Origin of the sequence: Fusibacillus kribbianus (genome assembly GCF_030053595.1) — a bacterium.
GTDB classification, from domain to species: Bacteria; Bacillota; Clostridia; order Lachnospirales; family Lachnospiraceae; genus Lientehia; species Lientehia kribbiana.
Genome location: NZ_JASGBQ010000026.1, coordinates 1 through 43170, shown reverse-complemented (window position 1 = coordinate 43170; position 43170 = coordinate 1). Strand labels below are relative to the sequence as shown.

Sequence of the window (43170 nt, the reverse complement as noted above, 5' to 3'; positions counted from 1 at the left end):
ACAGAGGTGGAAGTACAGTAATGTATGGAGCTGACTGTTACTAATCGGTCGAGGGCTTATCCAGGCGGCAAGGGTTTGTTTTGGAAAAGATGTTGACAATGTGTAGTTTTGAAGGTATGGGAAGCCGGAAGGCGAAAACAATATCTTATATAATGATCCTCGATAGCTCAATGGTAGAGCACTCGGCTGTTAACCGAGTTGTTGTAGGTTCGAGCCCTACTCGGGGAGCTGATGAAATCCATAAACCAGTGTGTTTATGGATTTTTAGTATTGCTTTATCTTATTCGGAAGTATGTTATCCGGGATTATTTCGTCATTTCTTGTTTAGAATATGGCATTGCCTTCTCTGGTAAGAAAGCGAGCATCGCCGCTGAGGTTCAACAAATCACTGTACAATAAGAACAAAGGAAGGGGGAATTGTATGATACCGTTCTGGAATCGAAAAGAGCTTTTGGTCACCTATGACATGGAAAAGCAGGCGAAAGTGCGGGATCGGCTTAACGCGGAGGGAATTGATTATAAGGTGAAGGTGGTGACTCCCGATGCCAGTATGCGCGCAAGGTTCGCATCCTACACGATAAAACAGTACGAGTATAAGATTTATGTGAATAAGAAAGATTACGAGGCTGCCCGGTATCTGCTGAGTGATCTTCGTTAAAAAGAAAACACCGGGTTTTGTGACTGGGATATTTTCCGTCAATCACAATTCCCGGTGTTGTTTGTTTCTCAGACGGCGGGTCTGATTATTCGTTGGCCTGCTTTTTTACCTGGCCGATGGCCTTTGCGACCACGGGGATACAGAGAAGCACTGCAGTCACGATCATTTCCGGCAGAATGTAGGTCAGATTGTAGCCCAGGGTGTAGACCATGGGATTCATTCCTTCGGGCGCGTATTCGGCAAAGAATACGTAGCCGGAGATCACGTGGCAGATGTAACGGCCAATGACGCCGACGATATAGCCGATGACCAGGCCGTGCTTCCTCCGGCAGAAAAATCCGCTTAAGCCGAGGGCTCCGAAGGCCAGCGGGTAGTCAAGAAGAACCTGCAGAGGCGCGTAGATGTAGGGGCCGGTAATGAGCTGCAGAATGCCGTAGGCTGCACCGGTGATCAGACCTGTTTTGGCTCCGTAGAAATAGCCGATGATGGTGATGAACAGCATGCTGAACAGGGTAATGGAGCCGCCGTAGGGCAGGGATGCCAGCTTAATGTAAGAGGTTACCGTGGCCAGGGCCATAGCCATGGCGCAGAAGACCAGCTCTTTGGTGCGCATCCGGCGGGTGGCGCCTTTTCTGGCCAGGGCCGCAATGGCGAGAAGCAGGATGGCGAAAATGAAAGCCAGGGCCGCATAGCCCAGAGGCTTCAGGATATACTCGTAATTTTCGGCATCGTAGGTGAGAAACAGTGACATAAAAAGACCTCCTTTGTTTTTTCACAGGAGGGGCGTAAACTGTCATTATGAAGCTGCAGCTTCCCTGCGCCGGCATTATCCGGGTCAGGTAATGAGGGTCAGGCCGGACGGTTCTTTGAACCGGGCAGCCATTCTCAGCAGTACGCACCCCTAGCGTGTGTTCTTATGTGGTCTTGCGCGAACCTGGACGACTCCGTGTGAGTTGGACAGTCCTGTGTGAGTTGGACGTCTCTGTGTGAGCCGCGGTCCGGGACCTTAAATTGATTTGAGTATAGCGCATGGGCAGATAAAAGTCAAGGAACCGCAGGCTTTGGAGCCGGACAAAGCCGGCGTCCGCTTATTGGGGGAGATTGGAGAGAGAATCAAAGTGATACCCCATTTCCTCCCATTTGGTCAGCAGCTCATCCAGGATCTCACCATTTGTTTTGGAGGTGCTGTGGAGCAGGACAATGGCCCCCGGATGGATCCGCCCGAGTAGCTTTTCAAAGGCTTCCTCTCTGGTAGGCTGATCGTTTTCGTACCAGTCCACGTAGGCCAGACTCCAGAAGAAGGTGCGGTAGCCCATGTCTTTGGCCATCTGCAGATTGGTCTCGTTGTATTTGCCCTGGGGCGGCCGGTAAAACTTCGTCATGGGCTGACCGGTGGTCTTCTCGTAAAGGGCTTCCAGATCCTTGAGCTCCTTCTCAAAGGCTTCTTTGGTGGAGATCTGGGACATGTTGGGGTGGTGGCAGGTATGGTTTCCGACAGTGTGCCCCTCGGCGACCATCCGCTTGACAAGATCGGGGCTTGTTTCTATGTAATTGCCCACCAGAAAGAAGGTGGCAGGCGCCTGATGCTTTTTCAGAGCATCCAGAATGGCGTCAGTATTTCCGTTTTCATAGCCTGCGTCAAAGGTCAGGTAGATCACCTTATCGTCTGTCTCATTGACATAATAGGCATTGAAATCCTTCAGATATTCCGGGGTGGCGTTGCCGACGGGAGGCTTTCCCTCCTCCTGGAAGCTGAGCCCCCAGTTGGCCTCGGCAGCGGCCGGCGTGGCGGCTGTCGGATAGACCCTCTGGGCTATGGAATAACCGATGACGTAGGCGAGGACCAGGACAAGGACCCAGATGGTGGTTTTTTTTCGGATAAAGGGATGTTTCATGGGATTCACCAGAAAAAGATTTGTATATTCTATGTGAGGGAGAACAGAATGAGAACCAGCGGCAATTTTTCAAATTGGAGCAAAAAGTCCTTGCAAAATAACGTAACATATGATATTATTTTTTCGTTGAGTACATGAAAATGAGATAGTTTCCCCATGAGGGTGTGTTTTGCAGAAGCTTCATGGAGTTTTGAAACGGAATGAGGCTCCATGGTCAAGCGGTTAAGACACCGCCCTTTCACGGCGGTAACAGGGGTTCAAATCCCCTTGGAGTCATTTGATTAATTTGCCGATGTGGCTCAATTGGCAGAGCAGCTGATTTGTAATCAGCAGGTTATCGGTTCGAGTCCGATCATCGGCTTTGCTCATTATTATGGACCTTTAGCTCAGTTGGTTAGAGCAACCGGCTCATAACCGGTCGGTCCTGGGTTCGAGTCCCCGAAGGTCCACTCATTACCCACAGAAGCAGATCAAATTTCATAACCTGGCCCGGTGGCTCAGCTGGTTAGAGCGCCGCCCTGTCACGGCGGAGGTCGTGGGTTCGAACCCCATCCGGGTCGTTTTGCAGGCTATGTCTGCAGTATTTTAGTTATTATGCCGGCGTGGCGGAACTGGCAGACGCACAGGACTTAAAATCCTGCGGCCCTTAAAGCCGTACCGGTTCGATTCCGGTCGCCGGCACGAACTAAAATGTACATGGTATACGTACGAAAGTGGCGTTTTTGATATATGATATCAGAAACGTTATTTTTAATCCATCTCCCCAAAATGAGTAATACTTGTAAAAAAGTGACGAAAATAATTGCGTTTTTTATTTGCAGGTTCCCCGTAATAATGCCTGATGTGTTCAAAGGTTCCCGGATTTGATAAAACAGGAGAATATGGAAAAAAGACTTGCCAAAATGACTGGAATATGGTATTCTAACTAGGCAGGTCGGAAAACTGAGGTTTTGAAAAAGATCAGAAAAAGGCTTGCAATTACCAAAGAGTTGTAGTATAATCTTTCTTTGGATGATATGCGGCAGTAGCTCAGCTGGATAGAGCACTTGGCTACGGACCAAGGTGTCGGGAGTTCGAATCTTCTCTGCCGCGTGAAAAAGAGATACGCAGGTATCTCTTTTTTAATTTATAGGAAAGACCGTCTGCAGCGTTCTCTTGAATTGAAAATGGCCCGCACGGAGGCGGGCGTAAAGGCCGCCATACCGGGTCATTTTGAAATGTTTTTCTGGTATATGTCGGATCAGCCGCTGAATGAATTCTATGGCGGGAACCGTTTCTTCTATGTACTGATCATCTTCATGCCTGTTGTAATGGAAGGTAACCATTTCGCCATCGTAATTATCGATTCGGGAAGTGGCAATGACAGGACGGCCAAGATAGCGCCCAATATATTTCACAACGATCTTTGGATCACAGAGGTTTGGTTTTGCATAAACATAAAATCCTTGTTTGTGATCACGGTAGCATTTCGCTTTCACTTTTTTGGAAGAAGGACCGATTTTGGACTCCATTTCATTCAGCAGGGCAGTGAGGAAAGCATTGCGTAAAAACGTGTAATTAAAGTGTTTGACAGGATGCCAAAAACCATTATCGCTGTATCCGCCTTCTGATATGAGACAGTGGATATGCGGGTTCCATTTCAGGTCTCTGCCAAAAGTATGCAAAACCATAATGAAACCGGGAGTAAAGTTTTTGGATTTATTCAGGCTGTAGAACATACGGGAGATCACGCTGTTTACAGAGTGAAAGAGACAATCGAGCAGAGAACGGTCTTTGAGAAAGAACTCACGAAGGTTTTCATCAATCGCGAAAACGCAATGGCGGTGCGCGACATTCGCCAGTTTAAAAGACATACTGGTCGTGCGTTCCATGGAGTATTTGTTGCCGCAAGTAGGACAGAAGCGGCTGTGACAACGGAAAGGAACAAACTTAAGTAAGATATTCATGAACCTGTTATGCAAGAAAAAGCAACAAAAAGAAACCCCTATCCCCTCAAGATTGAGGGGCGGGGGAGTTGAATAGGCAAAGCCTATTTTTTATGTGAAAAATGCCGCAAAAAAATGACCGGAGCATTCCGGTCATTCCAATAGGATCGTGAAGGGGCCGTCGTTGAGAAGCTGAACATCCATGTGGGCGCCGAAGACGCCGTGCTCCACGACAGGGATGGTTTCCCGGCATTTCTCCATGAAATATTCGTAAAGCTCCTCGGCCAGTTGGGGCTTGGCGGCTGTGGTGAAGCTGGGGCGGTTGCCGTGGCGGCAGTCCGCATAGAGAGTGAACTGGGAGACCACAAGCAGGGAGCCTCCCACGTCCTGGAGGGACAGATTGATCTTTCCGTTCTCATCGGAAAAGATCCGGAGGTTCACCAGCTTTTTGACGATCCGGTCGGCCTCGGCCTTTGTGTCGCCCTCGCCGACTCCCAGGAGGACCAGGAAGCCCTTTTCGATCCGGCCGGTGATCTCTCCGTCTACGGTTACGGAAGCGTTTGCAACGCGCTGAATGACTGCTTTCATGATAAAAGTGATTCCTTTCTGTGTTTGTTCTTCTTATGCCCTTATCGCCGTCTTGGCCTGGAAAGTATGTAAATGATCACCAGCAGGATGACCCAGAACCAGAGCCCCTTCAGGGAGAAAAGCAGTGAGAAAGCCGTCTTGAAGACGAAGAACAGGACGCTGAAAATGATAAACAGGACCAGAAATACGATTCCCAGGACAGCCCATTTGCTGATGTGGAAACCGGTGCGGGGGAAGTTTTCCTCATCCCGGTCCGGGTACGTGTTATCATAGCCGGAATCGGTCTGACTGTACTGGCCGGAGCCGTAGGAGTCGTACCGGTTGGAGGTATACCGGCCGGAGCCGCCCTCATCGGCATCGATGATGCTGCGGGCAATGAGCCTGGGATCTCCCAGCTCATCCAGCACGTCTGCTTCGCTGCGTCCTTTTTTGATCTCATCGGAAATATAGGAACGGTAATATTCCATATTTTCGGTTACCGCCGAAGGCGGCACCTGGCCGTTCAGAGCCTTTCTCAGAGTATCTAAAAATTCTCTTTGCGTCATATAAAATCCTTTCTGATCGGATGGATCTGCAATACCAACATAAGAATCTCACATTTTCCCCGGGAAATCAAGCAATGACTATGAAAAAACAGAAAAATTTTCCTTAAAAGAAAGAGAAAACCAAAGGGGAGCAATGGTTTTCTCTTTGAGGGGAGTATAAATAATTAATAAGGGGTTGAGTCGGAAAAGAATCGAATCTTTTCCTGCTTTCGATTATAATAAGCGGATATTTAAAAGTCAAGAAATTTTTTGAGGAATGTGAATAAAAAAACGCCGATTAAAGATAATATATGTGCAAGATAAATTTAGCACAGGAGGGAATTTATTATGGCAAACACCAGAAATTGTTCCAACAACCAGGAAAACGGTACTCAGAACAGCCAGAGAAATGAAAGCCGGAATTCTCAGAGAAACGATTCTCAGAATAACTACCAGAACAACTCTCAGAATAATTCTCAGAACCGCTCCCAGAACGATTCTCAGAACACCAACACAAGAAACAGCCAGAGAAACAATTCTCAGAACAATTCCAGAAACAGCAACACTCAGAACAACCATAACTTCTAACTGGCTGGGGCGTCTTCGGACGCCTTTACATATCTGTGGCAGAACGGCCCGGGCCCGAATAAGATAACAGTAGGATGGGAGAAATTCTGATGTGTGGTGATGTGGGATGAAAGAGTTGGAAACCATCGCTTTTCGGGAAATTAACCGGTATCGAAATGACGATAACTGTATCATTATAGATCTCAGGGACAGACAACTGTATCGGAAGAGCCATGTGGAGGGTGCGTGGAACATTCCCTATGAACAGCTTGCCGGGGCCGTGCCGATGCTTCCCCGGGAGAAGCTGCTGATCCTGTATTGTGAACGCGGCGGAACGGCCATGCTGGCCGGAAGAGAGCTGGCAAAAAAAGGCTTTCGGGTGAAGGTAGCTGTGGGGGGATTTGAGCATTGACAGAGGACGGGGAAGGCTTTAAAATGGTACTATGATTTTGGCCGGAGGCCGGATAAGGAGTACCGGATGAGAACCTATGAGCTGATTGCGCCCTGTCATTTTGGGCTGGAGACGGTTTTAAAGAAAGAGATTATAGATTTAGGATATGAGATCAGTCAGGTGGAAGACGGCCGTGTCACCTTTACCGGTGATGCGGAGGCGATCTGCCGGGCCAACGTGGGGCTTCGGACAGCGGAGAGGGTCCTTCTGAAGATAGGAAGCTTTCAGGCTTTTACCTTTGAGGAGCTGTTTGACCGGACGAAGGAGCTTCCCTGGGAGGAGTATATTCCCGTCGACGGAAGGTTCTGGGTGACGAAGGCTACCTCCATCAAGAGCAAGCTGTTCAGTCCGTCGGACATTCAGTCTCTGGTGAAAAAAGCCATTGTGGAACGGATGAAGACCGTTTACCATGTGAGCTGGTTTGAGGAAGACGGTGCTTCATATCCCATCCGCGTCTTCCTGATGAAGGATACGGTGACGGTTGCCATTGACACCAGCGGGGATTCCCTCCACAAGAGGGGTTACCGGAAGCTGACCAGCAAGGCTCCCATTACGGAGACTCTGGCGGCGGCGCTGATCCTTCTGACTCCCTGGAAGAAGGACCGGATCCTGGTGGACCCGTTCTGCGGAAGCGGCACCTTCCCCATCGAGGCGGCCATGATGGCGGCCAATATCGCGCCGGGCATGAACCGTTCCTTTGCGGCAGAGGAATGGGAGAATCTGATTCCGAAGCGGGAGTGGTATGATGTGCTGGATGAGGCGAGGGAGGCGGTGGATCTCTCGGTGGAGACGGACATCCAGGGCTATGACATTGACGGGGAGATCGTCCGCGCGGCCAGAGAGAATGCAAAGCTGGCCGGCGTCGACAAGCTGATCCATTTCCAGCAGAGGGATGTGGTGGCTCTGAGCCACCCGAAGAAATACGGCTTTCTGATCACCAATCCTCCTTACGGCGAGCGGATCGAGGAGAAGGAAAACCTGCCGGCCCTTTACCGGACCCTGGGCGAGCGGTTCGCCGAGCTGGATTCCTGGTCGGAATATGTGATCACGGCCTACGAGGATGCGGAAAAGTATATCGGGCGGAAGGCCGACAGAAACAGGAAGATTTATAACGGAATGATGAAAACCTATTTTTATCAGTTCCTGGGGCCGAAGCCGCCGAAGCGGAACAGGCCGGATTAAAGCTCGGAGAATAGAATTGAGACGGAGATATCGATGGATATGCGGACTGATCGCTGCCTGTGTGCTGTCTGCCTCGTTGACCGGCTGCGGCCTTTCGGATTTTCTGGAAGGCGCCGTGGGTAAGACGGCTGCGGAGGCTGAGACAGGGCGCGCTGGGGCGGGCACAGGACAGATTACGGACGAAAGTGCAGGAAAGACTGCATCAGCAGGTGCGGCTGCGGGTGAGATCGGGGCCGCTGAGCCCTATACGATCCTTCCGGCCAGATTTGATTACCGGGAGCAGGGCCGCTGCCCGGAGGCGGGAAGCCAGGGCAGTCTGGGGACTTGCTGGGCCTTTGCGACGATGCTGGCTTTGGAATCTTCTCTTTTGCCGGAGGAGGAATGGGACCTCAGCGAGGACCACATTTCCCTCCACAACAGCTTTGGTATGCGCCAGGATATGGGCGGGGATTATACCATGGCCATGGCTTACCTGCTGGCCTGGCAGGGACCGGTGCGGGAATCGGATGACCCGTATGGAGACGGGCAGTCTCCGGATGGGCTTATGCCGGTCAAGCATGTGCAGGAGATCCAGATCCTGGGAGAAAAGGATTACCAGGACATTAAAACGGCTGTATATTTTCACGGCGGGGTGCAGACTTCCCTGTATGCGGCCATGAACGATAAAAGAAATCTTTCGGTCTTTTACCGGGAGGATACATATGCCTACTATTATAACGGAAGTGCTGCTCCCAACCATGACGTGGTGATCGTCGGCTGGGATGATGACTATCCCAGAGAGAATTTTACTTCCGATCCGGGCAGGGACGGGGCCTTTCTCTGCATGAACAGCTGGGGAAAGGAGTTTGGCGACAACGGTCTTTTTTATGTGTCCTATGCCGATACCAATCTGGGTCTCCGCAGCCTTGTCTATACGGAAGTGGAGGAACCGGACAATTTTGACGTTCTGTATCAGTCGGACCTGTGCGGCTGGCTGGGCCAGCTGGGCTACGGAGACGGCGAGGCTTATTTTGCCAATGTCTATGAGGCTAAGGCAGGGGAGCAGGTGGAGGCGGTCGGATTTTACGGAACAGGTCCCAACACGGAATATGAGGTGTTTCTCATTGAGGATGCCGGAAAAAACGGAGAGCTGAAGCTTGGGAAACGGGCCGCAGCGGGGCGGTTTGACCGGGCAGGCTTTTACACGGTCCGGCTGGATGAGCCGGTGGACCTTCGGCCCGGAGAACGGTTTGCGGCAGCCGTCCACATCAGGACTCCCGGTGCCGTCCATCCCGTGGCGATCGAGTTCGGAAGCGGAGAAGGGGAGATCACGGCGGGTGTGGATCTGAGCGACGGCGAGGGCTACATCAGCAGCGACGGCAGGCTCTGGTCCAGAACGGAGACGGAACAGGCCAGCAATGTCTGTCTGAAGGTTTATACCAGGCGGAGATAACAGGCCTCTGCGTCGGGTAAAATAAAATTTTTCGGAACGAAAGTACATTGATCACAGGAGAGAATATGGAAGCTACGAGGATTATTTTTGCAACCTCCAACGAGGGAAAAATGAAAGAGGTCCGCATGATTCTGGCAGACCTGGGGTTAGAGATTCTGTCTCTTAAGGAGGCGGGGATCCACGCAGATATCGTGGAGGACGGGAAAACGTTTGAGGAGAATGCCTGCATCAAGGCGTCGGCCATTCAGAAGCTGGCCGGCGGAATCGTTCTGGCGGATGATTCCGGCCTGGAGGTGGATTATCTGGGCGGCGCGCCGGGAATCTATTCGGCCCGCTACATGGGAGAGGACACTTCCTATGATATTAAGAATCAGGCTATCATTGACAAGCTGGAGAAGGCTGTGGATGATGAGCGGAGCGCCAGATTCGTCTGTGCCATCGCGGCGGCGCTGCCGGATGGGGAGGTGCTGACAACGCGGGGCACCATCGAAGGCCGGATCGGCTATGAGATCATAGGCGACGGCGGTTTCGGCTATGATCCGATCTTTTATCTGCCGGAGCGGGGGCTGACGACGGCGCAGCTTTCCGCTGAGGAGAAGAATGAGATCAGCCACAGAGGCAGAGCACTTCGGGCAATGAAGACCATGCTGAAGGAAAAACTGGGGGACATAAGATGAGAATCTTGGTGGTGAGTGATACCCATAGACAGAACGGAAATCTGTGTAAGGTTCTGGCTAAAATCGGAGATATTGACCTTTTGATCCATCTGGGCGACGCGGAGGGCAGCGAGGATTATATTCGTGAGATTGCAGGCTGCCCGACGGAGATCATTGCCGGCAACAATGATTTCTTCTCGAGGCTTCCCAAGGAGCGGGAGATTTCCCTGGGGGACTACCGGGTCCTTTTGACCCACGGACATTATTATAATGTGTCCTTTACCCTGGAACGGCTGCGCGCGGAGGCGAAAGAGCGGGGAATGCAGATCGCCATGTTTGGACATACCCACCGTCCGCTTATCGACCAGAGCGGCCCGGTGACACTGATCAACCCGGGAAGCCTTTCTTATCCCCGGCAGGACGGAAGAAAGCCGTCCTACATCCTGATGGAGCTGGACCGGGAGGGGCTTGCCCATTATACCGTCAATTATCTTTGAGCGGATCTGTGTCTGGTGAAATTTTGATTTGGTGAAATTTTTTAAAGTTTCGTGAAATAATAGTTGACAAGAACCGGTGCGTAGGATATAATATTCCTTGCGTCAAGGAAATGGGTGCGATGCGCGGGTGTAGTTCAATGGTAGAACACTAGCCTTCCAAGCTAGATACGTGGGTTCGATTCCCATCACCCGCTTTTCCTGTGTCTGTAGCTCAGCTGGATAGAGCAACGGCCTTCTAAGCCGTGGGTCGGGGGTTCGAATCCCTCCAGGCACGTTTTCTGTTCTTAACAGAAGTTTCTATGGTGGATATAGCGTAGTTGGTTAACGCGTCAGATTGTGGCTCTGAAGACCCAGGGTTCGAGTCCCTGTATCCACCCTCTTGTATGGCCAAGTGCCGTGAACATCATTAACAGGAAGATGATGGGCTATCGCCAAGCGGTAAGGCACAGGACTTTGACTCCTGCACTCGCTGGTTCGAATCCAGCTAGCCCAGTGCAGATACAGTCTGTCAGAGCAATACATGAAAAACTGCATAAGGGCCACTAGCTCAGTCGGTAGAGCACTTGACTTTTAATCAAGTTGTCTGGGGTTCGAATCCCCAGTGGCTCAGGAAAAAAGAGAAGTCCGAAGAAACCCCGTAAATACAGGGAATACGGACTTTTTTTAATGCTCACGGAAGGCCGGAAAGGGAGTCGAGATAAGAAATACTTGATTTTACAGCCAAAGCTTCCATAGCACAATGAATATATCCCTCAGTGGTAACAATACTTTCATGCCCCATTAAAAGTTTAAGAGTATAAGCATCAACCTGAAGCCCAGACTCAGACTTTTGAATCACATAATTAGTAGCAAAGTTATGACGAAGCTTGTGAGAAGATAATTCAAAGGGAAGAGATGAAGCCAAACGAGAAACAAATATCCGTATAGCATTGCCAGTGATTTGACTACCATCATCAGAACAAAAAACATAATCATTATTTGAATATGGACAAAGCACAAAATATTCCCTGAGATATCGAGCAGAAATATTCCCAAGCAGACAATAGCGCTCTTTATCACCTTTTCCATGAACACGAAGCTGAGACGCAGAAAATGAAATATCAGAATAATGTAATGAAACAATCTCACATTGACGCAATCCGGAATCAAGCATAAGAGCGATAATTGCACGATTCCGAGCCGTTATCCATGAAACAGATGAAGTAATACTCTTAAAAATCAAAACTACATCAGAAGCGGAATAAAGCCGCACTTTCTTTTTCGGAGATTTCGGAATCTCGATAGTTTCAGGGGAAAAGGAAAGACCATAATGAGAATTAACAAACATAAGAAATAAGCGAAGATAACGAATATACGTAGCAATCGTAGCTTTTGCCAAAGATTTCGAATAAAGAGACATAATATAATCGTCTACCATCCGTTGTGATAATTTCTGGATATCTAAATCCGCACCGACAGCACGAATAAACCCTCGAAGGCAATAATCAACATCATCGAGAGAAGTTATTTTCAATCCCTTTTTTCGCTTACTAAAAACATAACAATCATATGCTTCAAAAACAGTCATACACAAAAACCTCGAAAAAACTGAAATAATTAAACCGGAATTTCTGTAAAACGTTGCCCTAGTCAAGTAGGGGCAACGGCACCAGACAGTGGCCCAGCCGAAAAAACTTTAAAATACGTCACTGTAGTTTCAATTACATCCACAAAAACTTGATGAACAGAATCCGCAATACCATGAAGCCAGTCAATGACATTCCTTAAGTCATACACATCATCAATGAAGAAAGTCTCCCGACAATCCTCAAGCCTATTAAGAGAACGTGAAGCAAAATAGCGGTGACAACCAGCAGGAACCTCACCAAGCGCCTTACCTATATACTTAGAAATATATTGTGCTACAGCCCGACTATTCTCAATATACGAAACAGTAGTAAGCCCCAGCTTATATTCATCAAATGAAAGATTATAAATCTGCTTACCCTTCTTATAGATAAGCTTACCAGTTTTAGCATTAACAGCAGGAACAAGACGTAATTCACATCCACGAATAAGAGCATGTACATGATAACGGCCGGACTTATGCTTTTCGAAAACAAGAAGATATTCCATACCAGGATACCTATGTCTCATACAATCAAGCCACTTTATAACAGCATCCATACAGACAAAATAATCATAACTGTTCAACACATCAGGATTAAAAGTAAGTGTTACGAAATAGCCATTCGACCAATCGTTACACTTACCAATATATTCAACAGACTTCCTAGCACGCTTAATAGAATTAATCTCAGAATGACACTTACGGAGCGCCAAATTCTCAGGAGAAACACAATCAGAAAAGAAGGTAGAATCATCACATATCTCATAATCAGCATCTCCAAAGGGTGTAGAACATTCATCATCAGAAAGCTTACGAACACCACTAGATCTAGGATTTTCAGAAGATAAACGAGTATCTATAGGCCTGCTATAGGTAACAATTTCCTGTGAACCATCTGCAAGTGATATAAGTGCTACATTATAAGGCATGACGAAACCTCCATATTGTAATTATTTATCATCAGGTGAAAATGTCGAATGAGACTTATAATCTAAAAATGTCACTACAACATCATGTAATTCCTTCAATATGGCGATATCAACGTTATCAACCAATGAAGCAAAATCAGGACTATTCAAACAATGTTCAATACTCAAAGCAAATAGTTCCAATTCACCCATGTTAAATTCAATAATAAACTCATCATCATTAAAATTTTCCTTACTTAAATAACGACTACAGCGAACCATAATACATCCTCCATCGTGGAGTCCTGCCGCGTGTGAACGTGCGCTGGCAGGCCACCACTCTAATCATCAAGACCAATAGGATAATTTACACAATCCATACCAAAGCAACAATTAACAAACCGATTACAAATTTCCTGAGCAATAAAATCCTCGAGACAATCAAGATACTCAATTAAAAATGGTGTATGAATATCAGATGGAAAATCATCCCAAGCCTTATAACAACATTGCAAATGGTAATACTCAAACGCTAACTGTTCATCAGTCAATTCCTTAAAATAAGAAACTAAAATACATGAACCATAATCAGGCGGATAGTTCAAATAATCACCTCCAATCAATTCTCTTGCAAAATAAATAGGAAACTGATAAAATATATCAAAACCATAATCAAACTCATTAACAATAACGTGTAATAATACTATGTACGTGATACTTAAAGGTATAATACCATGTTAATAGTACCATGTCAAGAAAGAAGGAATAAAATGTTATCATATGCAAAATTATGGATACTAATGAGTAAAAAAGGGAAAAAAAGGATTGATTTAGTTGACGATGGTATCATAGCAAGAGGGACACTTACAAAGTTAGGCAAAAATGAAAATGTAACAACTGATGTAATAAATAAAATATGTGATTATTTAGATTGCCAACCTGGCGATATCATGGAACGCATTTCAAAAGAACAAATCGAAGAAACAGAAAGAGTAATGAATGAAAAACTCAATGAAATGTTCGAAATGATATCAGTAATTTCAGGAAAAAGTAAAAATGAAATATTAAAAGAAGCATCAATGCAGACATCAGAAATAATAGATAAAATGATAAATGAATACACAGAAATAAAAAAAGACCCTACCGAATAAGGCAGGGTTAATTTTTTCGCTTGTTTCCTTCGCATTCGCCCTACCTACCACGGAAAACCATCCGTGGCAGGGACCTCGGGCGAACCGGCCGAGACGTGGCGCCGCCTTGCGGCTGGGCCTTGCTCCGGAAACCGCTACAGCCATTCATTCATGGCTTCCAGTGCCCTCTGGCGCCCAAACCGCGCCGGGCGAGGGCGAAGCCATTCATTCAGACTTCGCTTTACGCTTCAAAATACAACAAGAAAAACCCGACTTTTAATCAAGTTGTCTGGGGTTCGAATCCCCAGTGGCTCAGGAAAAGAGAGAAGTCCGAAGAAACCCCGTAAAATACAGGGAATACGGACTTTTTTTAATGCTCACGGAAGGCCGGAAAGAGAGTCATCACGTCTCTTCTGAAAAATGCATCGTGATCTCCACGATTTCGCTGTCGCTGCCGACCCGCATGTTGGGGCCCCAGATGCCGACGCCGGAGGTCACGATGGAATACAGCCCGTCCATTTCCTCCAGACCATAGGGGTTCTTCCACATAAGGCCGATGGTCAGGTTGCCGGGAAACATCTGCCCGTTGTGAGTATGACCGGCCAGCTGGACGTCGGCGCCGGCAGCGGCCAGCTCGCTTTGCTGTCTGGGCTGATGCTCCAGGATCAGGATGGGCTTGCTTTTGTCCAGGGACGCCGTGAGCTCGTCGGGGGATTTCCTGGTGAGCTCGATCTTTTTGACCCGGTCGGGGTCCCTGCGGCCAACAAGATAGAAGGAATCGGAGATACAGATCGCTTCATCGTTTAGGAGGGTGATGTCCGCATTGGTTAAAAGCTCTGCCATGCGCGCGTCATCCTCCAGTGTTTTTTCTGAGCCGAAGGTAAAACCGGCCAGAATCTTCTCGCCGATATCGTGATTTCCCCAGCAGGCATAAGTGCCGTAGGTACTTTTCAGGCTTTTTAAGGCGGCGGTGATGGCCTCCGGATCATCCAGGGCATCATAATCGTTGTCGAAGATATCGCCCGCGATACAGATCAGATCCGGTTCGAGGGCATTGATTCTTTCCACGGTCTTCTCGATGTAGCGGTGGCCGATGCTGTAGCCCATATGGAGGTCTGCGATGAGCACCACCTTCAGATCGCCGGCGGCGCAGGGCTTGTCGATGGAAATCTCATATTCCTTCAGCTTCAGAGTCCTTGCGTGGATGATGCCGTAGGTGCTGAGGGCAGTGATGAGGGTAATGACGACAGCTCCGCACAGAAGAAAAGTCTTTTTGGAGCGGAGTTTGATCTTATTGACCCGGTCGCAGTGAAGAAGAATAAAACGGAGGATGTCTCCGATGAGGATGGTCAGTACGATATACAGGAAAGTGCCCAGCCAGTAATTACTCAGATGCTTGAAAAACCATTTGAGGGAGGGCTCCCTGATAAAAAAGGCGATAACAAGGGAAAGGGATACAAAGAGGAACAGGAACGAGTAGAGGAAACGAAAGGCTTTTTTCCGGAAAAAGGAACCGCAGGCGGCAAACCACCACAGATTCCATCGAAGAATGTAGAGCACGACGAGAATATACACAGGAGACAGGAGAACAGCAATCATTGGTATGGAATCCTTTCTGTTGTCTGCAGCTTATTGCTTTCGCGGCCATTATATCATGGGGCGGGAAGATATGTATATCATTTTTTGCTTAATTGTTTTATAATATTTACGAAAGACAGGAGGGAAAATCATGAAGGTCTTATTTGTGGAGGACGATCACAGCATTGCCATGGGACTTGAATACTCTCTGCTCCAGGAGGGCTATGAGGTGCGGACCTGCCATCTGGCAGCGGAGGCCGTGAAGGCTCTGGAGGAGGAGAGCTTCGATCTGTGTCTTCTTGATGTAACCCTGCCCGACGGAAACGGCTATGAGATCTGCCGCAGGGCGAAGCGCCGGGAGGAGACGGCGGTGATCTTTCTGACTGCCTGTGACGATGAGGGCAATGTGGTCATGGGCCTGGATATGGGAGCTGATGATTATATCACGAAGCCTTTCCGGATCCGCGAGCTTTTGTCCCGGATGAAATCGGTGCTTCGCCGGTATCAGAAGACGGACGGCGCAAGTCAGTGCTTTCGGTTCGGCGATATTTCCATTCATCCCCTTCAGGCGAAGGTATACAAAAAGAACGAGGAGATCAGTCTGACGGCTATGGAGTACCGGCTGCTGCTGGCCCTTGCCATGGCGGAGGGAAAGGTTTTAAGCAGAAATCAGCTGTTGGAGAGTCTGTGGGATATTGGAGGCGATTATGTCAACGATAATACTCTGACTGTGTATATCAAGCGGCTTCGGGAAAAGCTGGGCGGAGACGGCGGCGAGACGGAGCTGATAAAGACCGTGCGGGGGCTGGGGTACCGGCTGGGGGAATGATATGTTTCGAAATAAGGAATTGAAATATGGCTGTATGCTGTACCTGGCTGCGGGAATCCTCTGCGGCAGTGCAGTGCTTTCGGAATCCGGCAGGGCATTTTTCTGGTTTCTCGGATTTTTCGCGGCGGGGCTTGTCATTTTTCTGGGAGCTGGGCATTCTCGTTACCGGAAGATCACCTCGCTTGCCCTGTATCTGAAAAAGGTGCTGAACGGAATGAAAAAGCTGGATATCCCGGCCAATGTGGAGGGAGATCTCAGCCTGTTAAAAAATGATATTTACAAGCTGGTGACGAAGATGGAGAGTCAGGCGGAGCTTCTGGAGAAAGATAAGGAATATCTGGCCGATTCCCTGTCGGATATTTCCCATCAGCTGAAAACGCCTATGACCTCGCTGATGGTAATGACGGATATTCTGCGGGATGAGAAGCTTCCGGCAGAAAAACGGGAAGAATTTACAAAGGCGATCCATTCCCAGCTGGAGCGGATGGAATGGCTGCTTTCCTCCCTTTTGACCATGTCCAAGCTGGATGCAGGTTCCCTCCAGTTTAAAAAGGAACCGATCTCCATCCGATCTCTGGTGGATCAGGCCCTGGAACATCTTCTGATCCCCATGGAGCTTCGGGGACAGAGCCTGACGGTGGAGGTGCCGGAGTTTCAGAGTCTGGTCTGCGATCCCCACTGGACAGCGGAAGCTATTTCCAACATTGTAAAAAACTGTATGGAGCATACGCCGGAGGGCGGCAGCGTGTCCATTCGGGGCGAAGTGAGGGGGATCTATACCCAGCTTTTGATCGAAGACACTGGCGAGGGGATCGATCCGGAGGATCTGCCCCATATTTTCGAACGGTTTTACAAGGGAAAAAATGCGGGGAAGGACAGCGTCGGTATTGGCCTTGCCATGGCAAAGCACATTCTGAATATGCAGAACGGACAGGTGGAAGCGGAAAGCATGCCTGGAAAGGGCAGCAGGTTTATTCTCCGCCTGTATCACACAGTATTATAAAAATGGAATAGCCTCCCAGAAACGGGCAATACTATGACAAATCCATAAATTGTGAAAAGAAAGGATGATTTTCATGAAGACAGGTTTTGTTGTGGCATTGTCCATGGCCCTTCTGGTGGCCGGCAGAGAGTTTAACGATCCGGACCAGGTGGGAAATTACGTGGCAGGCTTTCATATGGAATGGTTGAGGGAACAGGAGCCTTCGCGGGCAGACGGCGTATCCATGGTGGGCGAGCCGGACTGGGATGCGGCGGAAGCTTCGGAGGAGGAAGCAGCGGAGGCTTCTTCCGGGGAATGGGTCAGCCTGGGAGATGACTGGGTCATCACCTATTACTGTCCGCTGGAGTGCTGCAACGATCAGTGGGCATGGCAGACCAGTACCATGGAGCCCATGCAGCTTCACCATACCATTGCGGTGGATCCCTCTGTGATCCCCTATTACAGTCATGTGCGCATCGGTGGACTGGATTATGAGTATGTGGCCGAGGACTGCGGCGGCGGGATCAAGGGAAAACGGATCGATGTGCTGGTAGAAAACTGCGCCATGGCCAATGAGCTGGGGGTGGACCGGAATATCGAGGTCTGGGTCAAAAAGTGACCGGATTACGGACGCCGGGCCGGAATAAACATTGACAAATAGTTTGATTGTCGATAAAATTAGACAACGGGTATATGATGTACAACATCGGGCTGCCTCCCGCACCCGATTACATAGGAAAGGAGAAAAAATGGCAGATTACGTACTGGTAACGGATGGCACGGCCGATTTGCCCGGCAGATATTTTGAGGAACTGGGGATCGAGGTCGTACCCATGGAGTTTCTGATGGGAGAGACTTCCTATCAGCATTATTCGGATGCCAGAGAAATGAGCTTTGATGAGTTTTACACACGGCTGAAGGCCGGTGAGAAGGTCAGCACGACTCAGATCAATTATTATACCTATGAGAAGGTATTCACGCCCATTCTGGAAAAGGGGCTGGATATTCTGTATCTGTGTTTTTCCTCCGGACTGAGCGGCACTTATCAGGCCTCTCTTCTGGCAGCTGAGACTCTGATGGAAAAGTATCCCGGCAGGAAGATCGTCAGCATCGACACCCTCTGCGCATCCATAGGCGAGGGACTTTTGGTATACCGCGCTGGGCAGATGAAAAAGGCGGGAATGTCCATGAAGGAGCTTGAGGCCTGGGTCTATGAGAACCGGCTGAAGGTACGCCACTGGTTCGTGGTGGATGATCTGGAGCATCTGCGACAGGGCGGGAGGATCTCCGCAGCGGCAGCGATTCTGGGAACGGCGCTGGGCGTGAAGCCTCTTCTTTCGGTGGATACAGAGGGCAAGCTGGTCAATACGGCGAAGCTTCGCGGAAATAAGAAAATACTTGAGACCTTCTGTCAGAAGATCGAGACAGACGGGTATAAGAGCAGCGAGCAGACGGTCATCGTCGGTCATGCGGCGAACCCGGAGATGGCTGCGAAGCTTAAGGAGACCCTTCTGGAGCGGGGGCTCATTGGGGATGCGATCGTTGCCGACATCGGGCCGATCATTGGTTCCCATGTGGGTGCCGGAATGTGCGCATTAGTTTATACCAGCGATAAGGATTTGGTGAAAGAATGAGCAAAGAATATGAGATCGTATGGGAGATCTTCAATCAGTGCGCCAACAATCAGATGAGGGATGTGTTCATCGATGAGGCGGAGGTCTCCGATCCGGAGGAATATGTGAAAAATAAGTTCAAAGGCGAGTCCGTGACCTATGAAAAAGAGCTTCTGGAGGACGGAACCATCGTCTTCCATATCAATGCAGCCGGCATTCGGGAGCGGTGCAGTTTTACAGAAATTTAGAAAATTGCCATGGAAAGATATGGAAAAAATCTTGACAACCGGTCTGCATGGTGATATAACACTCTCGACATCAAGTGACAGCTGGATTGAGAAAGGGTGTTAAAAATGAATAAGAGGCAAATCAGATTATCGAAGTTAGAAGACGCAAAAGAGCTGGTGTCAGCAGCGAGCAAATGCAGCTTTGACATCGATGTGTATTACAACCGTGTGGTAGTGGATGCGAAGTCCATTCTGGGTGTTATGAGCCTGGATTTCACAAAGCCGCTGACGGTGGAGTACGGAGGCAGGGATTCCGGGTTTGAGCACATGCTGGACCGTTTTGCCATCTGCTGATTTAATTGCTTCGGGTTAAAAAAATACGGGCTGCTGCCGGAAGGCGGCAGCCTGTAGTGTTTCTATAGAGGGAAGGGAGGGGGACCATGGCAAAGCTGGAGGAAAACAGGATCCGGATCTCTGTGCGCAATCTGGTGGAATTTCTGCTTCGAAGCGGGGATATCGACAATCGTCGCAGGGGAAAGAAGGAGACGGAGGCCATGGCCGCCGGAGCCAGGCTCCATCGGAAGCTTCAGGGACGAATGGGAGCGGACTACCGGGCGGAGGTCCCTTTGAAGCTGGAATATGAGACGGAGGATATCGTCATTTCTCTGGAGGGAAGAGCCGATGGGATCTTTAAAGAGGATGAGATATCTGTGGTAGATGAAATAAAAGGGGTTTACTGGGATATCGAGGCGCTCAAGGAGCCTCTGGAGGTCCACCGGGCGCAGGCCATGTGCTATGCCTGTATGGTTCTGGAGAACGGGATGGCAGGGCCGGATTTTGTGGGGCTCCAGCTTACCTATGCGGATCTGGAAAGCGAGCAGATCCGCCGGTTTAAGGAGGTGCTGCCGGCAGAGGAGGTGCGCGCCTACGTGTATCACCTTCTGGAGGAATATGCAGCCTGGGGCCGCTTCCTCTATCATCACAGGCAGAGGAGGAATGCCTCGGTGAAGGAGCTGGCCTTTCCGTTTTCCTATCGTCCCGGGCAGAGGGAGCTGGCTGTTTCGGCCTACCGCGCCATGCAGCAGAAAAGGACTCTGTTCATTCAGGCGCCCACCGGGATCGGAAAGACCATGTCGGTCCTCTTTCCGGCGATCAAGGCGTTGGGGGAAGGGCTGGATGATAAGATCTTTTATCTGACGGCGAAGACCATTACCAGGACGGTGGCGGAGGAGGCCATGGAGATCCTGCGGAGGAAGGGGCTTTTTGCGTCCTCCATTACCCTGACGGCGAAGGAAAAGCTCTGTCCCATGGCGGAGGAGGGCAAAAGGCCGGAATGTAATCCGGAGGCGTGTCCTTATGCGAAGGGACATTTTGACCGGGTCAATGAGGCCGTGTTTGATTACATTCATCAGAAGGAGACTGCTGGGCGGGAAGAGATCCTTCGCTGGGCGGAGCAGTACCGGGTCTGTCCTCATGAGCTTTCCCTTGACTTAAGCGACTGGATGGATGTGGTGATCTGCGATTATAATTATGTCTTTGATCCCAATGTGCAGCTTCGCCGCTATTTTGGCGAGGGGCCGGGCGGAGAATATCTGTTTCTGGTGGATGAGGCCCACAATCTGGTGGAGCGGGCCCGGGAGATGTACAGCGCGGCGCTTTTTAAGGAGAATTTCCTCAAGGTGCGGGCCCTGGTAAAGCCGTACAGCCCAAAGCTGGAACGGAAGCTTTCCCGATGCAACCGGCTGCTTCTGGAGATGAAGCGGGACAGTGACGGGCCCGTGGTCCGGGAGTCCATCGGGAATTTTGTGCTGGCCCTGACCGGGGTTTTCAGTGAGATGGAGAAATTCAAAGAGGATTACCGGGTGATGGACGACAACGAGGACTTTGGAGCCCTCTATCTTGACATCCGCCATTTTCTCAATATGTATGACCGGTTGGACAGTTCCTACTGCGTTTATACGGAGCCGATCGGCAGGGAATCCTTTATGTTGAAGCTGCTCTGCGCCAATCCGGCGGAAAATCTTTCCTCCTGTCTGAGGAAGGGAAACAGCACCGTGTTCTTTTCTGCGACGCTGCTTCCGGTTTTGTATTACAAGGAGCTTCTTTGCGGCAGCACCGAGGAGTATGCCGTGTATGCACCGTCGCCCTTTGACCAGTCGAAACGGCTTCTGGCCGTGGGAAGGGATGTGAGCAGCCGCTATAAAAGAAGGAACAGCCGGGAGTATGGCCGCATCCTCGATTATATCCTGGCGGCAGCGGCAGGAAAGAAGGGAAATTATCTTGTCTATTTTCCTTCCTATTCCTATATGGATGAGGTGTACCAGGCGGCAGTAAAACGGGAGCTTTCCGACGGACCGGAGTTCCTGCTCCAGTCAGCCCGTATGACGGAGGCGGACAGGGAGGAGTTTCTGTCGGAGTTCGGGAGAGAACGGGACCGTTCCCTGGTTGCCTTCTGTGTCATGGGAGGTGTGTTTTCCGAGGGAATCGATCTGCAGGGAGAAAAGCTTATCGGTGTTCTGGTGGTGGGGACCGGCTTGCCCCAGATCTGTACCGAGCGGGAGATCCTGAGGGGCTGGTATGAGGAGCAGGGAAAGGACGGGTTTGCCTATGCTTACCGCTATCCGGGCATGAATCGGGTGCTGCAGGCAGCGGGTCGCGTCATCCGCACGGATACCGACGAAGGTGTGATCCTTCTTCTCGATGACCGGTTTCTTTATAGTGAATATCAACGATTGTTTCCCCGGGAATGGGCAGACTATCATGTAACAAATTACGAAAACCTCCCGGGAATCCTTGACGATTTCTGGATAAATAGGAGAAAATAGGAAAATGTGTTTACAAACCGGTTCCTGTGTGCTATGATGAGGCCGAAATAAAGAAACGGCGGTTTTTCGCCAGTCTGATTCAGTAATTCAGAAAGGAGAAATCAGTATGAAGGTAAAGAATGTCAAGGATATCGATAAGCTTTTCAAGGTGATCGATGAGTGCAAGGGCAAGGTTGAGTTAGTGACTGATGAGGGAGACAGACTGAACCTGAAATCCAAGCTGACCCAGTATGTTGCACTGGCCGGCGTGTTCGCTGATAAGACCATTGGCGAGATGGAGCTGATCGCTCACGAGCCTGAGGATGTACAGAGACTTGTAATGTTTATGTACGACGGAGAGGTTTAAACAGCCTTTCCGCTGTCCCCGACGATCGGGCGCAGACGGCCATGGCCGGACAAATGTTTTTTACACAACGACAAAATATGCTTGCTTTTTACTTCACGATGTGCTATGTTATATATCGTCGACTGAAACCGACACTCTGGAGAGTCTTTCCGCAGGCCGCAAGGCCGGCAGAGAAAGCGCCGAAGGTGTAAAACAGGACCGGCCTGTCATATCCGGGACTGTATATCTCTCAGGCAAAAGGACAGGGCAGATTTCGTGAATGTGGGAAAAAGCAATGTTCTACTCTTTGGAGGGCTGATTTTGTATCAGCTCTTTCTTTTTGTGTCTAAATGTGTTGACAGAAAAATGTGAGGAGAAAAAAGACATGTTACCGATTGTTGACAAAGCGAATGATTTTTTGTGGAACGTACTGTTGATCGTGATCCTGTGCGGCACGGGGATCTTCTACACCGTCCGACTGAAGTTCATTCAGGTCCGGAAGTTTGGGGAAGGCTGCCGTCTGGTATTCGGTCATATCAGCCTCAAGGGAAAGAAGGGAAAAAAGGGAGAGATGACACCCTTCCAGTCCCTGGCGACGGCCATCGCGGCCCAGGTGGGAACCGGAAATCTGGCCGGTGCAGCGACGGCCCTTCTCGGCGGCGGTCCGGGCGCCATTTTCTGGATGTGGGTCTCTGCCTTCTTCGGAATGGCTACCATCTACGCGGAGGCTTCCCTTGCCCAGCAGTATAAGACGACGGTGGACGGCGAGGTGACCGGTGGTCCCATTTACTACATAAAGGCGGCTTTTAAGGGGAAATTCGGAAAATTCCTGGCGGCCCTCTTTGCCGTATTTATTATTCTGGCGCTGGGCTTTATGGGAAATATGGTTCAGTCTAATTCCATCGGCGCGGCCTTCTCTGAGGTGTTCCAGTCCAGAAACATCAATATTCCGCCGGTTGCCATCGGCATTATCCTGGCTGTGTTTGCCGCCTTTATTTTCATCGGCGGCACCTCCAGACTGGCTGCCGTGGTGGAGAAGATCGTACCCTTCATGGCCGGGATCTATATTGTGGGAAGTCTGATCCTGATTCTTTCCAATATTACGCAGCTCCCCGCCGCATTGAAAATGATCTTTGTGGGTGCCTTTAATCCCAAAGCGGTTCTGGGTGCCGGAGCCGGAATTGCCGTCAGAGAAGCAATCCGCTACGGCGTTGCAAGAGGCCTTTTCTCCAACGAGGCCGGTATGGGCTCCACCCCTCATGCCCACGCGAGAGCCACCGCAAAGAATCCCCATGAGCAGGGGCTGGCGGCCATGATCAGCGTATTCATTGATACCTTTATCATTCTGAACCTGACCGTGTTCTCCATCCTGACCTCCGGTGTACTGGACAGCGGGAAACAGGGAACTGCACTGACCCAGGCGGCCTTCTCTACCTTATTCGGCGGCTTCGGAGACATTTTCGTGGCGGTCTGCCTGCTGTTCTTTGCCTTTTCCACCATTCTCGGCTGGCATTTCTTCGGCGAGATCAATGCCAGATATCTCTTTGGCAAAAAGGCGGCAAAGGTATACTCTCTGCTGGTGATCGCGTTTATCATTGTGGGCTCTGCCCTGAAGGTGGATCTTGTATGGTCCCTGGCTGATTTCTTCAATGGCCTGATGGTGATTCCCAACGCTCTGGCACTTCTTGCCTTGAGCGGGGTGGTCGTGGGGATCTGCCGGAAGTTTTCCGGAAAATAGAAAGAGACCTGGTAAGGTTCTGTTCATATCGATAGTCTGTAACTGCCGCTTCCGGCCGGAGGCGGCAGTTTTTCTGCCTTTCCGAAAAATGAAATTGCACAATCCATTCCGATGGAATACAATGAAAGACAGGAGGGTGTGCCATGATCAAGTATTTGGGAAAACCTGTGAGCAGGGGAATTGCAGTCGGACCGGTCTGTGTTCTGGAAAACGGGGATCTGCCGGTGAAACGCTTGAAGATAAAGGATGCAGAGGCGGAGATCTTGCGACTGGAGGCGGCGAGGGAGCAGGCGAAGGAGCAGCTTTCCGTGCTCTATGAAAAGGCGGTGGAGGAGGCCGGCCAGGCAGGGGCGGCGATTTTTGAGGTCCACCGGATCATGCTGGATGATGAGGATCTTTTCGGGGCCATGCGGGAGATGATCCGCAGGGAAATGGTCAACGGGGAATATGCGGCGGCCATGACAGGAGATTATTTTTCGGAGATGTTTGCCGGCATGGAGGATGCCTATATGCGGGCGCGGGCGGCGGATGTCAGGGATGTGGTCAACCGGCTCATCGCCAATCTGAGCGGTAAACAGGTGGAAACGGCGAATCCGGGGGAGCCGTCGGTTCTGGTGGCGGAGGATTTAAGCCCCAGTGAAACGGTGCGGCTTAAGCGGGAACAGATCCTTGCGTTTGTGACGGTTCGTGGCTCCGTCCATTCCCACACAGCTATTCTGGCGCGAATGATGGGAATCCCGGCGGTGGTCTGTGCACCGGTGGAGTTTGCCGGGATCAAAAACGGAATGACGGCGGCGGTGAACGGGTTTGACGGAACGGTGATCTTTGATCCCACAGAGGAAGAGCTGGCTGTGGTCAGGAAGAAGCTCGCCGGAGAAGGAGAAAAGAGTCAGCTTTTAAAGAGTCTTAAGGGAAAGGAAAATGTCACTGCCGATGGACGGAAGATCGACATTTTTGCCAACATCGGAAATGTGAGCGACGTGGCTCGGGTTCTCGAGAACGATGCGGGCGGGATCGGCCTGTTCCGAAGTGAATTTCTTTATCTGGAACGGGAAACGATTCCGTCCGAGGCAGAGCAGTTTCATGTTTACCGGCAGGTGCTTCAGCTGATGGCCGGAAAAAGGGTGATCATCCGCACGGTGGATCTGGGCGCCGATAAACAGGCTTCCTATCTGAAGCTGGAGGCAGAGGCCAATCCGGCCCTTGGCTGTCGCGGGATCCGGCTGTGTCTGAAGCGGCCGGAGATCTTTAAGCCGCAGCTTCGGGCCCTTCTTCGTGCGGCTGTCTACGGAAATCTGGCGATCCTCTATCCGATGATCACCGATCGGACGGAGGTGGAACAGGTGCTTGAGCTGGTGCAGGAGGCGGCAAAGGAGCTGGAGGCGGATGGGGTTCCTTACCGGATCCCGGAGCAGGGGATTATGATCGAGACGCCGGCATCGGCCATGATCAGCGATGAATTGGCAGAGCTGGTGGATTTTTTCAGCATCGGAACCAATGACCTGGCCCAGTATGCGCTGGCGGCGGACCGGCAGAATGAAAGCATCGGGGAGCTTTATGATCCCCGCCACCGGGCGGTCCTTGCCATGATCCGGATGGCGGCGGAAAATGCCCATCGTTTCGGTAAACGGGTGGGCATCTGCGGAGAGCTGGCGTCGGATACGGACCTTACAGAGGAGTTTCTCCGCATGGGCATTGACGAGCTTTCCGTGGCTCCCGGAATGGTTCTTAAGGTGAGAAAACGGGTACGGGAGCTATAAAATCGACACATTCACCTGAAATATGTGCCTATCGGGAATGGAGCAGAACCGGTACAATATTCATAGAAAGACGGGAGCGAGGCTCTCAAAAAGACGGAGGAAATCTACTATGAATAAAAAGCTCTATAAATCAGACGTTAATAAGATTATTGCCGGTGTCTGCGGAGGTATCGGAGAGTATTTCGGTATTGATCCCGTGCTGATCCGGCTGGGCTGGGTGGTGTTCTGCGCTCTGGGAGGCAGCGGCATTCTGGCTTATATCATCGCGGCGTTGATCATTCCACAGCGTAAGGATTTCTGATGTTTTCCGGCGGCACTGCCGCCATGGGAGAATATGGATCGAAGGAGAAGAATCTCATGAACAGGATTATTGAAATTTCTCATCTGAGCAAAAGCTTTGGGGAAGTAAAGGCAGTGCAGGATCTGAGCTTTTCTGTCAAGGAGGGGGAGCTGTTTGCCTTCCTTGGAATCAACGGCGCAGGAAAATCCACCACCATCAATATCATGTGCGGACTGCTTGCCAAGGATAGCGGAACGGTCCGCATCGGCGATGCAGATCTGGATCAGGATGCCGATGCCATCAGGCGAAGCCTTGGTGTGGTGTTCCAGAATTCGGTGCTGGACAAAGACCTTTCCGTGCGGGACAATCTGGAAAGCCGGGCAGCTCTGTACGGAATTAGAGGAAAAGCCTTTCGGGAACGGCTCTCGGAGCTTGCAGGGCTTCTGGAGTTTGAAGATCTTCTGAAGCGGACCGTGGGGAAGCTTTCCGGTGGCCAGAGGCGGCGGATCGATATTGCCCGCGCCCTGTTACACAGCCCCAGAATCCTGATCCTCGATGAACCGACGACAGGACTGGATCCTCAGACGAGAAATATTTTGTGGCGGGTCATCGGAGATCTCCGAAGGAATGAAAAGATGACCGTGTTTCTCACCACTCATTATATGGAAGAGGCAGCGGACGCAGATTATGTGGTGATTCTGGACAGCGGAAAAATTGCTGCCGAGGGAACGCCGCTTACCCTGAAAAACACCTATACCGGAGATTTTATTACCATTTACGGGGCGGAGGAATCTCAGATCCGAAAGCTGGGAGTCGATTTTGAGACAATTCGGGATGCGTACCGGGTGTCTGTACCCGACACGGCTGCTGCCACAGAGCTTATCATCCGTTATCCGGAGATTTTCCGGGATTATGAGATCACCAAGGGAAGAATGGACGATGTTTTTCTGGCGGTGACCGGGAAAAAGCTGGTTGGAGGTGTGGAGAAATGACAGGACTGACTGCGCTTGTCAAGCGCAATACCAAATTATATTTTAAGGACAGGGGCATGTTTTTCACTTCTCTGATCACACCGCTGATCCTTCTGGTGCTTTACGGAACTTTTCTCAGCAATGTCTATGAGGACACTTTCCGGGGGGCGCTGTCGGCGGCAGGAGCCACCGTGCCGGATAAGCTCATCGGCGGCTGTGTGGGCGGCGAGCTGGTATCCTCGCTTTTGGCAGTCAGCTGTGTAACCGTGGCCTTCTGTTCTAACCTTCTGATGGTTCAGGATAAGATCACAGGAGCCAGACGGGATATTGCGATCTCCCCTGTGAAAAGCGGTACTGTGGCGCTCAGCTATTACCTGTCCACTCTTATTTCGACTTTGCTGATCTGTGTGGCTGCAACAGGCGTTTGCCTGGGGTATCTTTCTTATGTCGGCTGGTATCTGACTGCCGGGGATGTGCTGGCGCTTTTCCTGGATGTGTTCCTTCTGGTATTGTTCGGAACGGCTCTCTCCTCCTGCGTCAACTTCCCTTTGTCCACCAACGGGCAGGCGTCGGCGGTGGGAACCATTGTCAGTGCAGGCTATGGGTTTATCTGCGGGGCTTACATGCCCATCTCCCAGTTCTCCCCGGGCCTTCAGAAGGTGATCTCTTTCCTGCCCGGCACCTACGGAACTTCGCTTCTTCGCAATCATGCTCTGCGGGGCGTCTTTGAGGAGATGGGAAATCAGAACTTTCCGGCGGAAGTGGTGGAGGCCATCCGGGACAGCGTGGACTGCAATCTTTACTTCTTCGGAGAAAAGGTGGAGCTTGGCCATATGTACCTGATTCTGGTCGGAGCCATTGTCCTTGCCATCTCCATTTACGTGGGATTGAATGTACTTCTGGGGCGGAGGCGAAAATAAAGGGAGTGTTCACCAAAGCCGGACTAATGAGCTGTCATGATTATTACAATGAGCGTCATGCTTTGAAGTTATGGTGAACTGATGAACCGATGAAACGCCGTATGCTGAGCGGCATATATGGTGGTGTGAGAGGGGGCTTAATGCCCCCTTGTTTTATTTAGAGCAGTACGGCTGTAGACTTGAAAAGAGGGATGCTGCTCGGCAGATCACATAAATCTACTTTTGCAGCATCCCCGCTGAATCGCCTGTTATGCTTCTTCAGAATCGTATAACAGCCGGAGCAGTTCTTCGGGAGGCAAAGGCTTTGAATAATAATAGCCCTGCATCATGTCCACCCCGAGCTCTTTTAAAAGCCCGATCTCTTTCTTGTCTTCTACTCCTTCGGAAATCACGTCATATCCCATGCTTATTAAAGCGGCAACAATATTTTGATAGAATAATTCTGTCCTTTTATCTTCCGAAATTCCGTTCAGAAGAGAGCGGTCCAGTTTAATGCAGGAAAAAGGAAGCCGCAGCACGGTGTTTAGATTGGCATAGCTGGATTCGAAATCATCCAGGCTGAGTCTGATCCCGTATTCATTGAGCTAATCGGCAAGCCGGTAAAGAATATCGCTGTATTCTGTGGCCACGGTCTCTGTGATCTCCAGCTGGAAGAAGGAGAAGGGAAGGGAAAATTCCCGTATGGTATCTATGATCTGCCGGCTGTAGCCTTCCCGCAGAAGCTCTGCTGGAGACAGGTTAAAATTGATGTGGTCGATCCTGGTAAGCAGCTCAGGGTGCTCTTTTACGAAGGTACAGACACGGCGAAATTGGAGCAGTCCGATCTGGGCGATCTGTCCGCTCCTCTCTGCAATGGTGATAAATACGTCCGGAGGGACGGGGCCAAAGTCGGGATGTTTCAGACGGCTCAGGGCTTCCATGGTCACATAATCCTTCTTTCCCAGAGAATAGACCGGCTGATAATGGACCTCAAAGAGATCATCCGCAATGGCGGTACGCAGAAACCGCTTGATTTCCTGATTATAACGGAAATTCTTCATGGTATTTTCGTCATTCTGAATCAAAAGTGTGTCTGCGGAGGACGGCGACAAGGAAATCAGATGATCCATGTAGGCAAGGAGGTTATCGCTGTTTCCCAGTGTCTGGGCATCAATGATGCCGCAGATGTCAGCATGGAGCCGGATCACTTCTCCGTTCACAGAAATGGAGGAATCAAACAGCTTCTGTATTTCGTCCCGCACCCGTGCATATTCGCTGAGAGAGCAGGTGAGCAGCAGAAACCGTTTGCTGGAGACCCGGAAAACATAGGGCGTCTGCAGGATCTCATGAAGCTTTTTTGAGATCTCGCACAGGAACTGATCGCCGAATCGAAGTCCGAAGAGCATATTGACCTGCTTCAGATCCAGAATGTTCAGAGCAATTACATGAAATTTCTTTTTGTGCCGGAAGTATTCCCGGAGGCATCCGATCAGGCTCTGAATATTGAAATCCTCTGTGAGCCAGTCAATATAATCGGAAGGATTGTTGATGGTCAGATAGAACACGGTAATGCCCAGCCCCAGCCCCAGCCCTGTCGTCAGCGTCTCATTCCATATGCCCTGGACGGTAACGCAGACCACCATGATGGTGAGAAATTCACAGATGATACCGAAGTTTTTAGAGCCCAGCTTCCGGTAATGAAACAAGCTGTAGATGAAGACGATGATTCCGTAAAAACCGGCATAGCCGTACATGACAAGATAAAGCGGGCCACGTATATAATCGCCGTTTACATCAATGGTAAAAAAGAACCCGGACCAGAAGTTTAGGAGCACCATGACCGCCATAACCATGGCGGGGATAGACAGGAGAACGATGGAAATTCGGGAATCCTGTCCGGAAAATGTCCTGCACAGGGAATGGGCATACAAAACCAGCGCATAGGGAACCAGTACCTGAAGAATGTAAAATATGGTCAGCATCAGGGCGGTGATCTCCGAAAGCTCCGGGTTTGGAGAAGCAATGAGCATGGTGGTGATAATGTCAAAGGCAATGTCTGTGATCCCCAGGAGAATGAACAGGCGAAAAAGACGGTTGGTTGAATCCTCCAGCTTTCTGCGGTTTATAAAGTGATACAGGATGAGAAGCAGAAAGATCAGGGATGCGATGAGAAAATCCAGATTGTATGTCATCGTTTCGTCCTCCCCAGCTCTGTATTTTTGGTCCAGCCCTTATTGTGATACATGTTCAGGTCGGCTTCCTGTTTCCAGTCGCTGACGGTTTTCAGGTTTCCGCTGTTGTCCCGGATGTTGCTGATCCCCCTGGACAGGGAAATCTGATACTTGCTGCCGATGCTGTTGTACAGCCGGATCTCTTCATCCAGACGCGCTGACAGCTGATGCCCGGACAAAGCACTGTTGGGAAGAACTGCACAGAATTCGTCCCCGCCGAGACGGAAGCAGGTTCCCATGGAACCGAAGGCTTTTTCGATGCAGCGGGCAGTGGCAATGATCACTTCGTCGCCTGCGTGGTGTTCGTGGGTGTCATTGATTATTTTCAGCTGATTCAGATCCATGAAGATCAGATAAAGATTTTGATAGGAGCTTAAATTTTTTTCCAGCTTCTCTAAAAGCTCGTCAAATGCCCGTCTGTTTTCCAGACCGGTCATGGAATCCTCTTTTGCCAGCCGCTGGTATACCATGGTCTCTGTCTTGAATTTCAGGTTCTGTACCATGGTAACGACAAGAATTCGGATCAGAAGGACGATAAATACGACGATTCCCAACTCAAAGAATGTTTCATAATGGGAAATCTTAAGGAGCCAGTACAGGATCAGAGAGATGACGCCTCCGCCCGCTACGACTGCAAAGGAGATCAGAATGGAGAAAAGCTCCCGGTTTTTATCCTTCTTGTAAGCCGATATCAGAAGCACCATCAGCACCCCGCTTCCTCCGAACAGGAGCAGATGGGTAAGGAACAGCATATCCACAAAGTCGAATATTCCGAAATAGTTGAGGATGCTCTGAAGGATCGCATTTCCATAAAAAAGCCAGATGATAACGTCGATGACAGGACAGTTTTTCATGCTTTCCGTATTTTTGATAAAATGAAGCATGGGGACGGCCAGCAGCATAAAGGCATAAAAGGAGATATAGCGGATCACAGGTGAGGAGCCGCCCAGGATCTGAGCAAGGGATGAATCCGTCAGAAACCAGCAGACGCAAAAGAGAAGGAACCATGCAATATCGGAAAAACGCTTTTCCTGCACATGCATGTATTTCAGGTACAAAGAGATCCCTATGGTGATCACGGCAAGAATTGCCATCACAAAAACAGTCAGCAATGTGACTGCATCTTTGGAGCAGTGATAGAAAAATACATTAAGAGGGGTACCTGCATAGACTTCTTTAATATGGAAGGTACGGCCATCCGTATTTTCATAAGTGAAGGACACCGCCTCTCCGTCATAGGATGAGGGCAGCTGGGCGGTACAGTTCACCTTTGAGGCCATCTGGGCATTTCGCGGAAACGCTGCATCGTCGTACTGATACAGTGTTTCACTGCCGACAGAGATTTTCAGTCTGTATACGGCGCCGCGGGTGGTCAGTACCTGTTCGGCATTTTCGGCAGTCAGGCCGTCACAGTAAAGCACCAGATCCTCATCGGAATCAAGGGTGATGGAGGCGGACAGCGTTACTGGTATTTTCTGTCCGTCCTGGATATAGTACCAGCCCTCCGAAACCTCGGACACCTTGTCCGGCAGGCTTCCGGTTCCTACATGAAACCGGCTGGAAAAAATCAGAAAAGCTGCGATACAGACAAACAGGATCAGCAGTTTTTCAACAGCAGATGTTTTAGAACCCCCATTGTGTTTACCTCCGTATAGTCGGATACTGAGCTTACGCAATCGTATCCTAAGCTTATGCTATCACAAAATGTCGATCCAGTAAAGTGGGATGCGAAGGATGGGATACGGCGACTGCAGCCGGCTGATCCGGTATTTGCGGTCGTCAGATCGGGGGCCTGCAGTCATTGACAGCGTGATCAACAGTCAGTCTCTTGACGTGGATACGGTGTATGGGGCAACCTATTCGTCTGCCGGAATCATTAATGCGGTAAAGAATACCCTGGAGAATGCGGTGATAAACGGAGAACTGGAGTACAAGGAGATCGAGCTTCCCGCCGGAGGAGGAAAAGGAAGAAAGAACGGCAGACATTGAATTTAGCGGCGGGGTACCGTTAAGTATCCGGAAAAGAAAATCATATCTGTACAGGCAAAGAAGGTTCAGTCCAATTGGAATATGTAACAAAGATGACAGTATTTGACGGAAGAGAAAATGACTGGATGACATTTGCCATGCAGCAGGCAGAATTTTACAAGAATGCAGGACAGTACATGATAAATATTCAACTGGATATCGCCGTCGGGCTCCAGTGCGCCGTCAAACTGGTGGAAATGGATTCTGCTTGCGTTGGCGTCTGTCCTTTGCCCGCTTGGTATGGTGGCCGTACTGGTGATTTTGCTTTTCAACTAGTCGGAATGATGTCAGGTGGGATCTGTGAAGATCCCACCTGAGGGCGGAGCAAACGTAAAGACTGTAAAACACACGGCGAGAAGGATTACAGCCAGACCCAGAGGAATCCGGAAGCGCTGCAGCTGACAGGAGAGAGCCAGCTTATAAACGGCATAAAAAGCTGCCAGAACACTGATGAAAAAGGTGCCAATGTCCAAAACTAACGTGTTGTACCCCAGAATTCCGGAATAGGTATAAAATATCACAGGAATCAAAAGTGTGCCAAGCAAAATGCTGAAGTTCAGGGCGGATGAGATGCAAGGATAGTCCTTTTTTAGTTTCCTGTTCAAATAAAAAGAGCAGAACAGTATTGGAAAAAAGATCAGTTTCATATGTTCCCATACCGATTCATTGACGGCGGATACGATGCTGACAAGCACATTGCAGCCGGACCATTCATAGGTGAAATGCAGAAGCGTTCCCACGGTCAGGGTAAAGAGAACGCCTGCAATTGTGTACCGTTTCAATGGATTCAAATTATCACCCCCACTGTTATATATATGATGGCAAGGGGAAATATATTAAAAATCAAGATTCCGATAAGGATGATCCCGCCGCCGCATAAGGTTGCATGGTCTGGTATTTCGCCCACAATCAGGAAACCAAGAACGCTTGTCAAAAAAGGGGTGACGAACATATAGTTGCTGACCTGTGATGTTTGCTTTGCTTTAGAAAATGCTTTGGCCCAGGAAACGTATGCGGCAGCGCTTGAATAAACACCCAGGATGGCAAGATAAAGATACTGAATGGCAGGGGCATCGGCAATTTCCTGGAATGAGGCTGGTGCAAAAATTGCCAACAGCAGCGTTCCGAAGAAAATACTATAGGTAGAAGTTTGTAAGGCGGTGTAGGTTTTCCCGGTAGAGGAATCTCGCCAGGAGAGCTGTAATGACTGGAACAGTGGCGATAACAACACTTCCCGTAGCAGCAGTTACAGTGGCCTGCCCCTGATTGAACGCAATCATATAAAGGAAGAATCCAACTCCGCCTGAGACAAGGAACCAAATGAGATCAGTGCGGCGCGGCGGCTGCATTTTCGTCAGGAATGCGACAATCCATCGATTGACAAAGCAGATAACAATATATATTCTATAATAGGAAAGGAATGAGAACCAATGGCATATGAAGAGGCATTTGCTTATTTACAAAGGAAAGGATATGGAGATCGGGTACAGACGTTTGATGTGTCCAGTGCCACTGTAGAGCTGGCGGCAATCGCGGTGGGAACAGAACCGGCCCGCATTGCAAAATCCCTGACCTTCATGGTGGAGGAGCAGCCGGTGATGATCCTGTGCGCCGGCGATGCCAAGATCAACAACGGTAAATTTAAAGGATTTTTCCATAAGAAGGCCAAGATGCTGACGGCGGAAGAGGTTCATACTCTGATCGGACACGATGTGGGAGGCGTATGCCCCTTCGGGATCAAAGCCGGTGTGGACGTGTATCTGGATGAGTCGCTGAAACGGTTCGAGAAGGTCTATCCGGCCTGCGGCAGTGCCAGCAGTGCGGTGGAACTGACCCCGGAGGAGCTGGAGCAGTTGTCCGGCAGCAAGGACTGGATCGATGTCTGCCGGATTCCGGAGGAGGCAGAGTAATGGTAGGGCCGATTATGAAGGATGCTTCAGCACGAATGCGACCACTGCACAGGCATCCTGGTTTAACAGAATAAATGTAGTATAATTTTTGATAGAATGGGCGGTGAACAGTATGACGTATTCGGTGGTTCGAATTGATGAGGATCTGGATTTTGGCTGCGAAGAGCGCGCGGCTGGGACGCCGGTGATGGCGGTAGTCATTCTGCAGGAGCCCTCCGGCGAGCAGACTGTTGTCCGTCAGCCGGACCGGATGCTCTACGACCGGCAGATCAATGTGGGTGATCAGGTGAGCTTTGATGAGCAGGGAAAGCTGGTGAAGGGGTAAGCAGATGAAAACAAGACAGGAAGCGATTGCATTTTGTCGTTCTTTTGCGGGAGTTTATGAGGATTACCCTTTTCATGATGACAATTGGACGGTAATGCGTCATACGAAGAACAAGAAGACATTTGCGTTTATATATGAAAGGAACGGGTGCACCTGGATCAATGTGAAAGTAGATCCGGAGTGGCGGGATTTCTGGAGAAATACATTTTCAGCAGTGATACCGGCCTATCATATGAATAAGACTCACTGGAATTCTATTATATTGAACGGAACGATTCCGGAGGAGGATATAAAACGGATGATCGGTGAAAGCTATGACCTGACGGCATGAGGTTTTGAGTGTGTTTGTATGAGCAGAAGCAACGTGCCGGGGATCGGAATTCGTTTAATATTATTGGAAGCGGCAGAGCTTTATGAAGCATTACAGGGGAAGGGAAGGTGTGCTTAACTATGCGATACTACATTTCAGACCTTCATTTCTATCATGGAAATTTGAATACTTCCATGGATCACCGCGGGTTTTCATCTGTGGAAGACATGCATCAGTACATGATCAGCCAATGGAATTCGCGGGTCAGGAAACAGGATGAGGTGGTCGTCCTTGGCGATTTTTCCATCGGAAAAGCCCAGGAAACGGAAGAGATCCTGAAACAGCTCAACGGCCGGAAATATCTGATCGTTGGGAATCATGACAGATTCCTGAGCGACAAAAGCTTTGACCGCAGTCTGTTTGGCTGGATCGAGCATTATAAGGAATTGAACGATAATAAGCGCAAGATCATCCTGTCTCATTATCCTGTGTTCTGCTACAATGGACAGAACCGGGTGGATCAGGACGGAAATCCGAGAGCATATATGCTTTATGGGCACGTGCACAATACCTACGACGAGGTTCTGGTCAATGATTATATACAGGATACAAGAAGCCGGATTCGCCGTTCCGAACACGGAGCTCAGCGAATCCCCTGCAACATGATCAACTGCTTCTGCATGTTTTCTGATTATGTGCCGCTCACGCTGGATGAGTGGATCGTGAAGGATCGGGAACGAAGAGTGGCAATGGGTTCTCAGATGACTCCATACGTATTGGATCAGCGCCCCAATAATTGGGCCGATGATTTGGCTAGAAACACCGTTGAATAAGGAGAGGCCAATGAATATACAGATCTTCGGGACAAAGAAGTGCAATGATACGAAGAAGGCAGAGCGCTTTTTCAAGGAGCGCGGCATCAAATATCAGTTTATTGATATGAAAGAGAAGGGCATGAGCAAGGGAGAATTCACTTCTGTTGCCCAGGCTAATGGCGGTATCGAAAATATGATCAACTGGGAGGGGCGGGACCAGGACACACTTGCCCTGATCAAATATATTGTCGATGAGGACAAGCTTCAAAAGATCCTTGAAAACCCGCAGGTGATCCGAACGCCGGTCGTTCGAAACGGGAAGCAGTCTACGCTCGGTTATCAGCCGGATGTGTGGAAGAGCTGGAGTTGACACATTTTCAGCGGAGAAAACAGGAGAGATCATGTCAGACAGAGTAAGAAAACGGATCATTTTTTATGGCAATGTACAGGGTGTAGGGTTTCGATATCGAGCCCTCCATGCGGCCAATTCCCTTGGCATCACCGGTTGGGTCCGGAATGAATGGGATGGCAGCGTTTCCATGGAGGTGCAGGGAACGGAAGCAGATATCGACCAGATGATCCTTATGATCCAGCGGGGAACTTATGTGATGATCCGGGATATGAAGGTGAAGTCGCTGCCGCTTGAGAAGGAAGGGATCTTTCGGATCAGGTAGAGGGCGGTGGAAGTATGAGTATAGAATAGACGATGGAAGAGCCGAAAAATAAGGAGTGTGATTATATGTTCCCATTGATCGACAAACGGGAAACCGGGATCAACCTTCGAAGAATCATGGACAGGCGAGGTATCACCGTAAAAGAAGTGCAGGAATACCTTGGACTTGGCAGTGTGCAGAGTGTGTATCACTGGTTAAATGGAATCAGCATGCCGACTGTTGATAATCTGTATGCGCTCAGTGAACTGTTCCAGGTTCTGATCGATGCGATCGTCACCCATATTCATGATCTGCATTTTTATACTGCAACATCATGAGAGCATCTGTCAATTAAGTTGGCAGGTGCTTTTGTCATGCAAAGAATTAGGAGGGGAGGATTCAGATGGCAAGCAGAATATCACAGAAAATGTTTAAAGTGGTGTAGCATTGCTACGAGGTAGAGACGCTCCGGTTATACTGGGGCGTTTTTCTATGAAAAAATAACAGATGTGACGATATAATAAAAGAAATAATATTTTGAAGAAAATGCAAAAATGTAAACTCTACTTTTGTTCTATATGAATGAATTGAAAAAACTAAAATCCGTTGTAAAATTAAGATAGCAAGTAACGGAGGATGATTATGAGAGACTATAGTTTTGGAAATTTTATCAGTGCATTGAGGGAGAGACGAGGCCTGTCTCAATACCAATTGGGTGCACTCGTCGGTAAGTCGGATAAAGCGGTATCTAAATGGGAGAATGGAGCATCTAAACCCAGAATAGATACTATTAGGAAATTATCAGAAGTGCTTGATATAAGCGTAGACGAGCTGTTAACTTGTGAATATGCTGCTTTCGATAAGAAGAGAAAGGACTTATTTACAATGAAAAATGAAATAATTGATATAGCAAAAAACAAAATGAAGGAAATGTATGGAGATAATCCGCCTATAAGGATTGTCAATCGTTTTAAGACAGAGGAACTGATGCTTGATGGACAAGAGACACTTCTGTGGATGGGATTTTTGGGGAAACTTCAAGAAGAATTTTGTGCAAAGGATTTATATTTTGAAATAAGAGGTGCACAGATGGGAGCCTCTTTTATTGCATGGCTTTTGGGTGGAACAAATGTTAATCCATTACCATCACATTATTTTTGTCCGACATGTAAAAAAGTAGAATTTGTTCTAGATGAAAAATGTGGGATGGATTTACCAGAGAAGAAGTGTTCTTGTGGAAGAAACTATCGCAAGGATGGTTTTGGAATTAGTGAAATAAATATGTATCCAATAAAAAATTATAATGAGATTTATATTTCGGGCGATGCAACTGGGTGTGTTAAAGATTGCTTACAGGAGTACTTTGAAAGTTATGGTGTAGTTAGAGAACTCAACGTTATTTTTAATGAAAATATGCATGTTGAGAGTGAGGAGCAAATAAAAATAACAAGATTTGTACTTTTTCCAAAAGATATGGATAAAAAATATCCGGAAGGATTAATTAACATACAGGCAGATGAGTATTACAAGTCACTGTCAGACTGGCCAGTGTTGATGACGATAGAGGATGTTAATGAACAAATTAGTAGCAGGGATTTGATGAATCTAGAATTATCAACACAGCAAGTGAATGCGTTTTTCAGTTATGCTGTAGAAAATGATAAATTTAAGGATAATTACGGAGAGGTAAATTTAGACAAAGCACTTTCAGATAATGAGAATCCTAAATTTAGTACGTTGCTCACATTATATGGTTTTCTACATAGCACTGGCGCATGGGAGGATAATGCAGAACTTTTATATGATAAAGGAATTCCGTTAGGTGAATTGATATCCAGCCGAGAGGATGTATATGCCTATCTATATGATAAATTAAATGGTAAGTGTTGTGAAAATCCTTCAGGGGTGGCGTTTGAAATAAAAGAGGCTGTGCGCAAAGGAAAATATACTTGTAGCCGTATGCCAGCAGAAACAGAACAACTTCTAAAGGAATGTGATGTTCCAGATTGGTATGTGGAAAGCATGAAGAAGATTTTATATTTATTTCCAAAGACTCATTTAATTGTATTACTGAAGCGTGATATTTATAAGTTTATGGTGTTGGATTCATAGGTGTTACTGGACGGTTTGATAAGCAAGTTTACTTTTATATAGATATGGAAAACAAAATGAATATCAACAGTATCAATTATGTATTGGCAGGAGATTACTACATTCCGGATTTAAAGCTCCCGAACGAAGAACGATCTATTGGAAAATACGGTCGGATGCACCGTGAGTATCTCAAGGAGCATAATCCGATCATGTTCAATGATCTGCTTCTGGAAGGTCAGCTCTGGACCTATCTTGCCGATCTGAACGAACAGGCACAGACCAGATTGCAGCGGATTATCAGGCAGATGCAGGAAGCCGAGTTTGCGACTGAAGAATTGAAAGAGAATGACCAGTGGTTATGGATTTAAAAGATGAACAGGATCCATAACCGGGCTGAGGAAATTATCCTCCATGAATTGGTCTACGGGGTAGAAGAATAAAGCATAAAATGAGACTGGATGTTGCTATAAAAAAGGTGGCATCCAGCCTTTTTTATATGGAGTTCAAACATCAATCACATAATTATTGATAATAATGTGATACTGATCATGCATTTATGTTGCTGTGTGTGGAGTGCTTTCCCCGGAAGTCTATTCAGCTGTGATGATAACGGAACAATCAGAAAACAACTTCCTACATCGGCAAAAATAAATCGATAAAAGCAGGGTTTGACTGGTATTTTTGCCGATGATGTGATATACTATACAGTAGATTAGCGTAGTTTTTTGATTCGATTTATGACGGAGGATAGCAGATGCGATACCTTTCAGTTGCGGAAATAGCAAAAAAGTGGAATGTGTCAGAGCGTAGCGTAAGAAATTACTGCGCCCAGGGGCGTGTGATTGGTGCGTTCCTTACCGGCAAGACCTGGAACATTCCCGAAAATGTAGAGAAACCGGAGCGTACCAACAAGAAAAAAGAAGAACCCATTACTCTGCTGGATATTTTGAAAGAACAGAAAGCAAGCAATTATTCCGGGGGTATTTATCACAAGACACAGATTGATTTGACATACAACTCCAATCATATCGAGGGCAGCCGTCTGACCCACGACCAGACCAGATATATTTTTGAAACCAACACCATTGGCGTAGAGAATGAAGTGCTCAATGTGGATGATGTAATTGAAACAGCAAATCACTTTCGCTGTATTGATATGATTATTGACAATGCAAAAGCGGTACTGACAGAAAAGTTTATCAAAGAACTTCACCTGATCCTGAAGAACGGCACAAGCGATTCCAGAAAAGATTGGTTTGCTGTCGGTGATTACAAGAAATTACCGAATGAGGTTGGCGGCATGGATACCACTCTCCCGGAAGAAGTTGCCGAAAAAATGAAAGCCCTGCTGACAGAGTATAACGGAAAAGAAGAAAAAACCTTTGAGGATATTTTGGACTTCCACGTGAAATTTGAACGAATTCATCCGTTCCAGGATGGCAATGGTCGTGTAGGCAGACTGATTATGTTTAAGGAATGCCTGAAATACAATATCGTTCCGTTCATCATTGAGGATAATCTGAAGATGTTCTATTATCGTGGTTTGAAAGAATGGAATAACGAAAAAGGATATCTAACAGATACCTGTCTGACAGCACAGGACAAATATAAAGCGTATTTGGATTATTTTAGAATCGCGTATTAAGCAAGAAACGAGGCGTAGCTAGGTCAGCAGAAAAGAACTGGCAATTTGAGCTTGAAGAATATATCAAACAGGGTGAGCCCAGTCAAATTGAAAAGAGTGAGGCATGGCAGACTGCAATCGGCTTGCAGGCAGTGGACGGATTGAAAACCTCCGACTATCTGTTGGATACTGCCAAGGAACATATTGAAGGTAAAATCAGTATTGATGAAGCACAGAAACGTATTCGGAGTTATTATGAACAGCGTACTGATCGTATAGAAATTGAGAAAGATACTAAGGAAGCCGATATTGTATCCGCAAGAATTGCGAAGCTGTTAGGTGAGAAAACGTTCCAGTTTTCACCGGCTGAATGGCTGACGATTCACCGCAGATTGTTTGAAGGTGTGTTCACTCATGCCGGTCAGATTCGCCGGTACAATATCACAAAAAAAGAAAGGGTATTAAAAGGTGATACCGTCACTTATGCAACATGGAACAGCATCAAGGACACTCTTGTTATTGGAACTGTTTTAGGTATTGTAGGAAATTACATAAGCGATTTCATTTTCTAACTGTGTTAGTAGCCCCCTCTTTTTTACTACCAACTTTACAACTAACACTAACAAGTAGTAAAAACTTGCTCAATTCTGCTCTGATCTGCCGCAATTTGTAACTTTAGAACAAAACCAAGATTACCACGAAATATTAGGAACTAAGACATACTAGGACAAAAAGGAGAAACAGATAATGACCCAATACAGTGAAAAATCTTATAAAATGGCGTCAGATAACACCAAGTATAATGATGACGGAAAAGCAGTAATATCAGAAAATGATGAGTGACGTGACGAGAAAGAATGGGATGAAGTATTTGAGCAGATGCAGAAGGAACGGCAAAACCTTTAGTAGTAACCATTTCCCTTTTACTACTAATTATACTACTAACAGGTAGTAACGACATGCTCAATTCTGCTCTGATTTGTCACAATCTGTAATTTCAGAGCAAACCACACGAACCCCAGAAACCCTCGCAAAACAGGGCGTTTCTGGGCAAAAAGGAGTAAATCAAAACTATGATTAAAGTATTATTTATCTGCCACGGCAGAGTGAATTCTTGAACGGAAAGCCGACGTATTTAGGAGCAATCAAAAGCCTCTTTCCTCAGATAATGCAAATTTTACTGCAACAATTCAAATAGCCGACGAGTCACTGCTGGACAAGCGACAATAAACTGTGACGGGCAGAGTAATCAGGGGATGTTGCACAACTAAAAAAAATTAGTTGTGTAGCATCCCTCTTTTCATACCCCAAAATCAGTAAAAAACAGAAAAGCAGGTTCCGAAGAACCTGCCCTCTGTGGTATAATTAAGTATGCCAAACACAAAAAAATACCATAAGAATTATACCGAATTTTGCGACACTTATCAACTGGTTCTTCCATTAAATTTGGAAGGATTGATCCCCACCGATGAATCGGTTCGTCTGCTAAGCCATATGTTGGAGGAGTTAGACTATCACAGTCTTTATCAGGCGTACTCCCGTGAAGGGAGAAATCCTGCAGTCGAACCCAGTCTGATGTTTAAAATTCTGGTATACGCTTACTCTCAGGGCATCTATTCCAGCAGGAAGATCGAGCAGGCCTGCCACCGTGATATCAACTTCATGTGGCTCCTGGCCGGAAACAAAGCACCTGATCACTGTACCATTGCCAGATTTCGTACCCACTTTTTGCAGGAGGCCTGTGAAGATCTTTTTGGACAGCTGGCCCGTATCCTCCTGGAATCCGAAGAGATCAGCGGACAAAATTTATTTGTGGACGGTACCAAGATCGAGTCCAGGGCCAACAAGTATACTTTTGTCTGGAAGAAAGCCGTAGGAAAACAGGAAGCAAGGATGCAGAGTCAGCTGAAAGAACGAATGACAGAGATCAATCAGGAACATCTGCAAACCCTCGCATTTTCTCCCGATACCGCTGTTTCCGATCTGGAGAGTGCTGCTGCACGTTTAGACGAAAAGATGCAGTCTCAGGGGATTCAGCCTGTTCATGGCCGCGGCAAGCGAAAAAGCCGGATCCAGCGGGATAAAGAGTATCTGGAGAAGTGCCTGGCCCGCCAGAAACGCTATGATGTCCACAAAAAGAACTTCAAAGGACGAAACAGCTACTCCAAGACCGATCCGGATGCCACATTCATGCACATGAAAGACGACCACATGAGAAATGCCCAGCTGAAACCGGGATATAACATACAGATCGGTGTGGACAGTGAATATATCGTTGGCGTTGGTGTTTTCCCTGACCGCAACGACACCAATACCCTGATCCCTTTTCTGACAGAGCTGGAAAGAACTCTGGGACACAAATACAACAGTGTGACTGCGGATGCCGGATATGAGAATGAGGAGAATTACCTCTGGCTGGAAAAAGAAGGGCGGACCGCTTACATCAAACCCTTGACCTACGAGAAGTGGAAGAAACGCAGCTTTAAGAAAGAGGTCGGTCGCCGGGAAAACATGACTTACATTGAAGAAGCAGACTGCTACGTCTGTACCCAGGGCCGGATCCTGTGGAATGTAGGAAAGAGGAAAAAGACCAGTGTTACCGGGTATGAATCCAGACAGGATATATACCGGTGTGAGGATTGCAGCGGATGCCCTCATTTTGGCGGAAAATGTACCCGCTCCAAAAAAGAAAAGCAGCTGTATGTGTCGAAGATACTGATCGAGAAAAGAGCGGTATCCTTGAAAAACATTACGAGTAAAGAGGGAATCCGGTATCGGATGAACCGTTCGATCCAGGTCGAAGGAGCCTTCGGAGTGCTGAAACATGACTACGGTTTCAACCGATTTCTGACCTGCGGAAAAATCAAAGTAAAAATCGAGTTTCTTCTGCTGTGCATGGGGTACAACATCAATAAACTCCACGCAAAGATTCAGGGGGATCGGTTGCGGAGCCATCTTCACGAAACGAGAACAGCATAGAAAAAACTCCTGAAACGTAGAGTGTTTATTAAAGTACGCTAAAAACCGGCTTGATTATCCACAGTGGATTCTCAAACCGGTTTTTTTGCTCCAAAAACGAAGGAGCGTTGCTCCTGACCCGATATCGCTTAGATTTCAGGTCATTATGCAAC

General features: G+C 48.4%; 47 protein-coding genes, 12 tRNA genes, 3 pseudogenes and 2 riboswitches. Of the genes and pseudogenes, 47 read left to right on the top strand and 15 right to left on the bottom strand.

Annotation, left to right across the window (positions count from 1 at the left end; translation table 11 throughout):
• Positions 1–156: 156 nt before the first annotated feature.
• Together QJ036_RS12035 and QJ036_RS12030 are read left to right on the top strand one after the other, a co-directional pair.
• Positions 157–228, top strand: a tRNA-Asn gene (locus QJ036_RS12035).
• A gap of 193 nt (positions 229–421) precedes the next feature.
• On the top strand, positions 422–658 hold the full coding sequence (locus QJ036_RS12030) for a hypothetical protein (RefSeq protein ID WP_283231613.1): 237 nt from the start codon (positions 422–424) through the stop codon (positions 656–658).
• 85 nt (positions 659–743) lie between these two features.
• Here the strand turns inward: QJ036_RS12030 and thiT are convergent, their stop codons facing one another.
• Both thiT and QJ036_RS12020 read right to left on the bottom strand, forming a co-directional pair.
• Positions 744–1409 carry an energy-coupled thiamine transporter ThiT gene (gene thiT / locus QJ036_RS12025; RefSeq protein WP_283231612.1) on the bottom strand — a complete coding sequence of 222 codons (666 nt, stop codon included), beginning with the start codon at positions 1407–1409 and terminating at the stop codon, positions 744–746.
• 44 nt (positions 1410–1453) lie between these two features.
• Positions 1454–1571, bottom strand: a riboswitch (TPP riboswitch).
• A 175-nt stretch (positions 1572–1746) separates the two neighbouring features.
• Positions 1747–2553, bottom strand: a complete 807-nt coding sequence (locus QJ036_RS12020) for a polysaccharide deacetylase family protein (RefSeq protein WP_283231611.1) — start codon at positions 2551–2553, stop codon at positions 1747–1749.
• 204 nt (positions 2554–2757) lie between these two features.
• On the opposite strand from QJ036_RS12020, the gene QJ036_RS12015 reads away from it, so the two are divergent.
• From QJ036_RS12015 to QJ036_RS11990, 6 genes are all read left to right on the top strand, one after another.
• Positions 2758–2829, top strand: a tRNA-Glu gene (locus QJ036_RS12015).
• A 12-nt stretch (positions 2830–2841) separates the two neighbouring features.
• A tRNA-Thr gene (locus QJ036_RS12010) sits at positions 2842–2914 on the top strand.
• Positions 2915–2928: 14 nt separating this feature from the next.
• Positions 2929–3002: transfer RNA gene (locus QJ036_RS12005), tRNA-Ile, on the top strand.
• Between the two features lie 37 nt (positions 3003–3039).
• Positions 3040–3113, top strand: a tRNA-Asp gene (locus QJ036_RS12000).
• A 36-nt stretch (positions 3114–3149) separates the two neighbouring features.
• A tRNA-Leu gene (locus tag QJ036_RS11995) sits at positions 3150–3234 on the top strand.
• A 337-nt stretch (positions 3235–3571) separates the two neighbouring features.
• Positions 3572–3645 (top strand) — tRNA-Arg (locus QJ036_RS11990).
• 83 nt (positions 3646–3728) lie between these two features.
• On the opposite strand, the pseudogene QJ036_RS11985 reads toward QJ036_RS11990, so the two are convergent.
• The 3 genes and pseudogenes from QJ036_RS11985 to QJ036_RS11975 form a co-directional block, all read right to left on the bottom strand.
• Positions 3729–4487: pseudogene (locus QJ036_RS11985) on the bottom strand (IS91 family transposase); the annotation flags it as partial.
• Between the two features lie 144 nt (positions 4488–4631).
• Positions 4632–5066, bottom strand: a complete 435-nt coding sequence (gene dtd, locus QJ036_RS11980) for a D-aminoacyl-tRNA deacylase (protein ID WP_283231609.1) — start codon at positions 5064–5066, stop codon at positions 4632–4634.
• 41 nt (positions 5067–5107) lie between these two features.
• The gene (locus QJ036_RS11975; RefSeq protein ID WP_283231608.1) at positions 5108–5611 is read right to left on the bottom strand and encodes a DUF1700 domain-containing protein; all 504 of its coding nucleotides are present in this window, start codon (positions 5609–5611) and stop codon (positions 5108–5110) included.
• 327 nt (positions 5612–5938) lie between these two features.
• Between QJ036_RS11975 and QJ036_RS11970 the strand changes: the two genes are divergently transcribed.
• From QJ036_RS11970 to QJ036_RS11920, 11 genes are all read left to right on the top strand, one after another.
• Positions 5939–6178, top strand: a complete 240-nt coding sequence (locus QJ036_RS11970) for a hypothetical protein (RefSeq protein WP_283231607.1) — start codon at positions 5939–5941, stop codon at positions 6176–6178.
• 106 nt (positions 6179–6284) lie between these two features.
• On the top strand, positions 6285–6569 hold the full coding sequence (locus QJ036_RS11965) for a rhodanese-like domain-containing protein (RefSeq protein WP_283231606.1): 285 nt from the start codon (positions 6285–6287) through the stop codon (positions 6567–6569).
• A gap of 66 nt (positions 6570–6635) precedes the next feature.
• The gene (locus tag QJ036_RS11960) at positions 6636–7790 is read left to right on the top strand and encodes a THUMP domain-containing class I SAM-dependent RNA methyltransferase (protein WP_283231605.1); all 1155 of its coding nucleotides are present in this window, start codon (positions 6636–6638) and stop codon (positions 7788–7790) included.
• Positions 7791–7806: 16 nt separating this feature from the next.
• Positions 7807–9222, top strand: a complete 1416-nt coding sequence (locus QJ036_RS11955) for a lectin like domain-containing protein (RefSeq protein ID WP_283231604.1) — start codon at positions 7807–7809, stop codon at positions 9220–9222.
• Between the two features lie 65 nt (positions 9223–9287).
• Positions 9288–9899 carry an XTP/dITP diphosphatase gene (locus tag QJ036_RS11950; RefSeq protein ID WP_283231603.1) on the top strand — a complete coding sequence of 204 codons (612 nt, stop codon included), beginning with the start codon at positions 9288–9290 and terminating at the stop codon, positions 9897–9899.
• Positions 9896–10375 (top strand): metallophosphoesterase family protein, encoded by a 480-nt coding sequence (locus QJ036_RS11945; protein WP_283231602.1) that lies wholly within the window; start codon positions 9896–9898, stop codon positions 10373–10375. The genes QJ036_RS11950 and QJ036_RS11945 overlap by 4 nt, the downstream gene beginning before the upstream one ends.
• 123 nt (positions 10376–10498) lie before the next feature.
• Positions 10499–10569 (top strand) — tRNA-Gly (locus QJ036_RS11940).
• 6 nt (positions 10570–10575) lie between these two features.
• Positions 10576–10649: transfer RNA gene (locus QJ036_RS11935), tRNA-Arg, on the top strand.
• A 28-nt stretch (positions 10650–10677) separates the two neighbouring features.
• A tRNA-His gene (locus QJ036_RS11930) sits at positions 10678–10751 on the top strand.
• A 45-nt stretch (positions 10752–10796) separates the two neighbouring features.
• A tRNA-Gln gene (locus QJ036_RS11925) sits at positions 10797–10868 on the top strand.
• A 43-nt stretch (positions 10869–10911) separates the two neighbouring features.
• Positions 10912–10984: transfer RNA gene (locus QJ036_RS11920), tRNA-Lys, on the top strand.
• Positions 10985–11045: 61 nt separating this feature from the next.
• On the opposite strand, the gene QJ036_RS11915 is transcribed toward QJ036_RS11920, so the two are convergent.
• From QJ036_RS11915 to QJ036_RS11900, 4 genes are all read right to left on the bottom strand, one after another.
• A complete protein-coding gene (locus QJ036_RS11915) occupies positions 11046–11942 on the bottom strand; it encodes a tyrosine-type recombinase/integrase (protein WP_283231601.1) in 897 nt (298 codons plus the stop codon).
• 62 nt (positions 11943–12004) lie between these two features.
• Positions 12005–12913 carry a rolling circle replication-associated protein gene (locus QJ036_RS11910; protein ID WP_283231600.1) on the bottom strand — a complete coding sequence of 303 codons (909 nt, stop codon included), beginning with the start codon at positions 12911–12913 and terminating at the stop codon, positions 12005–12007.
• Positions 12914–12934: 21 nt separating this feature from the next.
• Positions 12935–13174 carry a hypothetical protein gene (locus QJ036_RS11905; RefSeq protein WP_283231599.1) on the bottom strand — a complete coding sequence of 80 codons (240 nt, stop codon included), beginning with the start codon at positions 13172–13174 and terminating at the stop codon, positions 12935–12937.
• Positions 13175–13233: 59 nt separating this feature from the next.
• Entirely contained in the window at positions 13234–13497 is a 264-nt protein-coding gene (locus QJ036_RS11900) for a hypothetical protein (protein WP_283231598.1), read from the bottom strand.
• 165 nt (positions 13498–13662) lie between these two features.
• Between QJ036_RS11900 and QJ036_RS11895 the strand changes: the two genes are divergently transcribed.
• The gene (locus QJ036_RS11895) at positions 13663–14043 is read left to right on the top strand and encodes a helix-turn-helix domain-containing protein (protein ID WP_283231597.1); all 381 of its coding nucleotides are present in this window, start codon (positions 13663–13665) and stop codon (positions 14041–14043) included.
• A 381-nt stretch (positions 14044–14424) separates the two neighbouring features.
• Here the strand turns inward: QJ036_RS11895 and QJ036_RS11890 are convergent, their stop codons facing one another.
• Positions 14425–15621 (bottom strand): metallophosphoesterase, encoded by a 1197-nt coding sequence (locus QJ036_RS11890; protein ID WP_283231596.1) that lies wholly within the window; start codon positions 15619–15621, stop codon positions 14425–14427.
• Between the two features lie 130 nt (positions 15622–15751).
• On the opposite strand from QJ036_RS11890, the gene QJ036_RS11885 reads away from it, so the two are divergent.
• The 13 genes from QJ036_RS11885 (at position 15752) to QJ036_RS11825 (ending at position 28070) form a co-directional block, all read left to right on the top strand.
• Positions 15752–16429 (top strand): response regulator transcription factor, encoded by a 678-nt coding sequence (locus QJ036_RS11885; protein ID WP_283231595.1) that lies wholly within the window; start codon positions 15752–15754, stop codon positions 16427–16429.
• Between the two features lies 1 nt (position 16430).
• The gene (locus QJ036_RS11880; protein ID WP_283231594.1) at positions 16431–17432 is read left to right on the top strand and encodes a sensor histidine kinase; all 1002 of its coding nucleotides are present in this window, start codon (positions 16431–16433) and stop codon (positions 17430–17432) included.
• Positions 17433–17505: 73 nt separating this feature from the next.
• Positions 17506–18030 (top strand): 3D domain-containing protein, encoded by a 525-nt coding sequence (locus QJ036_RS11875; protein WP_283231593.1) that lies wholly within the window; start codon positions 17506–17508, stop codon positions 18028–18030.
• A 130-nt stretch (positions 18031–18160) separates the two neighbouring features.
• Positions 18161–19045, top strand: coding sequence for a DegV family protein (locus QJ036_RS11870; RefSeq protein ID WP_283231592.1), 885 nt, complete (start codon positions 18161–18163; stop codon positions 19043–19045).
• Entirely contained in the window at positions 19042–19272 is a 231-nt protein-coding gene (locus QJ036_RS11865; RefSeq protein WP_283231591.1) for a hypothetical protein, read from the top strand. Before QJ036_RS11870 ends, QJ036_RS11865 begins: the two co-directional genes overlap by 4 nt.
• Before the next feature lie 105 nt (positions 19273–19377).
• A complete protein-coding gene (locus QJ036_RS11860; RefSeq protein ID WP_283231590.1) occupies positions 19378–19605 on the top strand; it encodes an HPr family phosphocarrier protein in 228 nt (75 codons plus the stop codon).
• A gap of 86 nt (positions 19606–19691) precedes the next feature.
• Entirely contained in the window at positions 19692–22076 is a 2385-nt protein-coding gene (locus QJ036_RS11855; RefSeq protein ID WP_283231589.1) for an ATP-dependent DNA helicase, read from the top strand.
• A gap of 106 nt (positions 22077–22182) precedes the next feature.
• A complete protein-coding gene (locus QJ036_RS11850) occupies positions 22183–22422 on the top strand; it encodes a polya polymerase (RefSeq protein WP_283231588.1) in 240 nt (79 codons plus the stop codon).
• 126 nt (positions 22423–22548) lie between these two features.
• A riboswitch (glycine riboswitch) is annotated at positions 22549–22677 on the top strand.
• 109 nt (positions 22678–22786) lie between these two features.
• Positions 22787–24139 carry an alanine/glycine:cation symporter family protein gene (locus QJ036_RS11845; protein ID WP_283231587.1) on the top strand — a complete coding sequence of 451 codons (1353 nt, stop codon included), beginning with the start codon at positions 22787–22789 and terminating at the stop codon, positions 24137–24139.
• 143 nt (positions 24140–24282) lie between these two features.
• Complete coding sequence (gene ptsP / locus QJ036_RS11840; protein WP_283231586.1) at positions 24283–25899, top strand: phosphoenolpyruvate--protein phosphotransferase; 1617 nt, start codon at positions 24283–24285, stop codon at positions 25897–25899.
• Between the two features lie 109 nt (positions 25900–26008).
• Positions 26009–26200, top strand: a complete 192-nt coding sequence (locus QJ036_RS11835) for a PspC domain-containing protein (RefSeq protein WP_283231585.1) — start codon at positions 26009–26011, stop codon at positions 26198–26200.
• A gap of 56 nt (positions 26201–26256) precedes the next feature.
• Complete coding sequence (locus QJ036_RS11830; RefSeq protein WP_283231584.1) at positions 26257–27171, top strand: ABC transporter ATP-binding protein; 915 nt, start codon at positions 26257–26259, stop codon at positions 27169–27171.
• Positions 27168–28070, top strand: coding sequence for an ABC transporter permease (locus QJ036_RS11825; protein WP_283231583.1), 903 nt, complete (start codon positions 27168–27170; stop codon positions 28068–28070). Before QJ036_RS11830 ends, QJ036_RS11825 begins: the two co-directional genes overlap by 4 nt.
• 248 nt (positions 28071–28318) lie before the next feature.
• Here the strand turns inward: QJ036_RS11825 and QJ036_RS11820 are convergent.
• Positions 28319–29692 (bottom strand): annotated as a pseudogene (locus tag QJ036_RS11820) (EAL domain-containing protein).
• A gap of 545 nt (positions 29693–30237) precedes the next feature.
• A complete protein-coding gene (locus QJ036_RS11815) occupies positions 30238–31956 on the bottom strand; it encodes a GGDEF domain-containing protein (RefSeq protein WP_283231582.1) in 1719 nt (572 codons plus the stop codon).
• A gap of 58 nt (positions 31957–32014) precedes the next feature.
• Here QJ036_RS11815 and QJ036_RS11810 point away from each other — a divergent pair, with 58 nt between their 5' ends.
• Both QJ036_RS11810 and QJ036_RS11805 read left to right on the top strand, forming a co-directional pair.
• On the top strand, positions 32015–32269 hold the full coding sequence (locus QJ036_RS11810) for an FMN-binding protein (protein ID WP_283231581.1): 255 nt from the start codon (positions 32015–32017) through the stop codon (positions 32267–32269).
• A 74-nt stretch (positions 32270–32343) separates the two neighbouring features.
• Positions 32344–32625, top strand: coding sequence for a hypothetical protein (locus tag QJ036_RS11805; RefSeq protein WP_283231580.1), 282 nt, complete (start codon positions 32344–32346; stop codon positions 32623–32625).
• Here the strand turns inward: QJ036_RS11805 and QJ036_RS11800 are convergent.
• From QJ036_RS11800 to QJ036_RS14360, 3 genes are read right to left on the bottom strand one after another with little or no spacing between them, the layout of a single operon-like run.
• On the bottom strand, positions 32596–33099 hold the full coding sequence (locus tag QJ036_RS11800) for a DUF6512 family protein (RefSeq protein ID WP_283231579.1): 504 nt from the start codon (positions 33097–33099) through the stop codon (positions 32596–32598). The genes QJ036_RS11805 and QJ036_RS11800 overlap by 30 nt on opposite strands.
• Entirely contained in the window at positions 33096–33539 is a 444-nt protein-coding gene (locus tag QJ036_RS11795; protein WP_283231578.1) for an EamA family transporter, read from the bottom strand. Before QJ036_RS11795 ends, QJ036_RS11800 begins: the two co-directional genes overlap by 4 nt.
• A complete protein-coding gene (locus QJ036_RS14360; RefSeq protein WP_465221482.1) occupies positions 33445–33747 on the bottom strand; it encodes an EamA family transporter in 303 nt (100 codons plus the stop codon). Before QJ036_RS14360 ends, QJ036_RS11795 begins: the two co-directional genes overlap by 95 nt.
• On the opposite strand from QJ036_RS14360, the gene QJ036_RS11790 reads away from it, so the two are divergent.
• From QJ036_RS11790 to QJ036_RS11735, 12 genes and pseudogenes are all read left to right on the top strand, one after another.
• A complete protein-coding gene (locus tag QJ036_RS11790; protein ID WP_283231577.1) occupies positions 33739–34218 on the top strand; it encodes a YbaK/EbsC family protein in 480 nt (159 codons plus the stop codon). The two genes, QJ036_RS14360 and QJ036_RS11790, sit on opposite strands and share 9 nt — an antisense overlap.
• A gap of 112 nt (positions 34219–34330) precedes the next feature.
• Positions 34331–34543 (top strand): hypothetical protein, encoded by a 213-nt coding sequence (locus QJ036_RS11785; protein ID WP_283231576.1) that lies wholly within the window; start codon positions 34331–34333, stop codon positions 34541–34543.
• A 4-nt stretch (positions 34544–34547) separates the two neighbouring features.
• Positions 34548–34874, top strand: a complete 327-nt coding sequence (locus tag QJ036_RS11780; RefSeq protein WP_283231575.1) for an MmcQ/YjbR family DNA-binding protein — start codon at positions 34548–34550, stop codon at positions 34872–34874.
• Between the two features lie 119 nt (positions 34875–34993).
• Positions 34994–35686 (top strand): metallophosphoesterase, encoded by a 693-nt coding sequence (locus tag QJ036_RS11775; protein WP_283231574.1) that lies wholly within the window; start codon positions 34994–34996, stop codon positions 35684–35686.
• 10 nt (positions 35687–35696) lie between these two features.
• Entirely contained in the window at positions 35697–36038 is a 342-nt protein-coding gene (locus QJ036_RS11770; protein WP_283231573.1) for an arsenate reductase family protein, read from the top strand.
• A 31-nt stretch (positions 36039–36069) separates the two neighbouring features.
• Positions 36070–36342, top strand: coding sequence for an acylphosphatase (locus QJ036_RS11765; protein ID WP_283231572.1), 273 nt, complete (start codon positions 36070–36072; stop codon positions 36340–36342).
• 65 nt (positions 36343–36407) lie between these two features.
• A complete protein-coding gene (locus QJ036_RS11760; protein WP_283231571.1) occupies positions 36408–36659 on the top strand; it encodes a helix-turn-helix domain-containing protein in 252 nt (83 codons plus the stop codon).
• Between the two features lie 304 nt (positions 36660–36963).
• Entirely contained in the window at positions 36964–38433 is a 1470-nt protein-coding gene (locus QJ036_RS11755) for a helix-turn-helix domain-containing protein (RefSeq protein WP_283231570.1), read from the top strand.
• Between the two features lie 44 nt (positions 38434–38477).
• A pseudogene (locus QJ036_RS11750) lies at positions 38478–38780 on the top strand (TnpV protein); the annotation flags it as partial.
• 389 nt (positions 38781–39169) lie between these two features.
• The gene (locus tag QJ036_RS11745) at positions 39170–40060 is read left to right on the top strand and encodes a Fic family protein (RefSeq protein WP_283231569.1); all 891 of its coding nucleotides are present in this window, start codon (positions 39170–39172) and stop codon (positions 40058–40060) included.
• 131 nt (positions 40061–40191) lie between these two features.
• Positions 40192–40611, top strand: a complete 420-nt coding sequence (locus tag QJ036_RS11740) for a hypothetical protein (protein WP_331487549.1) — start codon at positions 40192–40194, stop codon at positions 40609–40611.
• A 799-nt stretch (positions 40612–41410) separates the two neighbouring features.
• Positions 41411–43018, top strand: coding sequence for an IS1182 family transposase (locus QJ036_RS11735; RefSeq protein ID WP_283231568.1), 1608 nt, complete (start codon positions 41411–41413; stop codon positions 43016–43018).
• Positions 43019–43170: the final 152 nt, after the last annotated feature.

Bases quoted from the DNA above. Each gene is read 5' to 3' on its own strand.
- QJ036_RS11855 (WP_283231589.1), top strand. From the start codon at position 19,692: ATGGCAAAGCTGGAGGAAAACAGGATCCGGATCTCTGTGCGCAATCTG.
- QJ036_RS11885 (WP_283231595.1), top strand. From the start codon at position 15,752: ATGAAGGTCTTATTTGTGGAGGACGATCACAGCATTGCCATGGGACTT.
- QJ036_RS11950 (WP_283231603.1), top strand. From the start codon at position 9,288: ATGGAAGCTACGAGGATTATTTTTGCAACCTCCAACGAGGGAAAAATG.
- QJ036_RS12030 (WP_283231613.1), top strand. From the start codon at position 422: ATGATACCGTTCTGGAATCGAAAAGAGCTTTTGGTCACCTATGACATG.
- QJ036_RS11755 (WP_283231570.1), top strand. From the start codon at position 36,964: ATGAGAGACTATAGTTTTGGAAATTTTATCAGTGCATTGAGGGAGAGA.
- QJ036_RS11845 (WP_283231587.1), top strand. From the start codon at position 22,787: ATGTTACCGATTGTTGACAAAGCGAATGATTTTTTGTGGAACGTACTG.
- QJ036_RS11735 (WP_283231568.1), top strand. From the start codon at position 41,411: ATGCCAAACACAAAAAAATACCATAAGAATTATACCGAATTTTGCGAC.
- QJ036_RS12020 (WP_283231611.1), bottom strand. From the start codon at position 2,553: ATGAAACATCCCTTTATCCGAAAAAAAACCACCATCTGGGTCCTTGTC.
- QJ036_RS11835 (WP_283231585.1), top strand. From the start codon at position 26,009: ATGAATAAAAAGCTCTATAAATCAGACGTTAATAAGATTATTGCCGGT.
- dtd (WP_283231609.1), bottom strand. From the start codon at position 5,066: ATGAAAGCAGTCATTCAGCGCGTTGCAAACGCTTCCGTAACCGTAGAC.
- QJ036_RS11745 (WP_283231569.1), top strand. From the start codon at position 39,170: ATGCGATACCTTTCAGTTGCGGAAATAGCAAAAAAGTGGAATGTGTCA.
- QJ036_RS11875 (WP_283231593.1), top strand. From the start codon at position 17,506: ATGAAGACAGGTTTTGTTGTGGCATTGTCCATGGCCCTTCTGGTGGCC.
- QJ036_RS11850 (WP_283231588.1), top strand. From the start codon at position 22,183: ATGAAGGTAAAGAATGTCAAGGATATCGATAAGCTTTTCAAGGTGATC.
- QJ036_RS11760 (WP_283231571.1), top strand. From the start codon at position 36,408: ATGTTCCCATTGATCGACAAACGGGAAACCGGGATCAACCTTCGAAGA.
- QJ036_RS11825 (WP_283231583.1), top strand. From the start codon at position 27,168: ATGACAGGACTGACTGCGCTTGTCAAGCGCAATACCAAATTATATTTT.
- QJ036_RS11965 (WP_283231606.1), top strand. From the start codon at position 6,285: ATGAAAGAGTTGGAAACCATCGCTTTTCGGGAAATTAACCGGTATCGA.
- QJ036_RS11780 (WP_283231575.1), top strand. From the start codon at position 34,548: ATGAAAACAAGACAGGAAGCGATTGCATTTTGTCGTTCTTTTGCGGGA.
- QJ036_RS11775 (WP_283231574.1), top strand. From the start codon at position 34,994: ATGCGATACTACATTTCAGACCTTCATTTCTATCATGGAAATTTGAAT.
- QJ036_RS11890 (WP_283231596.1), bottom strand. From the start codon at position 15,621: ATGATTGCTGTTCTCCTGTCTCCTGTGTATATTCTCGTCGTGCTCTAC.
- QJ036_RS11905 (WP_283231599.1), bottom strand. From the start codon at position 13,174: ATGGTTCGCTGTAGTCGTTATTTAAGTAAGGAAAATTTTAATGATGAT.
- QJ036_RS11810 (WP_283231581.1), top strand. From the start codon at position 32,015: ATGGGATACGGCGACTGCAGCCGGCTGATCCGGTATTTGCGGTCGTCA.
- QJ036_RS11895 (WP_283231597.1), top strand. From the start codon at position 13,663: ATGTTATCATATGCAAAATTATGGATACTAATGAGTAAAAAAGGGAAA.
- QJ036_RS11915 (WP_283231601.1), bottom strand. From the start codon at position 11,942: ATGACTGTTTTTGAAGCATATGATTGTTATGTTTTTAGTAAGCGAAAA.
- QJ036_RS11860 (WP_283231590.1), top strand. From the start codon at position 19,378: ATGAATAAGAGGCAAATCAGATTATCGAAGTTAGAAGACGCAAAAGAG.
- QJ036_RS11880 (WP_283231594.1), top strand. From the start codon at position 16,431: ATGTTTCGAAATAAGGAATTGAAATATGGCTGTATGCTGTACCTGGCT.
- QJ036_RS11765 (WP_283231572.1), top strand. From the start codon at position 36,070: ATGTCAGACAGAGTAAGAAAACGGATCATTTTTTATGGCAATGTACAG.
- QJ036_RS11770 (WP_283231573.1), top strand. From the start codon at position 35,697: ATGAATATACAGATCTTCGGGACAAAGAAGTGCAATGATACGAAGAAG.
- QJ036_RS11975 (WP_283231608.1), bottom strand. From the start codon at position 5,611: ATGACGCAAAGAGAATTTTTAGATACTCTGAGAAAGGCTCTGAACGGC.
- QJ036_RS11870 (WP_283231592.1), top strand. From the start codon at position 18,161: ATGGCAGATTACGTACTGGTAACGGATGGCACGGCCGATTTGCCCGGC.
- QJ036_RS11910 (WP_283231600.1), bottom strand. From the start codon at position 12,913: ATGCCTTATAATGTAGCACTTATATCACTTGCAGATGGTTCACAGGAA.
- QJ036_RS11960 (WP_283231605.1), top strand. From the start codon at position 6,636: ATGAGAACCTATGAGCTGATTGCGCCCTGTCATTTTGGGCTGGAGACG.
- QJ036_RS11970 (WP_283231607.1), top strand. From the start codon at position 5,939: ATGGCAAACACCAGAAATTGTTCCAACAACCAGGAAAACGGTACTCAG.
- QJ036_RS11830 (WP_283231584.1), top strand. From the start codon at position 26,257: ATGAACAGGATTATTGAAATTTCTCATCTGAGCAAAAGCTTTGGGGAA.
- QJ036_RS11945 (WP_283231602.1), top strand. From the start codon at position 9,896: ATGAGAATCTTGGTGGTGAGTGATACCCATAGACAGAACGGAAATCTG.
- ptsP (WP_283231586.1), top strand. From the start codon at position 24,283: ATGATCAAGTATTTGGGAAAACCTGTGAGCAGGGGAATTGCAGTCGGA.
- thiT (WP_283231612.1), bottom strand. From the start codon at position 1,409: ATGTCACTGTTTCTCACCTACGATGCCGAAAATTACGAGTATATCCTG.
- QJ036_RS11790 (WP_283231577.1), top strand. From the start codon at position 33,739: ATGGCATATGAAGAGGCATTTGCTTATTTACAAAGGAAAGGATATGGA.
- QJ036_RS11865 (WP_283231591.1), top strand. From the start codon at position 19,042: ATGAGCAAAGAATATGAGATCGTATGGGAGATCTTCAATCAGTGCGCC.
- QJ036_RS11785 (WP_283231576.1), top strand. From the start codon at position 34,331: ATGACGTATTCGGTGGTTCGAATTGATGAGGATCTGGATTTTGGCTGC.